Below are 57671 nucleotides of genomic sequence, written 5' to 3' on the forward strand. Positions count from 1 at the left end.
AACAGCAAGGCGTAAAGGTCGGTGGTGTGGGGGGGGGGGGGGGGGGCCGGGGGCCCCCCCCCCCCCCCCCCCCCCCCCCCCCCCCCCCCCCACCGGTGAAATTCCAAGAAATACGCGAGTGAACAGCCGAGTTGGGAAGGCCGGGTGGGCTGTGGCGGGTGTCTTTGAATCAGTGGTTGTGAAGGACAAGGAGCAGACAGGTGGTGGTCCGACCGCACCAAAATCGTCCGGAGAATTACTCACGGCCCACGGCCCGTCGCAGCGGCCCGGTCCGCTGAGTGCAGGACTGGGTGCGGCAGTGGTGCTGTGCCTGGCGATTTCTCTGATCCATGTGCTGATGATGTTTCTGCATGTGGCCCCTTCCAACGCCGTTTCCCAGCAGTTCAGTCGGCAGGTCAACACGTGGGTCTATCCGTTGTTCGAGCAGAACTGGCGCCTGTTCGCGCCGGAACCCGAGTCGGTCAACCGGCAGATCTCCGCGAGAACCGCGCACCTCACCGCGGACGGCACCGTGCGGGTGAGCAATTGGCTCGACCTGAGCGCGGTTGACAATTCAGCGACCAAGCACAATGTTCTCCCGAGCCATACGACACAGAACATGCTGCGCCGGGCCTGGACCTCTTATACCGAAATGCACGGCAGCGATGACGAGCCCCGTACCGAGCGCGCCGTGATGATCCAGAAGTATCTGCGCAATATCGCGGCGGCCCGTGTCACCGCCCATCACCGTGGTGCCTTCGAGTCCATTCAACTTCGCGTCACCAGTCTGCCCATCGCCCCGCCCGCCACGGCGAACGGCGACCGCCCGGCGGTCAGGACAGCGCCCGCGCCGAGCGACATCCGTGTCCTCCCCTGGTGGAAGGTGACCCCCGATGGGAACTGAACGAGAGCCGGTCACGGCATCCGCACCCCGTCCCCACTCCCGCCCCCGATGGCGCGCAGCCAACTCGCGGCTCCTCCACCGGGCCGGTGCGCTCTTGGCCGTACTGACCGAGCGGCCCGTGTCCCTGTACGCCACGGCGGTGCTGCGCATCGGGTACGGCCTGCTCTACCTCCTCTTCCTGCTGCGCGAGTTCCCGCACCGCGACGAGATCTGGGGGCCAGGTTCGGCGTGGACGCCGACGCTGGCGAAGCAGTTGTTCGACCAGACGGAATGGGCGAGCTTCCTGACGCTGTCCGACAGCAGGGCGTACTTCGAGGTCTGCTACGCGGTGGCCGTCGTGACGTCCGCACTCTTCATGCTGGGCTGGCGGACCAGAGCCGTGTCCGTGCTGTTCGCGGTGGTGGTGGCCTCGTTCCACGCCCGGTCGATCTTCATGACAGACGGAGGAGACAACCTCATCCTCCTCATGGCCGTCTACCTCGTCTTCACCGCATGCGGCCGACGCTGGTCCCTCGACGCACGCAGGGCCCGGCTCCGGACCTCCCAGGACAGAGCGCCCAAGCGGCCGGCCGATTCACACAGAACCGGACTTACGGGTCAACTCGGTGACGCACGGCAAACGTTGGTCACCGTCCTGCACAACTGCGGCATGTTCGTCATCGCCGCCCAGATCTGCATCCTCTACGGCTCCGCCGGCCTGTACAAGGTGCAGGGCACCACCTGGGGGAACGGCACAGCCCTCCACTACGTGCTGAACCTCGATCTGTTCCGGCCCTGGCCCGCGCTGTCCCACATGACAGACGGCCACATGACGCTGATCGCCATCGTCAGCTACCTGACCGTTCTGTTGCAGGTCGCCTTCCCGTTCGTCCTGTTCGGCCGGCTCAAGTACCCCGTCCTGGCAATGCTGCTGGGCATGCACATCGGCATCGGGGTACTGATGGGGCTACCGCTCTTCTCCGGCGCGATGATCATCGCTGATGCCGCGTTCCTCCCGGACCGCTTCTACCAGTCCCTGGCACGGCTGTGGCGGCGTACCGCACGGCCGACAGAGACCACCGGGGTCGGCTCACCAGCCGAAGGCACCGCGAACGTCCCGTCACAGCCCGGCCCCGCCGTCGTACAGAGGACGGGCTGACTGTCGGATACCGACGGCGCCTGTCCGTCCCGGGCTCCCGGGCGATTGCCGTCGAACACTTCCGTCAAGGCAAAAACCAGAGGCCCTGTGGATTCCTCCACAGGGCCTCTGGTCTGCTGTGCACTCGGCAGGATTCGAACCTGCAACCTTCTGATCCGTAGTCAGATGCTCTATCCGTTAAGCTACGAGTGCTTGGCGTTCCGGGCTTTTTCTTCCCGGTCGGCGTTGCGAGAACAACATTACATGACCTGCGCCGTCAGATGAAATCCGTTAGCCAGACTATGGCTGACCTGCGAAAACACCTCAGAATCAGCCCGGCGCACCCGGAGTGTCCGCAGCCTCCCCCGAGCCGTTCAACGACCGAAGCCCCGGCCGTGGGGCCGGGGCTTCGGTGATCGACACGCGGAGGCGGAGGGATTTGAACCCTCGATGGGCTTTAAGACCCAAACCGCATTAGCAGTGCGGCGCCATAGACCGGACTAGGCGACGCCTCCAGCTACATCCGCGCTCGCGCGAATGGTGCGTGCAGATGATGACACAGCCGGGTGGGCTGCCACCAATCGGTTCTCACGGTACTAGGCAGGCGGGCCGTAGAGCAAAGCACCTCCCGGGTGCGCAACGCATGGGGCCCACGCGCGTTAGAGATGCCGGGACGCCGTCCCCGGATCCGTAGAGATCGGTAACCTTTCAGGAGCTTCCATGCTGCGTCGCCTCGTCTGCACCGCCGCCGCCTCCGTCGCCGTGTCCGCCGTCGCGCTGGGCGCCGTCGCACCCGCCGCCTCCGCCGACGCCTTCGCCAGTACCTCCACCGTTCCGCTCACGCAGTTCACACGGCTGGCGCAGATCGCGCCCCTCGCGCCGATCGCGGAGCGCGCGCCGCTTCCGCTTCCCCTGCCCGAGGGGCGCGAGGGGCGTGGGGGGCGCGAAGGGGGACTGAAGGCTCAGGACGCGTTCAGCGTCACCGTCGCGGGCCTCAAGACCAAGGCCGCCCCGGCGACCTACCAGCTGAGGTGCGGGCCGGCCGGTGGGTCGCATCCGCAGGCCCGGTCCGCGTGCAACCGGCTCGTGCAGCTGGCCGCCGACGGGAAGGACCCGTTCGCGCCGGTGGCCAAGGACGCGCTGTGCACGATGCAGTACGGCGGCGACGCCACCGCGCGCGTCGCAGGTACCTGGAAGGGCCGGAGCGTCAAGGCCGTCTTCAACCAGAAGAACGGATGCGAGATCGCCCGCTGGCGGACGCTGGAGCCGTTCCTGCCCAGCGCCGCCTCGTAGGAGTCGGCGATCAGTCCGCGTCGGCGGTCATCGGCGGTCCGTCCCCCGGGCGGGTCGCCGTCCGCCGGGCAGGTCGCCGTCCACCGCCGAAAAGTCGGCCCCCGGAATACGTGCAGGTAGCGGCGTCCGAGACGGATTGCGGACCGGTGACCTGGGTATGAGGTGCCGGTGGCACAAGCCATCCGCACACAACCCCTGCGAGAGCTCCCGCTCATCCGCCGCCGGGGTCACCGTTCCAGCCCTTAGACTCCCTTCAGTGACAGGCCAGGACCCGAGGGGCAAGATGGGTGCGGCCGTCCGCAAGGTGCAGTAGGTCAGGGAGGAAGCGTCTCGTGAGCAGCAGGCCATCCCGGGGCGCTGCTCGCCTCGCGGCGATACTCGACGCACTGCCCGACGGCTTGGTGCTCGTCAACGCCAACGGCACGATCGTCAACGCCAACACCATCGCGCTGGAGATGTTCGAGACTCCCGGCACCGCGCTGGTCGGTCGCGGGCTGCTCGATCTGCTCCCCGAGTTCGACTCCAAGCTGATCCCCGGTTCCATGCGCCGCCCCGCTTCGGCGGACGCCCGTGGCCGTACGAAGCCGACGCGCATGATGGCACGGCGTACGGACGGCGGGGAGTTCCCGGCCGAAGTCACCAGCGCGAGCCTGGAGGACGGCCGGGACGCCTACAACGACTCGCACAGCTACACCGGCGACGAGCTGCTGATGCTGGTCGTACGGGATCTGTCCGGGACCATGGACACCGAGGCGGAGCTGGCGCGTTCGCAGCGGCAGACCGAGATGATCCTGCGGGCCGCGTCGGAGGGTGTCGTCGGTACGGACACCGACGGCCGGGTCGTCCTCGTCAACCCCGCCGCCGCCCAGATCCTCGGCTTCCGCGCCAGCGACCTGGGTGGCCATGAGCTGCACCCGCTGATCCTGCACTCGCGCGCGGACGGCGAACCCTTCCCGTACGCGGACTCGCCGCTCGCGGACACGCTCAGGTCGGGGCGCAAGCACCGGGTGCGCGGGCAGGTGCTGTGGGCGAAGAGCGGCAAGCAGGTGCCGGTCGACCTGACGACCGCGCCGGTACGGGACGGCGACCAGCTCGTCGGCGCCGTGATGACCTTCACCGACCGGCGTCCGTACGACGAACTCAGCGAGCAGCACACCACCGAGCTGGCCGAGGCGGCGGAACAGCACGCGGCGGAGCTGACGGAGACGACGGTCCGCCTCACCACCGAGCTGGCCGAGACGACCGACCGGCTCACCAGCGAACTCGCCGAGACGACCGACCGCCTCACCGCCGAACTCGCCGCCGCCGACGAACGGCACGCGGCGGAACTCGCCGACCGCAGCGACCGGTACGCGGCCGAGATCGAGGAACTGACGGAGCGGTACCAGGAGACGGCCGACCGGCACTCCCAGCTGACCGCCGTCCTCGGCGAATCGCTGCGCGGGCCGCTGGAGGAGCTGCGCGGCGAACTGACCACCCTCTCCGCCGATCCGGCCGGGCAGCTGTGGCCCGAGGCCAACCAGATCCTGCATCATCTGGCCGCCGGTTACTCCCGGATGACGACGCTCGTGGACAACGTCCTCGGGTACCAGAAGCTCGACGCCGGAACGGAACAGCTGGCCAAGACGAACACCCTGCTCGACGGGGTCGTGGCGGCCGGTGTGGAGGGCGCGGTCGAGCTGATCGGGCCCGGCCGGGCGCAGTTCGCGGTGCATGCCCCGCCGATCGAGGCCGAGGTGGACGGCGGACGGCTGGCCACGGCGCTCGCGCATCTGGTCGCCGATGTGGCCGGGGTCGACTCGACGGGCCGGGCCCGGGTCGTGCCGGGTGGCGGTTACCTCGACTCGACGATCGTGGTCGCCGCCGCGCAGCGCGGCAATGTCGTACGGATCGAGGTGCGCGGTCCGTTCGCCGGTGGTGATCCGGTGCATGAACCGATCGTGCGCGGGATCGTACGGGCGCACGGCGGCGTGCTCCAGACGCACGAGGTGCCGGGCATGAGCGGCAGCGCGTACGTACTGGAGGTGCCGCTCGGCGAAGGCGCGGGTACGGTCCAGCCGCCCGCCCAGGCGCCGTCGGCGCAGCCCGCGCTGCCCGCCCAGGCGTCGCAGTCCCCGCAGTCCCCGGAGTCTTCGTCGCCCTCACCGTCCTCACCGTCCTCGCAGCAGCGTGGTCCTGGCACCTCGGCGGGTGGCAGGCGGCGAGCGCGGAGGGCGTCCACGGACGCGTTCCTCGACGGCCCGGTGGAGGCCCCCGGCGACCGCGAGCCGACAGGACGGCGCCGGGCGCGCGCGGCCGGCGCGGCCGAGGACGCCACAGCCTCTGAACAGGACAGCCAGGGCGGTCAGGGCGGTGGGACCGGTCAGAGTGACCAAGGTGGTCAGGGCGGTCAGCTGATTCCGGCGCAGGCCTCCGGTCCCGGTGGCGGCACCGGCCGTCGGCGTGGGCGGCCGAGCCCTGCGGAGGAGTCCGAAGCACCCGCGCCGAATGCCGGGGCCCGTTTCGCCCTGCCCCCGGGCGCGCCGTCCGAGGGGTCGGTCGTCACGGCCGCCGAAGGGGCGCATCCGACCGGGCGCGCGGCGCTCGGCCAGGCCGTACCGCCCGGAGGGGTGCCTCCGGAGACCGCGACGGGGACAGGGCGGCGGGCGCGGCGCGCGCTGCCGGCCCTGCCCTCGGGTCCCGTGTCGCCCAGTCCGATCGCGGCTCCCGGTCCCGTGGGGCCCGCCAGTGCCATCCCACCCGCCGCTCCGGCCGAGGCTGCCTCGCCGTCCGCCCCCGCAGCGCCGTCGGCCGAGCCCGCGGCCCCGGCTCAGGGGCAGCTCCAGCCTCCGGGCGCGACGCCCGGTACGTATCCGGTTCCCTCGGCCGGTGCCTCCCCGGGGCAGCCCGCCGGGCGCCGGGCACGGCGCGCGCTGGCACCCGCGCAGGAACGGCCCGCCCCCGCACCTGCCGAGGAAGGACCCCGGAGCGCGTTCGCTCTGCCGCCCGCCGCTGCCGACCGGACGCCTTCCCCGGCCCCGCCGACCGGGCCCGCCGGGCCCATCAGGCCGACGGCCGACGGTTCGGTGCCGGGCCACCACGACGCCGTACGGGACGCCGCGGAGCCGGAAGCCGATCACACCCCGCCGAAGGCGCACCCCTTGCCGCCGGGGCGGCGCCGGGCGCGCAGTGCCCCCGCGGCAGCGCCCGAGTGGCCCGAGAGCGGTACTCCCGGTCAGGGACTCGCCTGGCCCGCGGCGGAGAACCAGATCGAAGGGGCCGAAGGGGTCGAAGAGCCCGTCGAACTCGACACCGGTGCCATGGCCGTCGACCCGCACGGCTGGGCGGGGCCCGGCCAGGACGCCCCCGGCCGGGGCGCGGGCCTGGGGACCAACGGGCAGGGACTGCCGGCCTCTTCGGGCTTCGGCATGATGCCCGGCCCGCCCGGCTGGCCCGACGCCCCCGAGCCGAGCAGCGGCACCGACGGTGCCGGCCAGGGCGCGTACGGCGTCGCGAACGGGCGGCCCGCGCGCACTCGCGCCCACGAAACGGACAGCCGTACGGACATTCGTACGAACGGTGGCACCGGCAGCGTTCCGACCGGCCAGGCACCCCGGACCGCTGGGGCGCCTGGGACTCCTGGGGTTCCCGTAGTTCCCGGGGCCGGACAGGTGACGCCGACCGGACAGGTCGCACAGGCCTCTGAAGCCACATCCGCCTCGTCCGCCGCTTCGGCCGCCTCTTCGGAGTCGTCTCTTCCGGATCCCCGGCTCGGCGCTCACCAGCCGCTGCCGCCCGCGCAGCCCCTCCCCGAGGAGACACCGCCGCCGGCACCGATCCCGCCCGACTCGACCATGGGGCGCGCCTTCAACGTGCGTACTCTCGGCCAGGGCATGCCCTTCGTCCAGCCCCAGACGCAGAATCAGTCCCAGGCCCCGACGCGGGGCAAGGCACCCGGGCAGGGGCAGGCGCAGGGCAAGGCTCCGGGCCAGCCGCAGTCCCTCGGGTCCGGCAGGCGCCGCAAGCTGGGCACCCCGCCCGACGGCACCGAGCGCGCCGAGCCGAATGCCCAGTCCCACCCGCAACTTCACGCGCAGCCCCACCAGGGTCAGCAGCCCCACCAGGGCCCGTCGCAATCCGGCACGGGCACACGCACGGGCACGGGCACGCGCACCGGCGCTTCCCAAACCGCCCAGGCCGCCCAGGCCGCGCAGGCCTCCCTTGGCGGTTCGCGGCTGCCCGCCGCGTACTCGGAGGGACGGTCGTACGCGATAGGAGCGCCCGACGAGGGCGCCGAGGGCCCCGAGCCGCTGGACGGTCCCGGCGGCGCGGTCGAGGTCGCCAACCGCCCGCAGCCACAGCCCGTCGACGACGAACTCCCCCCGGAGCCGCTCGACAACCCCCGTCGGCTGCTGGTCTGGCCCGCGCCGGACGTCGCCACCGAACAGGCGCTGAGTTCCCGTGGCTACCGTCCCGTGATCGTGCACTCCCGCGAGGAGGTCGACGCCCAGATCGCCGCGTTCCCCGCGGCGCTGTTCGTCGACCCGCTGACCGGGCCGATCACCCGGACCGCCCTCCAGTCGCTGCGCCAGGCCGCGGTCGCGGCCGAGGTCCCCGTCCTGGTGACGTCGGGTCTGGGCCAGGCGACCCGCGAAGCGGCGTACGGCGCGGACCCGGCCGTACTCCTCAAGGCCCTGGCACCGCGCGACAGCGAACAGCACCCGTCCCGCGTCCTGTTGATCGAGGAGCACGACGAGATCGCGGTCGCGCTGACGGAGACGCTGGAGCGGCGCCTCATGCAGGTCGCGCGGGCGTCCACCGACGAGGAAGCGGTCCACCTGGCCACCCAGATGCGGCCGAACCTGGTGGTCATGGACCTGATGCAGGTACGGCGCCGACGCGCGGGCATCATCGACTGGCTGCGGGCGAACGGCCAGTTGAACCGGACCCCGCTGGTCATCTACACCTCGACCGGCATCAACGAGGCGGATCTGCCGCGGCTCGCGTCCGGCGAGACCGTACTGTTCCTCGCGGAACGCTCCACCAGCACCGAGGTGCAGTCCCGGATCGTCGACCTGCTCGCGAAGATCGGGACCAACTAGGTCCTGTCCGGTCGGTCTTGTCGGATCGGCCCGGTGGCATTCCGGCAACGCGGCGAGGGTGCGGTGCCGGGTGTTCCGGGCCCGGCGGCCCCCGGCAGGGTCTGTGTCCGCTGCGCGATCCGGGCGCGACCGAGCTGGTACGAGGACGACGGCGCCCTGGGGCCGGCTCGGTGATTGCTCAGGCCCCGGTGAGCTTTCCGGCGGGCGTGGTGTCCTGGACGTGTGCCGCCGGGCTGGGGCGGCCGGGCAGCAGGAGGCAGAGTGGAACGGCCGCGGCGGTGAACGCGGCGGCCCACCAGAAGGCGTCGCCGAATCCCGAGGCCAAGGCGTCGGGGGTGTGCGCGCCGACGGAGGTCCGCTGAAGGATCACGGCCAGGAGCGCGGTGCCCGCGGAGCCGCCGATCTGCTGGGCCATGCGGCCGATGCCGGCGCCTTGGGGGATCTCTTCGGGCTTGAGCCCGACGAAGGGGGCGCCCATGATCGTGATCATCGCGGCTCCCAGTCCGATGCCGCGCAGGAACAGTACGGCCATCAGCGCGATGTCGCTGGTGGAGGCGGTGACGAAGCCGAACGGCACGGTGGCCGCGCAGGTGAGGACGAAGGCGGCGACGGCGACCGGACGCGGTCCGAAGCGGTCCATGTAGCGGCCGGCCAGCGCACGGGAGAGCAGCGTGCCCATGCCTTGCGGGATGAGCAGCAGCGCGGCGCCGAGGGCGGATTCGCCGCGGACCTGCTGCCAGTACAGCGGCAGGAGCAGCATGGTGCCGTACAGGGCGGCGCCGGACAGGAAAACGAGCACCGAGGACGCGGTCAGGGCGCGGTGACGGAAGAGCCGGATGTCGACCAGGGCGTCCGGGCCCCGCCGCAGTGCCCAGCCGAGGTAGCCGAGCAGCAGGGCGAGTCCGGCGAACAGGGGCAGTGCGACCTCGGGGCTGGTCGGTCCGTCGGATCCGGCGAGCCGGGTCAGGCCGTAGATGGCGGCGGCGATGCCCGGTGAGAGCAGGAGCATGCCGACGACATCGAGGCGGGGGCGGGGCGCGGATTCGTCCTTGGGCAGGTTGCGGGCGGCGAGCCAGGCGCCGACGACGCAGAAGGGCACGTTGAACAGGAAGATCCAGCGCCAGTCGCCCAGGTGCAGGATGATGCCGCCCAGGACGGGGCCGACGATCGGGCCCAGCGCGGTGGGCACGGTGATCAGCGACATGACCTTGCCGATGTGGCGGCCCTTGGCCGCCTGCATGATCAGCGTGGTCATCAGCACCATCATGATGCCGCCGCCGAAGCCCTGGACCACCCGGAAAACGATCAGGCTCCGCACGTTCCACGCCGAGGCGGACAGCAGTGACCCGATGAGGAACAGGCCCAGCGCCGCGATCCACAGGCGCTTGCCGCCGAGGGCCGCCTGGAGCCATCCGACCGCCGGCATCACGGTGGCCAGGGCCAGCAGGTAGGCGGTGCTCACCCACTGGATGTCGGCGAGCGAGGCGTGCAGCTGCTCGGCGAGGCTGTCGATGGCGACCGTCATGATCGTGGTGTCGAAGATGACGGCGAGCGCGCCGATGATCAAGGTGAAGGCCAGGCGCCGCAGGGCCGGTTCGATGCGGTCAGGGCCTGCGTCCGCGGATGTGGGCTTGGCGTCATCAGCGTTCATGAGGGCTCCGTAAGATACAGATATCTATCTAACGGGAGCCAGACTAGGCCGCTAGGATTAGATAGGCAAATCTATCTAGAACGCGAGGGGATACGCATGGCCGAGCGACGCCGCGGAGCGGCACTGGAGAAGGCGCTGCTCGACGCGGCCTGGGCGGAACTCACCGACAACGGGTACGCCAGGTTCACCATGGACGCCGTCGTCAAGCGCGCGGGCACCAGCCCCCCGGTCCTCTACCGCCGCTGGTCCGACCGCGACGAACTCGCCCGCGCGGCCATCGTGCACACCCTTCGGGCACATGTCCTCGACGCTCCCGACACCGGAAGCCTGCGCCAGGACGTGCTCACCCTGATGCGGAAGATCAACGACGCCACCCACGTCCAGCTCGTCACCGTCATGAGCACGCACCTGGCCAGTCACCACCAGGAGACCGGAACCAGCCCCGGCAATCTGATCGACCCCTCCGTGACGGGGCGCAAGGAAGCCGTCGACGTGCTCTTCGAGCGCGCCGTCGACCGCGGCGAGATCAAACCCGCGCTCCTCACCGAACGCATCAAGTCCCTCCCCTTCGACCTACTGCGCCACGAGTTCCTCACGACGTTCGCCCCCGCGCCCGACCGCGTCCTCGAAGAGATCGTCGACACGATCTTTCTGCCCCTGGTGCGCTGACCGCGGCACCGCACGCGTGAACCGGGGAGGTGGGCCCTTTTGCCCGAGGAAGATCAAATCGAGCCGCACGCCGACCGCGAAATACCGGAGTGCCAGGGCTCGCGAGCCCTGGCACCATCCGAATGAGAGGCCGTGGACGGTCGATCCTGTCGGGCGTTGCGGGCCCGGCGAAGACCGACCGGACAGGGCCTAGCCGCGGCTCTTGAACTCCGCCGTGCCCAGGGTGGTGAACCAGTCGCGGACCTTGTCGACGTCGTCGGTGGTCGCGAGGGAGAGCAGGAGCAGGATGCGGGCCTTCTGGGCGCTGAGGTCCGCCGCGCCGATCACCGCGCCGTCCGCCTTGTCGTCGTAGACGGCGCCATTGCCCGTACGGGTGGTGGAGGCGAAGACCACGTCCTTCTTCTCGACGGCCTCGTCACGCGCCTTGGTCATCGCCGGTGAGATGCCGCCCGCGCCCGTGCCCGCGGTGACGACACCGGCCGCGCCGGAGTCCGCGAACCCCTTGATGGCCTCGCCGCCCGCGTCCTGATAGCTGTAGGCGATCTCGACCTTCGGCAGGCTCTTTCCCCGGCCCGCGATCTTGTCGAGATCGAACGGCGTCTTCCAGCCCGGCTTGCCGCACTTGTCCACCCGCGCGGGCGCCCTGTTGATCCGGACGCGGTCCTGGTCCACCACGCCCAGGGCGCCGCCGGCACCGCTGTTGAACGTGTCCATGCGCAACGCGTCCGACTTGCGGGCCTCGCGGGCGGCCTGTATCTCGTCGTTGAGCATGATGACGCTGCCGAAGCAGGTCGTCTTGCCGCTGGCGGCAAGCTGGATGGCGTTGTACAGATTCGCCGGCGCGTCGGTTCCGATGACGGTCCAGGGGCGCATCGATCCGGTCAGGATGACCGGCTTGTCGCTGCGGACGGTCAGGTCGAGCCAGTAGGCGAACTCCTCCATGGTGTCCGTCCCGGTGGTGACGACCGCCGCGTCTTTCGTACGCAGTTGTTCGTCGACCGTCCGGGTCAGCCTGCGGAAGTCGGCCATGGTGTAGGCACTCGACCCCTTGTTGCCGAACTGCACGGTGGAGACGTCGGCCACGCGGCCCACCTCCGGCTTGAGATCACCCACCAGCTTGGAGACGGGGAGTTTGCCCGACTCGTAATCCTGGAAGTCCACCCGGCTCTTGCTCACCCCGGCGATCGTTCCGCCGGTGCCGATGACCGCGACCTTGGGCAGCTTGGCCGGGGCCTTGCGCTGCTCGGCGGCGGTGGCCGTACCCGCGGTCAGGGCTATGACAGCCGTCAGCAGGACGGATCGACGCAGCATTCCTCGCATAACAGAACTCTCTTTTCCGGGATCGACAGGAAGCTGGGGTTCCGGGATCGCCGGTACTGCCGTGATGCGCCCGGATCGGGTGGAGCCGAGCACAGTCTGGGGAAAGAGTGGCCGAGCCACGTTTCACGCTGCGCCGTCCCCGTTAATTCTGCGTTTCTCCTGCCTGCCGTGTTGCAACGGCAACGAGAAACGCTCTCAGACCCGCACGACCTGCAACGCCCCTTCGGCGAAGCGCCCCCGCAACACCTTCTTGTTGAACTTCCCCACGCTCGTCTTGGGCACCTCGGCCACCACGGCCCACCGCTCCGGCAACTGCCACCGTGCGATTCCATTGGAGGCGAGGTGCTCACGAAGGGCGAGGAAATCGGCCGAGGCACCGTCCCGGAACACCACGGTGGCCAGCGGCCGTTCTCCCCATTTCTCATCCGGGACGGCCACGACGGCGGCCTCGGCGATGTCGGGGTGGGACATGAGCACGTTCTCCAGCTCGACCGACGAAATCCACTCGCCGCCCGACTTGATGACGTCCTTCGCCCGGTCGGTGAGGGTCAGGTATCCATCGGGGGAGATCGTCCCCACGTCCCCCGTCTTCAGCCAGCCGTCCTCGCTGAACTTGTCAGCCGGACGCGTGGACTCACCCTCCACCCCGCCGACGTACGCGCCGGTGACCCAGGGCCCGCGCACCTCCAGCTCACCGGCCGACGCACCGTCCCACGGAAGTACCTCACCGCCCGGACCGACGAGGCGTCCCTCGACGCCCGCCGGAAAGCGGCCCTGCGTAAGCCGGTAGGCGAACTCCTCCTCGGAACCGGGCGCCACCGTGGCCGGCGGCCTCGCCACCGTGCCCAGCGGCGACGTCTCCGTCATGCCCCAGGCGTGGAAGACCCGCATTCCGAGCTCGTCGAATGCCTTCATCAGGGACGGCGGGCACGCCGAGCCGCCGATCGTCACCTGGGTCAGGGTGCTGACGTCACGCGGTTTCGCGGTCAACTCGGCGAGCAGGCCCTGCCAGATGGTGGGAACGGCGGCGGCGTGCGTGGGCCTTTCGCGCTCGATCATTTCGGCGAGCGGGGCGGGCTGGAGGAATCGGTCGGGCATCAGCATATTGATGCCGGTCATGAACGCCGCGTGCGGCAAACCCCAAGAATTACAATGAAATTGGGGCACGATCACCAGCGAGAGGTCCGCATCCGTCAGACCCATCGACTCGGCCATGTTGACCTGCATGGAGTGCAGATAGATGGACCGATGCGAATACGCGACCCCCTTGGGCTCCCCGGTGGTCCCGGACGTGTAGCAGAGCGAGGCCGCGCGCCGTTCGTCCAGCTCCGGCCAGTCATAGGCCGTGGGGTGCCCGGCGAGCAATTCCTCGTACTCGTGAACCCGCACTCCGGAAGCCGCGGACAATGCCGCACGGGCTTCGTCGGCCACCGCGCCGGAAACGACCACGTGCTCAAGCTGCGGCAAATCCGGGAGGAGCGGGAGCAGCAACCCGGCCAATGAGCCATTGACCAAGATCACCTTGTCGCCGGCGTGGCGCGCGATGTAACTCAGCTGGTCCGCCGGAAGCCGCAGATTCAGCGTGTGGAGAACCGCGCCCATGGACGGTACGGCGAAGTACGCCTCCACATGCTCGGAGTTGTTCCACATCAGGGTCCCCGTGACATCACCCTCGCCGACACCCAGCCCACGGAGCGCGTGTGCCAGTTGCGCGGCACGTGCCCCCACCTCGGCGAAGCTGCGGCGCTGTGGCTCGCTCCCGCCGGTCCAGGTGGTGACCTGTGACGTTCCGTGTACGGTCATCCCGTGACGCAGGATGCGGGTCACAGTCAGCGGTACGTCCTGCATGGTGCTGAGCACGGCGTCCTCCCGGTGGGCGCTTGCGCTGCGTGGCAGAAAAAGCAGAAGAGTTGCGCGAATTGTGCGCACGTACCGTGCGGTATGTCACTACCCGGGAGCGGAAACCGCCGTACGAACCCTCCGAAGCCCATCAGGATCAAACGTCAAACGTCAGGCGCCAGGCATCAGTCGTCGTATCAGCGGGCCGGTGCGAGCTCCGGGTCCTCGCGGAGCTTGCCGAGGGCGCGCGACACCGCGCTCTTGACCGTGCCGACCGAGACGCCGAGCACCTCCGCGGTCTGGGTCTCGCTGAGATCCTCGTAGTACCGCAGGACGACCATCGCCCGCTGCCGGTCGGGGAGTCTCATCACCGCGCGCCACATCGCGTCGTGGAGCACCTGCCGCTCGGCGGGGTCGGGTTCCGGCAGTCCCGCCGGCTCGGGCAGTTCCTCGCAGGCGAATTCGTCGACCTTGCGCTTGCGCCACTGCGAGGTACGGGTGTTCAGCAGGGCGCGGCGGACGTAACCGTCCAGGGCTCGGTGGTCCTGGATCCGGTCCCAGGCGACATACGTCTTGGTGAGAGCCGTCTGAAGCAGGTCCTCGGCGTCGCACGGGTTGGAGGTGAGCGAGCGAGCGGTCCGCAGCAGTACGGGGCCCCGCGCCCGTACATACGAGGAGAACGACGCGTAGGGCGGGTACGGGACGTGGGCGACCTGCGGCGCGAATGCCTGCTGCGGGTGGGCCTGCTGCGGCGGCTGCGTCTGGTGTACCGGCTGGCCGTGAGCCGGGTGCGCGGAGGGCGCGTTCAGCGATGCGTACGGCGGGAACGCGGCCGGCTTGGCGGCTTTGAAGGCGTCCGTGCAGACAGGCGTGGTCATGGCTCCACGCTAGGAGCGGACCCTTCGCAGGGGATCGGCCCCAAGTCCCGAAGGCTTGTCCGCCTCAGGGAGTACTCGTGGTGTCGGCTGCACCTCCTGAAGGTGGAGAGCGGGAGTGGACCCGTCAGGGTCCGGCCCCCGGGGCGAGGGCCACAGGACACTCGCGGGCCCGGCAGCCGGGCGGTCGGCGGCGTCACTCGCAGGTGGGACGGCGTACGGTACGAGGCTGGCGCGACGGACTCTTCGGCCCTGCGGCCGGGGCACGCGAAAAGGCCCGTACGGCTTGCGTACAGGCCACCCAGGCCCATGCGTACGGGCCCCACCCGCGCCCATGCGTACGGGGGCCCACCCGCGCCATGTGTCCAGGCCACCCACGTACGGAACGTACGGAACGTGCGATACGGCGCGGCACGAGCGGCACGCGTGCCACATCACGCGTGCCACATGCGGAGAACGGACTGCGCGACGGCGCCGAAGCACCGTCGCGCAGAACGTCGTTCACCCCTCGGTCATCCCCCCGTCGGGCCGCGCATTACTACAGGAAGCGGTTGAAATTGACCGCGATGGTCTCGTTGGACTGGTCGATGGCGGTGAAGGCCGAGCCGATCACGTTCGCGGTCTTGTTCTGATTCGAGGCTCCTGCGCCGGTCGCCACCTGTTGCGTGGTCGTCGAATTGCCGAGGTTCGCGCCGCCTACCCCGGTACCGCCGATCGTGGCCACGGTCGCGTTCGATCCATCGTTGGAGACGGCGCCGTTGTCAGCCTGGGCCACACCGGTGTAGAGCGCGGCGACGAGGGGCAGCGCGGCGACAGCGGCGAAGGCACGAGCGGTACGGAAGCTTGCCATGTCATTTCCTCCAGTGAACCAGAAGTACGGCTGTTTCCAAGGCAGTTGGCCGACCGCCTCGGTCGTGGTGACGACGTCGCGAATCCAGAATTGCCCACCGAATCCGCCGCGAACCACCCTGGAGGACCTGATTCGCTCGCAAGCGTGATGACATGTCGATAAACCCCTGATGCGCCCCCAAAGCCCCAGCTCAACCCCCATCGTCGACAAACCCGGTCACCACCCGGCCGCCACCTGGTCACCACAAGGGTTCCCGGCGGGGGACCAAAAGGTGCGCGATCGCCTGAATGTGGCGTTCTCTCGCCACCACCCCTTCCCTTCTTCGAACATCTGTACGAACGTAGATTCATGGCCACCACCGCCCGGCACTCCGCCACCACCCCGGCCCTCGCCCACGCGCTGTCCGCCGCCGAACGTGGGCTCCCCGTCTTCCCCCTGTCCCCCACCAAGCTCCCCGCGCTGCGCTCGCCCCATCGGGACGAGCCCGAGCCGGTCCGCTGCCGTGGCGAATGCGGGCTCCCGGGCCACGGCGTGCACGACGCGACCACCGACCCCACCGGCGTACGCGCCCTGTTCGCCGCCGCGCCCTGGGCCACCGGCTACGGCATCGCCTGCGGCAGGCCCCCGCATCGGCTCATCGGTATCGATCTCGACGTCACGCCCGCCGACGGCGTCGGTGCCACCGCCGGTGCGGGTGCCGGTGCGGGTGCCGGTGCCGGTGCGGGCTCCCATGGCGGTCCCGCTCCGGACTACGGTCCCGCTCCGGACTCCGTGGCCGCCCTCCAGCAGCTGGCGCTCCAGCACCTGTTCACGCTGCCGGAGACCGTGATCGTCCTGACCCCCAGCGGCGGCCGTCACATCTGGCTGACGGGCCCGCCGGACGTCGTCGTGCACAACTCGGCGGGCCGCCTCGCCCCCGGTATCGATGTCCGTGGCACCGGCGGCTATCTCGTCGGCCCCGGCTCCGTCACGGCCCGTGGCGCGTACCGGGTGGCTCCGGGCTCGGCCGGACTCCGGCCCGCCCCGTGCCCTCGCGCGCTCCTGCGGCTGCTCGCGCCGCCCGTACACCCGCGACACCAGCCCCAGGGACGGCCCGCGCAGGGTCACGGCCTGGTGCGGTTCGTCCTCGCGGCGCACGAGGGACAGCGCAACACCCGGCTGTTCTGGGCCGCTTGCCGTGCGTACGAGCACGGATACGGCGAGGCCCTCGTGGAACCGCTGGTCGCCGCCGCCGTACGTACGGGCCTGAACGAACGCGAGGCGCGCGCGGCCATCGCCTCGGCCGCCCGCCTGACGGCCGGCCCCTGACCGCCCGTCAGGGACCGGCCGCGGCTCCTGGCGCGCGGCAGGTGGTGTGCGGCCCGCGGGAGCACCGTTCACCGGCTTTCCGGTGTAACAAGTGGTAGGTACAGTGACCGCATGAGCAAGAAGGAGGCACTCACCCTGGCCACGGCCGACCTCCTGTGGGAGCGGGGGTACACGGGCATGAGCCCGGCCATGATCCTGGAGCGCGCGGAAGCGGGCCAGGGGAGCATGTACCACCACTTCTCCGGCAAGGCGGGGCTGGCCGTCGCCGCCATGACGCACATGAGCGACCAGCTCCGGTCCAGCGTGGAGGAAGCCCTGGACGGGGAGGAGTCCGCCGTCGCGCGCGTCTGCGCCTTCCTCGACCGGGAGCGCGACCCGCTGGCCGGCTGCCGCATGGGGCGCCTGGCACAGGACCACGACGTCGTCGCCGACGCCGGTCTGCGCGCTCCCACGGCGGACTTCTTCACCTGGCTCGCCGACCGCCTGTCCGCGGTGCTCGCGGACGGGGTGCGCACGGGTGAACTCCGTTCCGACACCGACCCGGACATGATGGCTTCGCTGATCATCGCGACGGTGCAGGGCGGTTACGTCCTCGCCCGCGCGCACCAGGATCCCGCGGCGTTCCACCGGGCGGTCGACGGCGCCAAGCAGGTTGTGACGTGTCTCGCCGCCGCTCAGGGCCAGGACTGACGCGAACAGGACGGACGCGACACGGTACGAGTCGCCGACGCGAATCCGTACGAGCTGCCGCTTCGTCGCCGCACGAGCTGACACGAGCTGACACGAATCCGTACCAGTTGACGCTCCGTCATGTCCCTTTCCTGGCAAGGCCATTGGGGCCTGCCGCCGCTCGTACCGTCTCCACGACGCGGACGCCAAGTCGGCACGACGCAATTGATGCCGCCCGCAGACCATTCATTCAGAAGACTCATGAAACCAATTCATGTACGAGGCGAATGGATGGGCGGCCGCGGCTATTTCCCCTCCGCCCGGTCCCTCGTCTAACTTTCTGAAGTGCAAGCGGTAATACCTTGCAGGGTCGGGCTCCACCCGGACGCGACCGGATCACCGTATCCCTCCGCAGTATCACGCGCTCACCGATGTTCACCTTCTGCCATCCGGACGGAGAATCCGCATGGGTAACGAAAATGCCGTCAAGTACAAGCCCTACAATCGTTCGTCGATCAAGCGGGCACCCCAGTGGGAACGCATTCCTGAGGAACTCCGCGAAGCGGTCGACGTGGTCACCCACGTACTGCCGTTCAGAACCAACCAGTACGTGCTGGAACAGCTCATCGACTGGGACCGCATACCGGACGATCCGATCTTCCGGCTGAACTTTCCGCACCGGACGATGCTGGATCCGGACGACTACACGACGCTCCGGGACCTGATGCGCTCGGGCGACAAGAAGCTGCTGGCCAAGGAGATCCACCAGGTCCGCTCGCGCATGAATCCGCATCCGGCCGGCCAGTTGACGCACAACGTGCCGCGGTTGGACGGCGAGGTCGTCCCGGGGATCCAGCACAAGTACGCGCAGACCGTCCTCTTCTTCCCGAGCGCCGGCCAGACGTGCCACGCGTACTGCACGTTCTGCTTCCGGTGGCCGCAGTTCGTCGGGGAGGACGACCTGCACTTCGCGGCCCGGGACGCCGCGGGCCTGGCGGCCTATCTCAAGCGGCACCCCGAGGTCACGGACGTGCTGATCACCGGCGGCGACCCGATGATCATGCGGACGGCCACGCTGGAGCGCTACCTCGAACCGCTCCTGTCGCCGGAGCTGGCGCACATCCAGAACATCAGGATCGGCACGAAGGCCCTCGGGTACTGGCCGCAGCGCTTCGTCAGCGACGTGGACGCCGACGGGCTCCTGCGTCTGTTCGAGCGCCTGGTGGCCGCCGGAAAGCACCTCGCGCTGATGGGCCACTACAACCACCCGGCCGAACTGCGGCCCGAGATCGCGCAGAACGCCCTGCGCCGCGTCCTCGCGACCGGCGCCGTCGTCCGTATGCAGTCGCCCGTACTGCGGCACATCAACGACGACCCGGCGGCCTGGAACGAACTCTGGACCCGGGGCGTGCGACTGGGCGCCGTCCCGTACTACATGTTCGTCGAGCGGGACACCGGCGCGCGGTCCTATTTCGAGCTGCCGCTGGCAGAGGCGTACGACATCTTCCGTACCGCCTACGAATCGGTCTCCGGCCTTTCCCGTACCGTGCGCGGGCCGTCGATGAGCGCCTTTCCCGGAAAGGTACTCATCGACGGAGTCCCGACGATCCGCGGCGAGAAGGTATTCGCCCTGCAATTCCTCCAGGCACGCCGGGGAGATGTCGTACGCCGTCCCTTCTACGCGAAATTCGATCCCGCCGCGACCTGGTTCGACCAGCTCGTCCCGGCCTTCGGCGAGCCCACATTCTTCTTCGAAGAGGAACCGGTCGCGGACGGCCCTTCCGTGCTCGGCCGGCCGCTCGACCTCGTGGGGGCGTGAGGCACATGACCGAGGAAACGCATCCGACCTATGAAGTCCTGGCACTCCGTTTCGGCACGCACGCCGACCGGCCGGCGCGGGACAACTTCCTTTTCGACGAAGGGCAGTTCACGCCGGGCCCGATGCCGATGGACTTCTACCTCTGGGTGATCCGCGACGACCGGCATCTCCTGCTGGTGGACACCGGCTTCTCCGAGGAGATGGCGCTGCGCCGCGGACGGACCCTGTTCCGCTGCCCCGTCGACGCCCTGGCCGACATCGATGTCACGGCCGATGACGTACCGGACGTCGTGATCACCCACATGCACTACGACCACGCCGGGAACCTCGACCGCTTCCCGGCGGCCCGCGTCCATCTGCAAGAGGAGGAACTGCGCTTCTGCACCGGGCCGTCGATGCGCCACCACGCCGTACGCAGACCCTTCGAGCCGGTCAACGTCCACACGGCCGTGCAAGGGCTGTTCGAGGAACGGCTGGTGCTGCACCGGGGGGAGGCCGAGATCCTCCCCGGGGTGACGGTGCACCGGGTACCGGGCCACACCCCGGGCACCCAGGTGGTCCGGGTGCCCACCGCGCGCGGCTGGGTCGTGCTGGCGAGCGACGCCACCCACCTGTGGGACAACATCCGGCTGCGCAGCCCGTTCCCCATCGTCGACCAGCTCACGCCGATGATGGAGGGCTACGCCACGATCGAGGCCCTGGCGGACAGCGACGACCACATCATTCCCGGGCACGATCCGCGGGTGGCCGAGCGGTTCCCCCGGCTGCCGGGGGCGCCGGACTGGGTCCGCCTCCACGAAGAGCCCCTCGCCGAGCCCGTTCCCGTAGAGCCTGTTCTCGACGGCACACGAACCGGCACGCAAACGGGAACGCCGACCCGTACGCCGACCGGCACGCCGCCCCGTACGCAGACCGGCACGCCGACCGGCACGGTGGCGAACGGGGCCCTGCGGTGAGGGCCCTGCGGGTGTCCGTCGTAGGAGTGGGGCCACGCGGCCTGAGCGTCCTGCAACGGATCTCCGACCTCGCCGACCGGCTGCCGGAGGGGTACGCCCTGGAGGTGCACCTCATCGACCCGGGCGACGGCGGCCAGGGCTCGCACTCCGGGCGCCAGCCCGCCCATCTGCTGACCAACACCGTTGCCAGCCAGGTGACGATGTTCGCCGACGGGCGGGGCCCCTCGTTCACCGAGTGGGCGGCGGGCAGCGGCTACCGGGAATTCGGCGCCGCGTTCTATCCGACGGGCGGCGACGCGGGCGACGCGGTCGGGGAACACGCCTATCTGCCACGGCAGATGCTCGGTGCCTATCTCAGCTGGGTCTTCGACCACACGGTGCGCGGCCTGCCGCCCCGGGTCGGCGTCGTGCACCACCGCGACCGGGCCGTGGACATCGGGGTACGGGACGACGGACGCTTCGACGTCCGCCTGGAGAAGGGATTCGTCCTCGTCGGCGACTACGTGTTCCTCACCACCGGACACGGCCGGCGCATCCCCACCGAGGAGGACCGCGCGCACGAGGCGTTCGCCCGGGAGTACGGCAGCCGCAACCCCCGGCTCCTGTACTGCCCCACTCCCTATCCGGTCGAGGTGCTCCAGGAGATCGCCCCGGGCTCGACCGTCGCCGTGCAGGGATTCGGGCTGACCGCGCACGACGTGATATCCGAACTGACCGTCGGCCGCGGCGGACAGTTCCACGGGACGGAACCGGACATGGAGTACCGGCCCTCCGGACGCGAGCCCGGCATCCGGCTCTTCTCCCGCCAATGCCTGCCGTTCAGCGCGCGGGGGGTGAACCAGAAGGGCGTCACCGGACAGCACCGGCCCCGGTTCTTCACCAAGGAGGCCGTCCACCGGCTCCAGGAGGAGGCGCGGGAGCGCAGGGGCGATCCCCGGCTCGATTTCGAGAGCGAGGTCCTTCCGCTCCTGCTGCGGGAAATGGGATACGCGTACCGCACGGCGCGGGAACAACGCCCCGTCGCGCCCGAGGACTACCACCTCACGACGGCCGAACGGCAAGCGGTCGAGGCCGTCATCGACCCGTTGCGTGGCAGACGATTCGCGAACCAGCGAGCGTTCACGGACTTCTTCGTCGACTACCTGGTCGGCGACCTGGAGCACGCGGAACTCGGCAACAGGACAAGTCCGCTGAAGGCCGCCACCGATGTCGTCCGGGACACCCGGGCGGCGCTGCGGGAGGCCGTCGAGTTCGGCGGGCTCACCCCCGCGTCGCACCGTACGTTCAACGGGACGTACGTCGCGGTCATGAACCGGATCGCGTTCGGCCCGCCCCGGCACCGCAACCACCAGCTCCTCGCGCTGCTGCGGGCGGGGATCGTGGACCTGGCCGGCGGACCGGGCTGCCGGGTGAGCGCCGACCCGGACGCGGCACGGTTCGCGATCGGCACGGACTACCCGGACGGCCCGGAGGTCCGTCACGCGGACGCCCTGGTCATCGCCCGCCTCGACGCGTTCGTCCCCGGGCACGACAGGTCGCCGCTGATCGGGAACCTGCTGGAGCGCGGTCTGGTCCGCCCCTTCGCGAACGGCTCGTTCGAGCCGGGCGGCCTCGACATCGACGAGCGGGGACGGCCGGTCACGGCGTCCGGTGAGCCGCTCGACGCCGTCTGGGCGGTCGGCTGCCCGGTCGAGGGGCCGCGGTTCTACACCCACGCGCTGCCCCGGCAGGGACTGGCCTCGCAGTTCACCCTCGATGCCGACACCGCCGTACGGGACATGGTCGACCACATCCGCCGGCGAGACGACACCACCCGGGAGGAAGAGCATGCCGGTGCAGTCCGGAAGTCAGTTTCCGTACCCTGAGTTCCGCGCGCGCCACGTGCGGCGGAGTCCGTCACCCGTCGTGTGGCAGTGGGAGAACCTCGCCGGGGAACTCCAGGCCGCCGAGCACACGGAGTACGGAACGCTCACCCTGGCCGCGCCCGACGGAGGCCACGAGATCGTCCCGGGCACGTCGATGACCTTTCAGGCCGTCCGGCCCGGCGACCGCACCACCCCGCACTCGCACTCCTGGTGGCACCTGTATTTCGTCCGGTCCGGATCCGGCGCCGTCGTCTTCGACGAGACCGGGGACACGGCCGCGTTGAGCGAGGGCGACATCCTGCTCATCCCGGCCTGGTCCGTGCACCACTTCGAGAACGGCGGGGTCGGGAACGACGGGTCCCAGAACGGTGCGTTCAAGAACGGTGCGTTCGAGAACGGTGCGTTCAAGAACGGCGGAACGGCCGACGACCTGCTTCTCCTCAACATGTCCAACCTGCCCCAACTGGCGCTCCTGGACAACAAGTTCTCCAAAGAGCACGAGCGAACAGAAGACCACGAGTGAACAGAAGAGCACGAGTGATCGACCGACACGAGCCGGAGGCGCACATGTTCAAGCGGATTGACCACATCGGTGTGGTGGTCGACGACCTCGCCGAGGCGAGGGCGTTCCTGGAAAGCCTGGGGATGCGGCTGGAACGGGCCCAGGAGGTGCCCGAGCGGAACGTGAAGATCGCGTTCTACCACTGCGGAGACGGCCGGATCGAGCTGATCGAGCCCACGACCGAGGAGGCCCGGGGGCGCCGGCTCGGCGAGGGGAACCAGGCCCGTATCGAGCACATCGGCGTCGAGGTCGACGACGTACCGCGGATCATGCGGGCGGTCCAGGGGCTGGGGGTCGAGCTGACCACGAGCGAGCCCGTTCCGGTCGGGCCGAACCTCAACGCCTGGACGCGGCCGGAGACATCCGACGGGATCCAGTTCCAACTGGTCCAGCGGGACGCCGTCTGAAACTCGCTCAGGTCCTGTTTCCCGGGTCACTGGGGACAGCCGGTCCGCGCCGAACGCCCCGCGCGGACCTGCTGTCCGCACCCCAACCGCCATGGGGGCCTTGCGGGCCGCTCATATTTCAAGGCGTATTGCGAACCGTACATACTAGTAGTTACATTCCGGGATGTGGATTCCTTGAAGACGTCTGTCGCAAGAGAGCCGGCGCGGACCGGGACCCGGCAGGTCCTTTCGGGACAGCGCGGGAGACGGCCGGGCTGGCTGCTGGCCTCCTTGCTCGGCGGGATGTTCCTCGGAAACGTCGACATCGCGGTGGTCAACGTCGCGATCCCGTCGATCCGCGATCATCTGCACGCGTCCGCCGGCGAACTGGAACTCATCGTCTCGGGCTACACGCTCGCGTACGCGATGCTGCTGATCACCGGCGCCCGGCTGGGCGAGATCCACGGCCGGCGGTTGATGTACCTGCTCGGGCTCACCGTCTTCACGCTGTCCTCGCTCGCCTGCGGCCTCGCGCCCAACGCCCCCGTCCTGGTCGGCGCCCGCGTCGTGCAGGGAGTCGGCGCGGCCCTGATGGTCTCTCAGGTCCTGACGGGCATCCAGGTGCACTTCGAGGGCGCCGCGCGCCGCCGGGCCCTCGGCGCGTACACCGGCGTACTCGGTGTCAGCTCCGTCATCGGCCAGGCGCTGGGCGGCGTCCTGGTGGCGGCCGACATCCTCGGGGCGGGATGGCGGCCCATCTTCCTCATCAACGTGCCGATCGGCGTCGTCCTGCTGATCACCTCGTTCGTCTTCCTCCCCGACGACGAGACCTCGCGGGAGAAGACCCTCGACATGCGCGGCGTCGGCCTGCTGTCGCTCGGGCTGTTCCTGCTGGTGACCCCGCTGGTCCTCGGCCGGGACGCGGGGTGGGCCCCGTGGACATGGCTGTGCCTCGCGGCCTCCCTGCCGGTGTTCGCCCTGTTCTTCCGGACCGAGCGGCGCATCGCGGGGCGCGGGGGCGATCCGCTGATGAACGTCGCGCTGCTCGCCCGGAAGGAGATATCCCTCGCCCTCGTCTCCCAAGCAGCCACCCGGGCGGGCTACTTCGCGCTGCTGTTCGTCCTCGCGCTGTACCTCCAGCAAGGGCTCGGCAGGAGCGCGGTCTACTCGGGGCTCGTCCCCATCGCGTGGGTGGCGACGTTCGCGCTGGTCGGTCCGGTCCTCGGGCGGGTCGGCGGGCGCGTCAGGAAGCTCGCGGCCCCGGTGGGGGGCCTGCTGATGGCGGTCTCCTTCGCCGCGGTTGCCGCCGGCGCGCAGAGCACCGGCTGGCTGATCGTCCTCCTCGGCATCGGTGGCATCGGCTACGGCGCGGCCTTCAGCGGGACCCTGGCCCACCTGACCGAGTCCGTCGAGTCCCGCTACGCGCCCGACGTGAGCGGCCTGTTCAACACGACGCTCCAGGTCGGCGGAACCCTGGGCGTGGCCGTCTTCGGCACCGTGTACCTGGACCTCGCCGCCCGGAGCGGAGACCCGCAGGACGCGTTCAGCACGACCAGCGCCGTACTGGCCGTCGTGTCGGTCGCCGCCTCCGTGCTGGTCCTGCTGGCCGGGAGGGCCGGTTCCGACACCGCGGCGGGCCGGTCCTGACACCACCGCCTCCCGACACCACCGCGGACCGGTCCTGACACCGCCGCCCTCTCCGGTGCCTCCGGCACCACCCCCGACACCGCCGCCCTCTCACCTCTTACGTCAGCACCCCCGAAGAAGGAGTTCGCTTCATGGACGTCAACCGTCACCCCGGAGACTCGGTCAAGGGCCCTGAGGACCGGTTCTCCGGCGACGTATGGCTGTGGCCGCGCATCGGCGCCACCGCCAACGCCGAAGTGCGCAACGTGCTCTTCACGCCCGGCGCGCGCAGCGCCTGGCACCGGCATCCCGCGGGCCAGGTCCTGCACATCACCGAAGGTGTGGGAGTCGTCCAGTCCCGCGGCGGCGAGCGGCAGGAGGTCAGGGCGGGCGACACGGTGGTCTGCCACCCCGGCGAAGAGCACTGGCACGGCGCGGGGCCGGGCACGTTCATGACGCACATCGCGGTCACGGATGGCCCCACCGAATGGAAGGAACGCGTCACCGACGAGGAGTACCGGAACTGACCTTCCGTATACGAGAAGGCGGTCCGTCCGGCCGGGAACCGAGCTTCCCCCCAGGGCCGGATCCGGGGCGAGTGCCCCTCGACCTCGCCGGATGCCCGTACGGGACATCCGCGACTGCCTCTCAACCTCGCGGGTTGCCCGTACGGGTACACCCGCGAGGGCCCCTCGCGCCCCGCGGATGCCCCTTACGGGTACACCGGCGGAGCCGAGGTTTTAATCCGGATGTCCTGAATAAGTCTGCGTGAGCTTCGTCGATTATTCGGCGTGGTCACGAATCCTGGCGGCATAGGAATACAAGGCCCACGGGATGCATTCCCACAGGTCCCATGGGAGAGACGCCCCGAAACATTGGACAGCACAGGAAAATTGATCGTCCGGAAGTATCCAAGGCGCTCTTGAGCCACTACTTATGCTGCTGTCCATGAGTATTGAGCTACATCACCTGCGCGGGTTCCTCGCCTTGGCGGACGAGAGACACTTCACGCGAGCGGCGAAGCGCATGAACGTGTCCCAGCCGACACTCAGCCGCAACATCCGGCGCCTGGAAGAACTGCTCGGCCGGCGTCTGCTGGAGCGCACGACACGTCAAGTCGCCCTCACATCCGCGGGCGAGGGCCTCTACGACCAACTCAGCCTTCTCTTACCCAAGCTGGAGTCCGCCTTACGTCTCGAACTCCACGACGAACCGTTCCGCATCGGCTTCACCTGGGGTTTTCCCACGGGGTGGCCGCAGGAGGCCATCGCCCGCTTCGAGGAGGAGACCGGCCTGTCGGTGAGCGCGCACCGGCACAACTCCTCCCTCGCGGGGGTGGATCGTGGGGACGCCGACCTGGCGATCCTGAGGGGCCGAATAACCGCCCCTCGAACGGAGGTCGTCACCCTGCTGTACGAGCGGGCGATCGCGGCGGTCTCCATACGGTCCGAACTCGCCCGGCGAGAGGAGATCCGCTGGCAGGAAATCGCCGATCAGAACCTCGTCATCGACGAGGTGAGCGGGACGACGGACTTGGCCGACTGGCCGCGCGACCATCGCCCCGGCGTCTCCGTCGTATGCCGTAATTTCGACGAATGGCTGGAAGCCGTCGCCGCCAACAAAGGAATGGGCGTGGTCCCGGAGTTCGTAGGACGGCAGCACATCCATTCGTTCGTATCGTTCCTCACCATTCCGGACGCGCCACTCATTCCCCTCAATCTCGTCTACCCCCGGCACGGCGGACACCCACTGATACCGCGCTTCGTCGCCTTGGCACAGGCAGCCGCGGCCACACCACCGGGTACGGGCCCGCGTTAACCCCTCCCTCACGCCCCTCCCGAACCCCTTCCCTGCTCCGAACCCCTTCCCGGCTCCGAAGCCCGCCCCGCCCCGGGGCGACCAGCGGACCACCGCCCACTCCCCACCGCCCATTCCCCACCCCCGTCCCCCTCCGCGGCATGCACCCGTGCACCCGCACACCCGTACACCTGTACGCCGGCGCACCCCGCACACCCGTGCCCCCGCACACCCCCACGCCGAGAGATTCAGCCCCGAACTCCGGCCTGCCTACATCCTTTCGGTACGTTTGCGTGTCTCACCCTGGGACCCTCTTTCCGCCGGGTCCCTTCCGGTGCATTTTCCAAGCATTCGCGAACTCGGAGAGTTTCCTTGACACGCACCCTCCCCACCATGCGGAGAGCCGCCGCAGTCACCCTCGTCACCGGCGCGCTGCTGAGCGTCTCCGCCCTGGCCGCACCGGCCCAGGCGGCCACGGCCCCGACCGTCAGCGCCAAGGGCGCCTTCCTGCTGAACAACGCGTCCAGTGCCACGGTGTACAGCAAGGCCGCCGACACCCGCCGCCAGATGGCCAGCACGACGAAGGTCATGACGGCCGCCGTGGTCCTCAGCACCAAGGGCGTCGACCTGAACCGCAAGGTCACCGTCAAGCAGGCCTATCGCGACTACGTCACCAAAGAGGGCGCCAGCACCGCCGATCTGCGTACCGGCGACAAGATGACCGTGCGCCAGCTGCTGTACGCGACACTGCTGCCCTCGGGCTGTGACGCGGCGTACGCCCTCGCCGACACCTTCGGCACCGGCTCCACCACCGCCGCGCGCACCAAGTCGTTCGTCTCGAAGATGAACGCGAAGGCCACCGAACTCAAGCTCAAGAACACCAAGTTCGACTCCTTCGACGGCATATCCGGTGGCGGCAACAACTACTCCACCCCGCGCGACCTGGCGAAGATCGCCCAGTACGCCATGAAGAACACGAATTTCCGTACGGTCGTCAAGGCCACCTCGTACAAGGCCTCGGCGCCGGCGAGCAATGGCGGCACGCGCACGTACACCTGGTACAACACCAATAAGCTGCTCGGCTCCTACAAGGGCGCCATCGGCATCAAGACCGGTACCGGCACGGCCGCGGGCCCCTGTCTGATCTTCGCCGCCACGCGTGGCAGCAAGACCGTTGTCGGCGTCATCCTGAACGGTTCCGACCGTTACAACGACGCCGCGAAGATCCTCGACTACGGCTTCGGTTCGAGCACCGCGAAGACGATGAAGCTGCGTACGCTCCCGACGAACGCACAGCGCGACTGATCCAAGCGCCGGTCGGCGCGCCCGATCCGGCTCAGGTGGCTGAGCCGGATCGGGGTCGCGGGGCGAGGCGCAGGTCGAGGCGCAGGTCGAGGCGGCGGGAAATCAAGGCGCGCCTCCGTGCAACCCGTCCCGCATCTCATGACGTTGATGCGTGGGGCACCTTTCCCCACAGTGCCCCCACCCGAACCACGGATCACCGTTCCACGAATCCGCGGTTCCACGGTGCCGGAACAAGCAACGCAGATGCGGAGCAATCTCCTTGACCTCCAGAGTGATCTCCAGAGTTCTGACCCCGCGCAAGGCCGCCGTCGCCACCGTCGCGGCCGGCGCGCTGCTCGCCCTCACCCCCCTGACCGCCCAGGCCGCCGCCGGGCCCGCGGCCCCGGCCGCCGCCGCCAAGGGCGCCACCCTGGTGGACGGCACGAGCGGCGAGACGCTCTTCGGCAAGGACGCCGACACCGTCCGTCCCATGGCGAGCACGGCGAAGATCATGACCGCCGCCGTGGTGCTCGACACCAAAGGCGTGAACCTCGACCAGCAAGTGGTCGTCGAGCAGAAGTACCGCGACTACGTCACCGCGCACAGCGCCAGCACGGCGGACCTCCAGACCGGCGACAAGCTCACCGTCCGCCAACTGCTCTACGCGTCGCTGCTCCCCTCCGGCGCCGACGCGGCCTACGCTCTCGCCGACACGTTCGGCACCGGCGCCGACAGCACCGCGCGGACCGCCTCGTTCATCCAGAAGATGAACGCCAAGGCCGACGAACTCCAGCTCGACAAGACGGAGTTCGAGAGCTTCGACGGAGTGAAGGCGGACCGCAGCACCCCGATGGAGCTGGCCAGGCTGGCCCAGCACGCCATGCAGAACGACACGTTCCGTACGGTCGTCAAGTCCACGCAGTACAAGGGCGACGCCCCGGCCGCCAACGGCCGTATCCGCACGTACACGTGGCACAACACGAACCAGCTGCTCGGCTCGTACGACGGCGTCATCGGCATCAAGACCGGTACGACCACCCCGGCGGGCGACTGCCTGGTGTTCGCGGCCACCCGTGACGGCAAGACCCTCGTCGGTACGGTCCTGAACAGCACCGACCGGTACGGCGACGCGGCGAAGCTGCTCGACTACGGCTTCGGGACGGACGCGGCCGAGAACATGAAGCTGCGCAAGCTCCCGGCGGGCGCGCAGCAGGACTGATCCGCCGGGTTCATACGAAGCAGACGAGGCAGACGTGCCGGAGGGCGCGGTCACAGCGGTGACCGCGCCCTCCGCGCGCGCGTGCCGGGCGTGCGTGCCGCCCGTACTCAGCCGTGCACCCGCCACTCGACGGAATCCGTCAGGGCCTTGCGTACGGCGGGGTCGCGTACCGCGTCCGTACGGTCCACCGCGCGCGCCGTCAGCGTGTGCTCGGCGCCGTCGTCCGGCACGAGCCCCTCGGTGATCCGTACGTCGGTCTTCCCGCGCAGACCCGCTACCTCCTCGCCGTCCAGGTACCAGCGGAGGTCCGTCCCCCGGTCACCGACCGGCGTGGCCACCTCGACCGAGGCCCGCGCCCCGGGCCGGAGCTCGGACTTGGTGTCGAAGCCCGCGCCCGCAGTGACCGTCTTGGCGTGCCGGTGGAAACCGTTGACCATCGCCTCGGCCCCCGGCAGATTGAACTTCCGGCCCAGCGTCCGCATGATCGAGTTCTCGGTCGGCCGGTAGATGCCCTGCGGGTAGTAACTCGATCCCTCGTACGCCCCGACCGTGCCGCCGTCCGGCGACTGCTGGCCGAGCCACCGGTACCACTTGGTCTGCCGGGCGGCCAGCTGATCGGCGGTGTAGATCGAGGAGTTGAGGGAACCCAGCTCGGCGCCGGTGTACCGGCCGTACTCCGCATACGTGTACTCGTCGTCGAGCTTGCCGAGCGAGTGCCCGGTCTCGTGGATCGCGATCTGGCCCGAATCGCTGTTACCGGCGGAGGCCGTGGCGATTCCCTCGTAGCCCAGCTGCGCGTTGCCGCCGGTGTAGCCCGCGCCGCCGTACTTGGTGCTGTTCGCGAGGACGATCACCAGATCGGCTTCCGGAGCCTTCGCCACGTAGCGGTCCAGCCTGTTCGTGTCGACACAGAGCAGCCGCTCGATGTCCCCGCACCAGAAGTTCGAGCCGAGGGCGGTGTTCTTGACGGTGCCCTTCGCCGGGTCACCGGATACCCCGGAGTCGACGGAGACCGCGTCGACCGCCCAGACGTTGAAGAGCTTCTGATACGTGGTGTACGGCTCGACGCCCAGGACGTCGTTCCACTTGGTCTTCACATCGGTCTGGAACTGGGCGAGTTCGCCCTCCCGGTAACCGTCACCGACGAAGACCACGTCCAGCTTGTCGGCGGTGGCGCCGTTGTCGATGACCTTGGTGACGGTGCCGTCCGCAGCGGCGGCGGAGCCGCTCGGCGCCGCCGTGTCGGTCGCGCCGGTTCCGCCGCTCGCGGGGACGCGTACGTATCCGGAGCCGGCCGGTGAGTCCTTGTGCTTCCGCCCATCGGCCGACGCGGCGGGCTCGGGCCCGGGGACCTCCACCCGTACCGTACGGCCGTCCCCCTGCCCCGCATCACCGGCGCCGGGAGCGGCCCCCGCACTGCCCGGCGCCGCGAACGCCGCCCCCACAGCCACCATCGCCACCAGCGCGGCACCCGCTGCGCGGGCTCTTCGTATTCGCACGCCAAGTCCTCCTGTACGCAGCCGACGTGCATTGGCCCAGGCCAATGCGACGGGCTGTGACTGTAGAGGCCGCTGTGACGTTCGGCAATGAGTTGGCCAACAATGGCCGGGGAGGCGACCGACCGCGCCAACCGGCGGCTCAGAGAGGCTGGTTGGCGGAGGAAGCCGTCTGCGGGTCGCGCGCGATGCCCGCCTGGAAGTCGGACCAGGCGGCGGGAGCGAGGAGCAGCACCGGGCCGGCGGGGGCCTTGGAGTCCCGTACGGCGACGGTGCCGGGTATGTTGCGGGCGACTTCGACGCACTCGCCGGTCTGGTTGCTGTAACTGGACTTCCTGAAGCGGAACATGTCACGCACTCATTTCTTTCCCGACACTCTCGATGAGCTGTACAGAGTCGTAAGGCGAGAGGCTGACGGAGCACAGGCGTCCGAAGAGATCGGCATAGACCGCGCTCTCTTCCGCTCCTTCGACCCAGTCCGTAGACCCAAGACCGTCCATGTGCACCACGTCCACTGCGCCCTCTTCGACAAACGAGAGAATGTTGAAGGGACCGCCGATGCCAGGGTAGCCACCCGTTCGAAACGGCAGCACCTGAATATGGACGTTGGGCAGTTCGGTCAGCTCACGTAGGTGAGCAAGCTGCCGCCCCATCACTTGTGGACCGCCGATGAGTTGACGGAGTGCCGCTTCCCAGATCACTGCATGTACCTGGAGCGGGTGGTCACCACACAAACGAGCCTGCCGCCTCCGCCGGACATCGACAAGCTGCTCGATGCGATCGATTTCGTCCGGCGAGATCGCGGAGACCATCATGGCGCGAATGTAGTCGGGCGTCTGAAACAGCCCCGGGATGAGCGAAAGCTGCCACAAGCGCACCTTCAGCGCCACGTCTTCCATCGCGATGTACTCACGCAAGTTCCCCTGGTCGAGGGCGTTCCACCAGCCCTTCGCCTTACGACGCTCACGGTCCAGCTTGGCCAGCCGAAGCAGGCTCTCCACGACCTCGTCGTCATCGACCCCGTACAGCTTGCACAGCGCGATGATGTCGGGATCGCGGAACGGCACCCAGCCCCGCTCCATCTTGGCGACCTTGGCCGTCTGCGCGCTGAGAACCTCAGCCGCACGTGACTGATTGAGGCCGACGGCCTCTCTGAAGGCCAGCAACTGACCGCCCAACTGACGTGCCAGGACTGTCGTTACACGGTTTGCCGTGCTCACGCGCCGCTGTGTCACTCCACGTCACCTCCTGATTTCAGGCACAGTCTGCAACCGTCGCCTCGCTAGGCACAATCACCCTAGCGGGGATAATTTTCTTGACGATATTGTCCGGAGCCCATTCCTGCCGCTACGTTCAGTGCGCAACCGCTCGCACAGCGGCGCCACCTGGTGGAAGTGCATCGCCCTGCCCTGCCGTCAGCACCACCGCAGGCGTCGGCCGCGACATCGCCACCACCACGCGCACCCCGTACGGGCAACCCCCACCCTCATACGGAGGTGCCGCGTCCATGGCCTCAGCCCAAGAGACGCCCCAGCCCCAACCCCAGCCCGTCATCCAGGAAGACCAGCTCGACTACACCCCCGTCGCCGGGAGCGTCACTCTCGCCCGGCGGCGGGCGGCGCGGCTCGTCACCGAGTGGGGGCATCCCGAACTCGCCTGGTCGACGGCCTTGTTGGTCAGCGAACTCGCCGGCAACGCCCTGCTGCACGGCTGCCTGGGCAACCGCCCCTTCAAAGTACGGACCAGCCTCCGCGCCGACGCCCTCCGTATCGAGGTGAGCGATCCACGCGGGGAACGGCTGCCCAGCCCGCGCCTGGCCGAGGACGAGGAGTGCTTCGGGCGGGGCCTGTTGATCGTCGCGCAGATCGCCGACCGGTGGGGCACCGCGCCCTGCCCCACCGGCAAGACCGTCTACGCCGAGCTCGACATCACCGACAAGCACGACGAGCCCGGCGCGCACGACGCACGTACGGACATCGCACCGTGACCGATCCCGCGAACGATCAAGCCCTGTGGGGCGTCGTGGTGCTCGCCGTCAGCTTTGTCGTGCTCGTCCTCGGCGTGCTGTACGCGGTGACGTGGCGCCCCGAGGTTGACGTGCCGCTGGTGCCGTTCGACGCGGAGGAGGCGTACACGTACACCTGTTACTGCTACCGCGAGCCCATCAACGTCCGCCTCCGGGCGTCCGAACTGCCCCGCAGGCACGCGTACGGGCGGCTCGCCATGCGTCACGCGCGCCCGGCGGCACGGAGCGCGTTCACCGCTCGCGGTCCGGGCGCTCGCGCAGGCCGTCCATGACGAGAGTGAGCAGGTGCCGTGAGCGCGCTTCCCAGTCGGGGTTCTCCATACGCCACAGGAAGCTCACGAGCAGCAGCACCTCGTCCGCGTCGACGTCCGGTCGCACCGTACCGGCCGCCTTGCACGCGTCCAGCAGCAGCGTGATCGCGGCGATCACCGGGGCGTAGTACTCGTTGGACAGATCGGCGCGGGTGGCGGCCTCCACCGCCGCCGCGACGCCGTGCTTGATGCGCGCATAGGAGGCGAGGCGGTCGAACCAGAGGCGCAGCGCCTCGAACGGCGTTTCCTGCGCGAGGAGTTCTGGGGCCGCGTCGATCAGCGCCTGGACGTCGTGGCGGTAGACCGCGAGCAGGAGTGCTTCGCGGTTCGGGAAGTGCCGGTACATGGTGCCTTGGCCGACACCGGCGCGCTTGGCGATCGAGTTCATGGTCGCGTCGCTCGACGCGGTCAGGGCGGTGCGCGCGATCTCCAGGATCCGGGCGCGATTCTGCTCGGCGTCGGAACGCTTGGTCGCTCCTGGCTTCTCGGTCGCCCGCTCCCTTTCGATCATGAGGGCCATCCTACCCCCGCCGAGTGGCTAAGCGGACATATGTCCGGTACTGTCGAAAGCGAGACGGACACGTGTCCGTTTAGGACTTTGTACCGGAGAGGCCGAGAGGAAGCCATGTCAGGGATCAAGGGAAAAGTCATCGCGATCACGGGCGCGAGCAGCGGAATCGGGGAGGCCACCGCGCTTCGGCTCGCCGAGGGCGGGGCCAAGCTCGTCCTCGCCGCGCGCCGGTCGGACCGCCTCGACGCGCTGGCGTCCCGTATCAACGAGGCGGGCGGCGAGGCGAGTTGCATCCGCACGGACGTACGGCGGCACGAGGACCTGTCCAGCCTGGTGGCGCTGGCGCGTGAGCGTTACGGGAGGCTCGACGTGCTCGTCGGCAACGCCGGTGTCGGGCTCGTCTCCCGGTTCGACGACCTGCGCGTCGAGGACTGGGACACCATGATCGACGTCAACATCAAGGGCGTTCTGTACGGCATCGCCGCCGCGCTGCCGGTCTTCCGCGAGCAGGGGGCGGGGCAGTTCGTGCACACCCTCTCCGTCGCGGGCCTGAGCATCACGCCCAGCCTGGCGGTCTACGCCGGGACGAAAAACGCCGTACGGGCCATCTCCGAGGGCCTGCGCCAAGAGGCCGGCGACAGTGTGCGCGTGACGACCGTCTCGCCGGGCTTCATCTCGACGGACTTCGCCGAAGCGGCGACGGACCCCGAACTGAGGGCCCAACTCCTCGCACGCCGGGAGGAAATCGCCATCGCGCCGGATGCCATCGCACGCGCCATCGCGTTCGCGATCGAACAGCCGGCCGATGTCGACGTGAACGACATCGTCGTCCGCCCGACGGCCCAGGCCTGAAATTCAGCCCTCGCACCCGACGGCCTCGGATGGTCGCGCCGATACGAGGGCCGGAGGCATGACCGGCGCAGCGCGAACAGCTCTCAACTCACCGCGTTGCCAGGGTCGTCCAGCCAGATGGCCTGTTCGCCGTCGGCCCCGACGGTCACGCCGAACCGTGTCAGGTCCGGTCGCCCCGCACCCTCCCACCAGAGCCGGGCGGCGGTGATCTCGTCCCAGAGCCTTCGGGGACCGGCCTGGCGCACGGCGGATTCGGACTCCCACCCCTCGTACCTCACCGAGGCCCAGGATCCCGCGCCGTCCGTGAGCCGCATCCGGAAGGTGCCCTGCGGGTCGGCGTCGCCCCAGGTGTGGGCGTACCGCACGCCGGGGACGCGCAGCCCGATGGCGAAAGCGGCGTGCACGTTCTCCAGCGCGAGGTCGGGGTCGATTTCCGAGCGACCCCCGGGCTCAGGAGCCATGACCGACCCGCGCTCGACCGCTCCGGTCACCGGCGGGGGCCGCTCGGAGCGCATCCACATGAAGCTGACGTCGGCCACGAAACGGCCGTACGACTCACCGCCCCGCTCGCCGGTCACCAGCCGCAGCAGTCCCGCGTTGGCGTAGGGCGTGCCCCACGGGGTCACGACGACTCCGCCCGGCCGGGTCTGCTCGATCCAGGCCCGGGGCACGCTCCGTACGGCCGCAGTTGAGTGGATACGGTCGTACGGCGCCTTGGACGGCCATCCGGCGAGACCGTCCCCGACCACGCACCTCGGGGTGAACCCGGCCGCCGCCAACCGTTTCGCCGCCCCGGAGGCGATCCGGGGATCGACCTCCACGGTGGTGACGTTCTCGTCGCCGACCCGGGCCGAGAGAAGGGCACTTGTCCATCCCGTGCCGGTGCCGATGTCGAGCACGGTGTGGCCGTCGGTCACGTCGAGATGCCGGAGCATGGTGGCGACCAGCGAGGGCATGGACGCCGAGGAAGTCGCGACCGGGACGTCCGCCCCGCCCCCGCCGCGCCCACCGTCAGCATCGTCAGCGTCTTCGCCGACGCCGTCGTCCAGTTGTGTCACCACCACGTCGTCCGCGTTCACCAACTCCCACCAGCCGGCGGGGTCGTCGGCCCGGGTGAGCCGGGCGGTAGCCGGTGGGGGAGGCACCGTCCGCAGCCCAGACGGTCTCCGGGACGAACGCGGACCGCCGGGCCCGCTCGAACGCGCCACGCCACGCTTGGTCCAGCGCGCCGGCCTCCGTCAGGTCGGCCAGCAGCCGCGCGTACGCGTCCAACCCAGCCCTCTCTCCGAACCATGACCGTTCGACTACGGAACGAACGTTAATGGCTCCGCTCTGCAATCAAAGGCACATCCGCCTGCCTGGTCACCAGTCGGTGAGGTCCACCAGAGACCGGCAGTGCGGGTCGTCCACCGCGTCCGAGGTCCGCCACTCCTCGCCCAGCAGTGAGGGCAGCGCTGCCAGGAGGGCGGTCAGCGCACCGCCCGGTCGTACGTCGGCGGCGATCACGCCGGGGACCTCGTCGCTGTCCATGTACAGGCGCAACAGGCCCCCTTCCCTGAACAGGAACCCGCGCAGACGCGCCCCGGGCCGTTCCTCGGACGGATGGGCCAGGCACCGCAGGAGAGTGGACGCCCAGTCGTCCGTGGTGAACGGGGCCTCTTTCACGTGCGCCGGATCGACCAGATACAGGTCCATCCCCATGACGGAAGTGACCCGGCTCGACAGGTAGATGTGTGTCCCGGTGTGCACCGCGCGAAGCAGGGCGACGACGTCGTGCGAGGTACGCAGTTCCTCGCCCGCGCCCAGGGGAATCTCGTACGCCGTCAGCCGGGACGGCGCGCACTCGCCCCTGTCACCGAGGGCGACCCGGACAGCCGGGGCCTCCGACGGTGCGGGCAGGACTCCCCGTACGTGCTGGTCTTCCAGGAGCGGCGCGTGGACGTGGTCCAACAGGAGGCCGGCCACTTCCACCTGAAGGTCTTCGGTCTCGTGCTCGTCTTCACTCACCACGTCACTCATTGCTCCTCCGACCGGGAGGTCACCTCGCCCAGGTGGTCGGGCCAGGTGATCCCCCGGTCACGCGGTCCCGTCAGCCCATCCGAGTCAGACTCAGATGGTCGGGACCAGGTCGTCACGCCCAGGTGATCAGGCGCTTCGGCTGTTCCAGGACCGCGGCCACGTCCGCCAGGACCTTCGAGCCCAACTCGCCGTCCACCAGGCGGTGGTCGAAGGAGAGCGCGAGCGTGGTGACCTGGCGGGGCTTGACCTTGCCCTTGTGGACCCAGGGCTGGAGCTTGATCGCGCCGACCGCCAGGATCGCGGACTCGCCCGGGTTGAGGATCGGCGTACCGGTGTCGACGCCGAAGACGCCGACGTTGGTGATGGTCACCGTGCCGGACTGCATGGCCGCCGGGGTCGTCCTGCCCTCGCGGGCCGTGGACACCAGCTCCCCCAGCGCTTCGGCCAGTTGGGGCAGGGTCTTGTCGTGGGCATCCTTGATGTTCGGGACGATCAGGCCGCGCGGGGTCGCGGCCGCGATGCCCAGGTGGACGTAGTGCTTGACCACGATCTCCTGGGCGGCCTCGTCCCAGGTGGCGTTGATCTCGGGGTGGCGCTTGATGGCCACCAGCAGCGCCTTGGCGACGAGGAGCAGCGGGTTGACCCGCAGGCCCGCCATGTCCTTGTCGGACTTGAGCTCCTCGACCAGCTTCATCGTGCGCGTCACGTCCACGGTGACGAACTCCGTGACGTGCGGCGCGGTGAAGGCGCTGCCGACCATGGCGGCCGCCGTGGCCTTCCGTACCCCCTTGACGGGGATACGGGTCTCCCGGCCGCCGGTGTCCGTCACCACGGTCGTCGGCTCCGGGGCGGTGGCGGCGGCCGTAGCGGTCACCGGTGCGGGGGCCTGGAGGCCCGGCTCGGGGGCCTGGAGGCCCGTTGCCGGGGCCGTCGCCGCGTGGACGTCCTCGCGTGTGATGATCCCGTCCGGGCCGGTCGGCGTGATCGTCGCCAGGTCCACCCCGAGGTCCTTGGCGAGCTTGCGCACGGGAGGCTTGGCCAGCGGACGGGCGGACGGGGACGGGGCGGGAGCCGCGTGCCCGTTCATCTCGGACTGGATCGCCGCCGAAGCAGCCGAAGCGCCCGAACCGTCCGAAGTGTCCGAAGGCGCCGATGCCCCCGTCACCTGTCCCGGCACCGAAGTGCCCCTGCGCGCACGGCGCTTCGTGGACGCCTCGGCCACCCCGTACCCGACGAGGACCGGCGTACGGCCCGCCGGTTCGGCCTTCTCGTCTTCGGCCTTCTCGTCTTCGGCCTTCTCGCCGACCGGCTCGGCGGGTTCAAGGGCCTGGGCCGAAGCGGAAGCCTGGGCCGGAGCCGGCTCGCCGCTTCCCGGCGCCACGTCCACCGTGATGATGGTCGCGCCGACATCGACCGTCGTCCCCTCCTCGAAGCGCAGGTCGTGCACCACGCCGTCGTAGGGAATGGGCAGTTCGACAGCCGCCTTCGCGGTCTCGACCTCGCACACCACCTGGCCGTCCTCGACGGAATCGCCGGGCTGTACGTACCACTTGAGGATCTCCGCCTCGGTGAGTCCCTCGCCCACGTCGGGCATCCTGAACTCGCGGTAGCGGGCGGAGATGTCGGGTGAGGTGTCGGCTGAAATCTCAGCAGTCATGGTCACGGCACTCCTCAGTACGCGAGCGAGCGGTCGACGGCGTCGAGCACCCGGTCCAGGCCGGGGAGATACTCGTCCTCCAGCCGGGCCGGCGGATAGGGCGAGTGGTAGCCGCCGACCCGCAGTACCGGGGCCTCCAGGTGGTAGAAGGACCGTTCCGTGACGCGGGCGGCGATCTCCGCGCCCGAGCCGAAGTAGACCGGTGCCTCGTGCACCACCACCAGCCGGCGCGTCTTCTCCACGGACGACTGGATCGTGTCGAAGTCGATCGGGGACATCGACCGGAGATCGACGACCTCCAGCGACTTGCCCTCCTCGGCCGCCGCCGAGGCCGCCTCCAGGCAGACCTTCACCATCGGGCCGTACGCGGCGAGCGTGAGGTCCGAGCCCTCCCGGACGACCCGCGCCGCGTGCAGCGGTCCCGGGATGGCCTCGGTGTTGACCTCGCCCTTGTCCCAGTAGCGCCGCTTGGGCTCGAAGAAGATCACCGGGTCGTCGCTCTGGATGGCCTGCTGCATCATCCAGTACGCGTCCGAAGGCGTGGACGGCGAGACGATCTTCAGGCCCGCCACATGCGCGAAGAGCGCCTCGGGGGACTCGCTGTGGTGCTCGACCGCGCCGATGCCGCCGCCGTACGGAATACGGATCACGACCGGCAGCTTGATCTTGCCCAGCGAGCGGGCGTGCATCTTCGCGAGCTGCGTGACGATCTGGTCGTACGCGGGGAAGACGAAACCGTCGAACTGGATCTCCGCCACCGGACGGTAGCCGCGCAGCGCGAGACCGATGGCCGTGCCGATGATGCCCGACTCGGCGAGCGGGGTGTCGATGACCCGGCCCTCGCCGAAGTCCTTCTGGAGTCCGTCGGTGACCCGGAAGACGCCGCCGAGCTTTCCGACGTCCTCGCCCATGACCAGGACCTTGGGGTCGGTCTCCAGCGCCTTGCGGAGCGACTCGTTGATCGCCTTCGCGAGCGGGAATTTCTTTACGGCCATGGCTACTTGCCCTCCCCGGCGGAGCCGCTGTCAGGATCCGTGTCCGCGAACGACGCCTGGTACGCGGTGAACTGGGCGCGCTCCTCGTCGACGAGCGCGTTCCCGTCCGCGTAGACATGGTCGAAGATCGCCAGTGGGTCCGGGTCGGGCATGGCCCGTACCGTCTCGCGTACCCGCTTGCCCAGCGCCTCGCTCTCCTCCTCCAGCGCCGTGAAGAACGCCTCGTCGGCCAGGCCCTGCTTCTCCAGGTAGCGGCGCAGCCGCAGGATCGGGTCCTTGGCCTCCCATGCCTCCCGCTCCTCGTCCGCGCGGTACTTGGTCGGGTCGTCGGAGGTGGTGTGCGCGCCCATGCGGTACGTGAACGCCTCGACCAGCATGGGTCCTTCGCCCCGGCGCGCGCGCTCCAGCGCGGAGCGGGTCACGGCCAGACAGGCGAGTACGTCGTTGCCGTCGACCCGGACGCCCGGGAAGCCGTAGCCCTGCGCGCGCTGGTAGAGCGGCACGCGGGTCTGCCGCTCGGTCGGCTCGGAGATCGCCCACTGGTTGTTCTGGCAGAAGAAGACCACCGGCGCGTTGTAGACGGCGGAGAAGGTGAAGGACTCGGCGACATCGCCCTGGCTGGAGGCGCCGTCCCCGAAGTACGCGATCACGGCGGTGTCCGCGCCGTCCTTGGCGACGCCCATGGCGTAGCCGGTGGCGTGCAGGGTCTGCGAGCCGATGACGATCGTGTACAGGTGGAAATTGTTGGAGCTGGGGTCCCAGCCGCCGTTGTTCACCCCGCGGAACATGCCCAGCAGGTTGGTCGGGTCGACCCCGCGGCACCAGGCCACGCCGTGCTCGCGATAGGTCGGGAAGACGTAGTCGTCGTCGTGCAGCGCGCGGCCCGAGCCGATCTGCGCGGCCTCCTGGCCCAGCAGCGACGCCCACAGACCCAGCTCGCCCTGGCGCTGGAGCGCCGTGGCCTCGCCGTCGAAGCGGCGGGTCAGGACCATGTCCCGGTACAGCCCGCGCAGCTCGTCCGGCGTCGGATCGATCTGGTAGTCAGGGTGCTCGACGCGCTCGCCCTCGGGGCTGAGCAGCTGTACGAGCTGAGGCTCGGAACTCTTGGATTGCGGCGTCTTCTTCGCGCTGGCGCGCTTGGTACCGCTGCTGCGTCGCGGTTTGCGAGCGGCGGTGCTCTCCACGGTCACGTGCGTGCTCCTCCGTCTGTCCGGCCCCCGGGATCCGCCGGGAACCAGTCGGCTCGTCTGGATCGACCGCGCGCACGGGGTGTGTGCGCCCCGGTCGGGACAGACGTGACAGGTGCCCCGGCGAGCGCCCTGTCACAGGCACGTTACCCAGTGGGCCGCACTACCGCGAAACCCCTCTGACCTGCCATTTTGCTTGGATTTCCAAGTAAATCGGCAAAGTCCGGAACAACCACTGGTCACAGCCTTGCAGGCCGCCGGAACAACGGCACGTTATCCCGCTGATCTGCGGCAGGGAAGGGGTGAGTGTGTGAGACTGAATTCTGTGTATGAAGATGGAAAAATCAGTGTTTTTCTGGTTGATGACCATGAAGTCGTCCGCCGGGGCGTCCATGAACTTCTCGCCTCCGAGGACGACATCGACGTCGTCGGAGAGGCGGGGACGGCCGCGGACGCCATGGCCCGGATACCGGCGACGCGCCCCGACGTGGCGGTGCTGGACGTACGACTGCCGGACGGCAGCGGGGTGGAGGTCTGCCGGGAGGTCCGTTCGCGGGACGAGAGCATCAAGTGCCTGATGCTGACCTCGTTCGCCGACGATGAGGCGCTCTTCGACGCGATCATGGCCGGGGCCTCGGGATATGTGCTCAAGGCGATCCGCGGCAATGAACTGCTGACGGCGGTACGGGATGTGGCGGCGGGGCGGTCGCTGCTCGACCCGGTGGCGACGGCCCGGGTGCTGGAACGGCTGCGCAGCGGCAACGAGCCCAAGGTCGACGACAAGTTGGCCGGCCTGACCGACCAGGAGCGCAGGATCCTGGACCTGATCGGCGAGGGCATGACCAACCGCGCGATCGGCGAGCAGCTGCATCTCGCGGAGAAGACGATCAAGAACTATGTCTCCAGCCTGCTCTCCAAGCTGGGGATGGAACGGCGCTCGCAGGCGGCGGCGTTCGTGGCGCGGCTCCAGGCGGAGAAGCGCTGAGGCGGGGGTGCCAGGAGTGACGGGGATGACGGGGATGACGGGCTGGGGTTTACGGGACCGAGATTTACGGGGCCGGGGTTACGGGCCCGGACGGGCGGCGCGCGTCCTCCTACCGCGACCGGCGTGCGGCCTCGTACCGCGGGCGGCGCGCGTCCTCGTACCGCGACCGGCCCCTTCCTAATCGGGACCAACGTCCTCGGCTTCCGGGGCCGCCTCCTCTGTCGCCGCGCGGCCCGACGACGCAGAGTTGACCACATGCTCACCGAGGACCTCCGCGCCCTACAGCTGCTCTCCCGCGTCCCGTACGGCCGGGTGGCGACGAGCATGCGCGCGATGCCCTTTGTGGCGCCCGCACGCCATGTCGTGACCGACGGCTCCGTCCTGCTGCGCATGCACGCGGGCCACGGCTATCACCGGGCGTGCGGCGGCGGGGTGGTCGCGTACGGGGCGGACAACTACGGCAGCGAGGACGCCGAGCAGTGGTCGGTGCAGTTCACCGGCACCGCCGAACTCGTCGAACCGACGGCGGAGGAGCTCGAACAGTTCGGTTCCGGGCCCTACCAAGTGGATGGACACCCGTTCGAGCCGGTCTATATGCGGCTTGTGCCGCAGTTCGTCGCCGTACATACGCTCGACTACTGCCGGGAGCGACGGAGTCAATACGTTGCGTGATCTAACATCTGAAAAGTGCCGCGCTCATATGAATTCGCTGCGCCTGCCGCGACTGCCTTAATCCCCGCACCCGCCTTCGCCGCTCGCGCCCCGCATGCCCCTCACAGCCCTCACACACCTCCCGCCCCGCATCCCGGCCCCACCGGGCACGGGCAAGGGCGGGCGCATGGGCAGGAGCAGGGCCAAGCGCAGGAGCAGGGTCATGGACAGGAGCAGGGCCACGGGCCGGAGCAGGGTCACGGGCCGGCGCATGTCTCCGCCCCGCCCGTCCGTATGCTGCTCCGCCGCTACCGGAACGCGGGCGAGCCCCTGTCCTGCGAACCCGTCGCCCAGGGACTGCTCAACCGCGGCTACCGGCTCTCCACGACCCGGGGCCGCTACTTCCTGAAACACCATCTGGACGGCGACCACGAGGCCATCGCCCGCCAGCACCGCGCCACCCAGCGGCTCCAGACGCTCGGCGTGCCCGTCGCCCCGCCCGTCGAGAAGACCGACGGCGACACCGTCGCGGTGATCGGCGGCCACTGCTACGCCCTGCACCCCTGGGTCGACGGGCGCCACCGCGACGGCGCCCAGCTGACATCCGCCGCGTCGAAGCGGCTCGGCGGGCTCCTCGGGCTCGTACACACCTGCCTGGAGCAGGTGATGGGGCCGGACCCGGCGGCACTCACACACGAGAGTCCGGACCCGGCGGACACCTTCGCGCTGATCGACGAACTGCTGGGCCTGGCCCGGGACCGTACCCCCCGCAACGTCTTCGACTCACTGGCCGAACACCGCCTGCTGGAGCGCCGCGCCCTGCTGGAGCGCCATGCCCACCGCCGCCCGCCACCCGGCGCCGAGCCGGCCACGGGCTGGGTGCACGGCGACTTCCACCCGCTGAACCTGCTCTACCGGGGCGCGGAACCGGCCGCGATTGTCGACTGGGACCGGCTGGGCGTACAGCCGCGCGCCGAGGAGGCGGTACGGGCGGCCGCGATCTTCTTCGTCCGGCCGACCGGCGAACTGGAACTGCCGAAGGTACGGGCGTACGCGCGCGCCTACCGCCGGGCGGCCGGGGCGGGCGCCGACGAACTGGCCGCGGCCGTGCACCGGGTGTGGTGGGAGCGGCTCAACGACTTCTGGATACTGCGCTGGCGGTACCAGCTGGACGACCGGAGGGCCGACCCGCTGTTCGCCGCGGTGTCGGCCCTGGCGGTCTGGTGGACGCGGGAGTACGAGGCGGTCCGCGAGGCCTTCGCGGGGTGACGCGGGGCGACCGCAAAGAAGGAGGGCGGGGAGGGCACGCGCCCTCCCCGCCCTCCTTCCTTACCCGCGCGTGTCAGCCGACGGCGCCGGCCGTGTCGGCGCCCGCGGAGCTGCCCGCGTTGGTGTCGCCGGTCGGCGGGGTGCCCCCGGTGGGATCGTTCTCGACCGGCGGCGGATCCTCGTCGTCCGTCTCGCCGCCGCCCCCGTTGTTGTCACCGGTGTCGTCCGTCTCACCCGGATCGGCCGTGGGTTGCGTGTCGTTGGTCGGCACGCCGGACGGACTGGGCGTGAACGACGGCGAGTACGAGGGCGTCCACCCCGGATTCTGGTTCCCGCCCGAGGAGTTGTCCGTCTCCTCGCTCTCCTCGGTGCTCTGCTCCTCCGAAGGCGTCGGATCGTCGGTCGGCGCCGACTCACTCGTGCTGACCGACGGCGAGTTGTCCGTCTTGTCGCCTGTGCCCGTTTTTCCCACGGAGTTGATCGCGTACGCCACCCCCGCCACGATCGCGATCAGCGCGAGCGCGACGAAGAGATACATCTTGCCGCGACCGCCGTTGCCCCGGCGGCGGTGACCGTCGTACCCGCCGTCGTCGGGGTTCATCGGCGGCAGGATCGGGCCCTGCGAGGTGTCGTGGTGCGGCGGGTGGGCCATCGCCGTCGTCGCGGACATGCCCATCGCCGGGGTGCTGCCGCCCATGTGCGGGTCGACCGCGCCGGTGTTCCACATACCGGTGTGGCTGCCCTGCTGCTGGAGCATCTGCAGGCCGTACTGGACCAGCCCGCGCATCTCCTCGGCGCTCTGGAACCGGTCGTCGGGCTCCTTCGCGAGCGAGCGCATGACCAGTCCGTCCAGCTCCGGCGGGGCCACGTCCGCGACCTCGGAGGGCGGCACCGGGATGTCCTGGACATGCTGGTAGACCACGGAGAGCGGGGTCTCACCGGTGAACGGGGGTCTCAGCGCGAGGAGTTCGTAGAGCAGGCAGCCCGTCGCGTACAGGTCGCTGCGGTGGTCGACGGCCTTGCCCAGCGCCTGCTCGGGGGAGAGGTACTGCGGCGTGCCCATGACCATGCCGGTCTGGGTCATCGTCGACTGCGCACCGTGCAGGGCGCGCGCGATGCCGAAGTCCATCACCTTGACCGCGCCCGCGTCCGTGATGATCACGTTGGCGGGCTTGATGTCACGGTGCACGATGCCGTGCTGGTGCGAGTAGGCCAGCGCCTCCAGCACACCGGAGACGATGATCAGCGCCTGCTCGGGCGGCGGGGCGTCGGCGCTGATCAGCAGGTCACGGATGGTGCGGCCCTCGACCAGCTCCATCACGATGTACGGGACGGTCTGCCCGTTGACCGTGTCCTCGCCGGAGTCGTACACCGCGACCACCGCGTGGTGGTTGAGGCCCGCGACCGACTGGGCCTCGCGCGTGAAACGGGCCTTGGAGATCGGGTCCTCGGCGAGATCCGCGCGGAGCAGCTTGACGGCGACGGTGCGTCCGAGCCGTACGTCCTCGGCCGCGAACACCTCGGCCATACCGCCGCGGCCGAGGCGGTGGGTCATTCGGTAGCGGCCGTCTCCGACCAGCCCACCGACGAGCCCGCCGTCGCCCCAGGAGTCCGCAGCATCCGACACTCCGCCGCCTGCTTCGGGTTCGGGTGCCATCAGTCCTCGCCGTCGTTTCTGTCCGCTCGGTGACCGCGCGTGCGGCCGGCGGTGGGTCTGTGTGTCTCAGGGGGTGATTCAAGGGTGGCTATGGCACATCACGCTACAGCCTTCGGGTGACACGCCGGTCCAGGATGGACCGGCCATGAAACCCGCTACGGCGTCACCCATGCAAATTCCATGGGTTTCCTGTAACGCTTCCGAGACTCTTGCTGTGCTTACGGTCACGGAACGGGCACCTGGCTTGACGTGTCGGTGCCCTGCGGCAGACTTGGCCCGTAATAGCGGATCAGTGGATCAGTGGATCACTGTGTCGATGGATCACTGTGCCGATGTCACCGCGGTTCGCGACGGGTTCGGCACCTCGGCAACAGAGCGTGAGCGGTGTCGCGTTCGGCACACGGGTTCGGTAACGGACAACGGATTCGGCGACGGGTCCGGCAACGGGTTCAGCACGACGCGTCAGCGCGCCGAGGGGGAAGCACAGTCATGAGCCAGGACGGCGCACAGGGCCGCTATGCGGGCGGTTCGGTCGCGGGCGGCCGGTACCAGCTTCGCGACCTGCTCGGCGAGGGCGGGATGGCGTCCGTATACCTGGCCTACGACGCCGCGCTGGACCGCCAGGTCGCCATCAAGACACTCCACACGGAGCTGGGCCGGGAGCAGTCCTTCCGCGAGCGCTTCCGCCGCGAGGCCCAGGCCGTCGCCAAGCTGTCGCACACCAACATCGTCTCGGTCTTCGACACCGGCGAGGACACGCTCGACGAGAACGGCTCCGCCGAGGGGTCCGGCGCGATGATGCCGTACATCGTCATGGAGTACGTCGAGGGGCAGCCGCTCGGCTCCGTACTCCAGGCGGACATCGCGCGGTACGGCGCGATGCCGGCCGACAAGGCGCTCAAGGTGACGGCGGATGTGCTGGCCGCGCTGGAGACCAGCCACGAGATGGGCCTGGTCCACCGGGACATCAAGCCCGGCAACGTGATGATCACCAAGCGCGGCATCGTCAAGGTGATGGACTTCGGCATCGCGCGCGCCATGCAGTCGGGTGTCACGTCGATGACCCAGACCGGCATGGTCGTCGGCACGCCCCAGTACCTGTCGCCCGAGCAGGCGCTGGGGCGCGGTGTCGACGCCCGCTCCGACCTGTACTCGGTCGGCATCATGCTCTTCCAGCTGCTGACGGGCCGACTGCCGTTCGACGCGGACTCGCCGCTGGCGATCGCGTACGCGCATGTGCAGGAGGAGCCCGTCGCTCCGTCCAGCTTCAACCGCGCGATCACCCCGGCGGTGGACGCGCTGGTGGCGCGGGCGCTGAAGAAGAATCCGAACGAACGCTTCCCGAGCGCGGAGGCGATGCGCGACGAGTGCGCGCGCGTGCTGCCCGCCGCGCAGACGGGCGCCCCGGTGATCGTGCAGGGCGCCCCGCAGAACAGCAGCGGCTCGGGCGTGGGCTCGGCGGTCTTCCCGCCGGTGGACCAGTCGATGCCGGCGCCGACTCCGCCCCCGCAGAGCGTGCAGTCGCCGTACCAGCCGGGTCCGTACGGTCCTCCGACGCCTTCGCACATGCAGACGCCGCCCCCGATGCAGGCGCCCGGCCCCGGCTACGGCTATCCCCAGGCGGCCCCGGCCTACCAGGCGCCCACGCCGTCGCCGTACACCACCCCGCAGCAGCAGATGGCGGGTTCCGGCCACAACGGCCAGGGCCCTCATGGCGGTACGAACGGCTCGGGAAGCGGCATCGGCAACGGTGCGGGAAACGGCGGCGGCAAGCGGAACATGCCGGTCGTCGTGGGCTCGATCGCGGTCGCGGTCGTGGCGATCGCCGGTTTGGCCACGGCGCTGTCGATGAAGGGCGACGACGAGGGCGGCGAGGCGGGCCCCGTCGAGAGCGCGAGCGTGGCGGCGGATCACCGCCCCCCGGAGCGGAACCGGACGATCAAAGCCTCGGAGTGCTCGGAAGCTTCGGAGGACGCCACGGACCCGTCCCGGGTGACGGCTCCCGACCTGCGCTACAAGGACATCCTCTCGGTGAAGGACTGCCTGCGCGCGGCCGGCTGGACATGGTCGGAGCCGAAGAAGCAGGACGACGGCTCCCAGGCCGAGGACATCGTGGTCGACCAGTACCCGCGGCCGGGCGCCGCCGTGCTGCCCAAGGAGCAGGAGTTCGAGCTGACGATCTCCACCGGCAACGCCGGATAGGCGGCCGGGGGGCGTTCGTCCGCGGGGGGGGCGCGCCCTCGTTCGCGGGGGCGCGCCCTCGTCCGTTCGGGCCGCGTACGTGTGGGCCGCGTACGTAGAGGCCGCGTACGTAGAGGCCGCGTACGTAGAGGCCGCGTACGTAGAGGCCGCGTACGTAGAGGCCGCGTACGTAGAGGCCGCGTACGTATGTGCCTTATTTCCGTGTGTGTCTCATCCGTACGTGTCGCATCCGGAACATTCGAGATGCCGGAGTTATCCCCTCATGTGACTCTGAGTAGGTGACTCCAACGCTCCGCACTCCTTGCGCGATCGCGGTCTCGTCCTTGCTGATGGCCGCGCTCGCCGCACCGGTCGCGTACGCGAAGGAGTCCTCGCCGCCCGCCGCCCCTCCCGCCGCGTCCGGGGGGTCGGCGGACTCCCTGGCCGGGCATCCGGCGGGCGAGGGACGCCCACGGCCGGGGCGGCCGGCGGGGGCCGACGCCGATTCGACGGCGGACGCGAACCCGAGCGGGAGCAGCGACGAGGACGAGGAACGGGACGGGACGGCCCGCCCCGAGCGGTCAGCCGCGGCTTCCTCCTCTACGTTCTCCTCTTCGGCGGCTTCCTCTTCAGCGGCCTCCCCTTCGACGTCGGCTTCTTCCTCCTCCGATACGGCGGCGCCCCCTTCCGCGTCCGCCTCGTCGTCCGGCCGGAGCCCGAGTGGAGCGGCCGAGGCAGAGGGAACGGACGAGGACGGAGAAGAGGAGGGAGGGGACGAGGAGGGGACGGGGGACGCGGAAGAGCCGGCGGAGGAGCAGACCCGCCCCTCCCGGACACCCGCCGCGCCCCGGGACCATCCGCCGTCCGCTGCCCGTAAGTCCGAAACCCAGGACGTCACGGAGACCGCCACGCGGCCCGTCGTCGTACTGACCATGGGCGCCGGAATCACGCTGCTCGGGCTCGGGCTCGGCTTCCTCGGACTGCGACTCCGGCGCCGCTGAGCAGCGCCTGTGAGCCGTCGGAGGCCCTCGCCGCTCACCCTCGGTTCCGCCCTCGCCACCGAACGCTTGTCATCCTTACGACGTACTTACAGGCTCCGCCTCAAGTCGCTTGTGAGAGACCCCGTTCCAGGGCAACATACTCAGTATGTCGATCCGCCATGGACTACTCGCGCTGCTGGAACACGGTCCTCGCTATGGCTCTCAGCTCCGTACGGAGTTCGAGACCCGCACCGGTTCCACATGGCCGCTCAATATCGGTCAGGTCTATACGACCCTGGCCCGTCTGGAGCGGGACGGCATGGTCACGCAGGACGGCGAGGACGACGCGGGCCACACGCTCTACGCGATCACCGACGACGGCCGCGTGGAGCTGAAGTCCTGGTTCCGTACGCCCGTCGACCGCGCCAGCCCGCCCCGGGACGAGCTGGCGATCAAGCTCGCGATGGCCGTGGGCGCGCCGGGGGTCGACATCCGCGAGGTCATCCAGTCGCAGCGCCGGCACACCATCAAGGCGATGCAGGACTACACGCGGCTCAAGGCCCAGGCCCTGGACACCGCTCCGGCCGACCGGGACGAGGTGGCCTGGCTGCTCGTCCTCGAACAGCTGATCTTCCAGACGGAGGCCGAGGCCCGCTGGCTCGACCACTCCGAGCAGCGGTTGATCCGCCTCTCGATGATGCCGGAACCGGTCAAGCCCTCACCCGGGTTGCCCCGACCGAAGATGCCGGTGAGGGCCGCGCGGGAGGAGGCCGACGGCCGGTGAGCCCAACGGGACCCGTCGGGTCCTGTGGATCCACAGGACCCGACAGCCCGTGAGCCGACAGGACCGTGAACCCGCAGAACCGTGCATCCCAGCAAGACCATGAACCCGCAGGACCGTGAACCCCAGCAAGACCGTGAACCCGCAGGACCGTTGAACGCGGGACCTCGGAACGCAGGACCGTAGGGCCCCGGGACCGTAGGGCTCCGGGACCGTAGGGCTCCGGGACCGTAGGGCTCCGGGGGCCACGGAGCCGGACCCGCCGCCTGTGGCTCCGGCTCCCTTCACCGCTCCGGCGCCCGCCGGTTTCGCCGCCTTTGCCGCCTTTGCCGCAGCAGTGCCCGTACATGTCCGGCGCCCGTACGTACCCGCCGGACGCCTCGGGGCCGACCGTCACCACGCGTCTCGCCCCGCCTCTGACTCCTCACGCCCATCCGCTCATGCGTATGTCTTCGCAGGCATCCGCCGAAGGGGGATCCCTCATGTCTCGTAAGTCACATAAGCCTCGCCAAGCCCACCAGGAACATCAGTCACCTCAGTCACCTCAGTCCCAACAGGCGCGTACGCCCGTGCTGCGACTCCAGGAACTGACCCGTGTCCATGGCAGCGGCGCCACCGAGGTGCACGCCCTGCGCGGTATCAACCTCGATGTGTTCCCCGGCGAACTGGTCGCCGTCATGGGCCCCTCCGGCTCCGGCAAGTCCACGCTGCTCACCATCGCCGGCGGCCTCGACACACCCACCTCGGGCCGCGTGATCGTCGAGGGCACCGAGATCAACACCGCCAACCGCAAGAAGCTCGCGGCCCTGCGCCGCCGCAGCATCGGCTATGTCTTCCAGGACTACAACCTCATACCCGCCCTCACCGCGGCCGAGAACATCGCTCTGCCCCGCGAACTCGACGGCGTCTCCGCGCGCAAGGCACGCGTCGAGGCCCTGGCCGCACTGAACGAGATGGGGCTCGAACAGCTCGCCGACCGCTTCCCCGACGAGATGTCCGGTGGCCAGCAGCAGCGCGTGGCGATCGCCCGCGCGCTCGTCGGCGACCGCCGCCTGGTACTCGCCGACGAGCCGACCGGCGCACTGGACTCCGAGACCGGTGAGTCCGTACTCGCCCTGCTGCGCACCCGGTGCGACGCGGGCGCGGCCGGCATCCTGGTCACCCACGAGCCGCGCTTCGCCGCCTGGGCCGACCGTGTGGTCTTCCTCCGCGACGGCGCGGTCGTGGACCAGACCCTCCGCAGTGAGCCGGACTCGCTTCTCGCGGACCAGGCGGCCGAGCTGTGACGACCTGGTTCCATTCCTGGCGCGCCGCGGTGCGCATCGCCCGCCGTGACGCCTGGCGTTTCAAGGGACGCAGCTTCCTCGTCCTGGCCATGATCGCCCTTCCCGTCCTCGGCGTGAGCGCCCTGGATCTGACCATCCGCAGCTCGGAGCCCTCCGTCACGGAGAGCATGAACCGTGACCTCGGCCGGGCCGACGCCCGGATCACCGATCCCCATTTGGGCGGCGTGCCCCTCCTCCAGGAGCCGAAGTCGCCCAACGGCTACATGCCGAAGGACGACTTCGACGAGGGCGGGTCGTGGCCCGACGGTGATGCGGACATCACGAAGGCCTTCCCGCCGGGCGCCACCACGCTTGAGGACACGACGGGATCCGGGAAGCTCCGCACCACGCACGGTCTGCTGCACACCGAGATCCGTGAGCTGAAGGCCTCGGATCCGATGGCGCGGGGCATCTTGACCCTCGACACCGGCCGCTTCCCCGAGACGGCCGGCGAGGTGGCCGTGACCACCCACTTCATGGAGAGCAGCGGTCTGAGCGTGGGCTCGACGCTCACCGCGCGCGGGCTCGACGCCGACTACCGGATCGTGGGTACCTACGAGCTGCCCGACGCCCTCGACACGGACCAGGTGAACGCGCTTCCCGGGGCCTTCCTGGCGCCGCTCGACAAGGCGCTGAAGGCCGACGGACTGGCCGGAACGGACTCGAACACCAGCCATCTGGTGAGCGTCTCCGGTGGTTTCACGTGGAACATGGTGCAGAAGGCCAACACCCGCGGCGTCGTGGTGAGTTCACGCGCAGTGACCCTCAACCCTCCCGCCGACGCGGACGTTCCCCTGTATCAGCATGACGACTGGAACAGGTACTCGGAGAACGGGGGAGAGGCGGAGGAGATGGCCGTGGTCGGCACCGTCGTCGGCCTCGCGATGCTGGAGATCTGCCTGCTGGCCGGCCCCGCCTTCGCCGTCGGCGCGCGGCGCTCGCGCCGTCAGCTCGGCCTGGTGGGCGCGAACGGCGGAGACCGGCGCCATATCCGGGCCATCGTCCTCGCCGGTGGTCTGGTGATCGGTATCGCCGCGGCCGTCGTCGGTACGCTCCTCGGCACCGCCCTCACCCTCGCCCTGCGTCCCGCACTCGAGGACTACATGGGCAAGCGCTTCGGCAGCTTCGACGTCCGGCCGCTGGAACTGCTCGGTATCGCGCTGCTCGCCGTGCTCACGGGTCTGCTGGCCGCGATCGTCCCGGCCGTCACCGCCTCCCGGCAGACTGTCCTGGCCTCGCTCACCGGCCGCCGCGGGGTACGCAAGAGCAGCAGGGTGCTGCCGGTCCTGGGGCTGATCGCGTTCGTACTGGGTGCCGCGATCGCGCTGTACGGATCGCTGGTGAGCAGCCAGTTCACGATCGTCGCGGGCGGCAGCGCCATCGCGGAGCTGGGCCTGGTCGCGCTGACCCCGGCCCTGGTGGGCCTGTTCGGCCGGATCAGCCGCTGGATGCCGCTCTCACCACGGCTGGCACTGCGTGACGCCGTACGCAACCGGGGGCGCACGGCCCCCGCCGTGGCAGCGGTGCTGGCCGCGATCGCGGGCACGGTGGCGGTGTCCACGTATTCCGCGAGCAACGAAGCGGAGAACAGGGCCGCGTACGAACCACTGCTGCCCAGCGGCGCGGTCTCCGTCACGGTCGATCAGCGGGACAGCCGGGATGTTCCGGCCCTCACCGCGGCCGTTCAGAAGAATCTGCCCACCGACGTACGAGCCGATGTGGCTCATATGAAGGTCGGAAAGCCTGACTGCGTCATGTACGCGGAGCAGAACGCCTGCGGGCGCTACGAAGTGGTGATCCCCGAGGCCAACCGCTGTCCCCTGTACGACGACGGGGGCATGGACGTCTCGGAGAAGTTCAGCGAGGCGGAGCGTCGCAAGTTCGCCGGGGACCCGCGCTGCGAGGAGCCGGACATCTACAGCAGCGCCTTCAGCGAGGGTGTGGCGGTCGGCGACGCCGAGATGCTGAAGATCCTCGGCATCAAGGATCCGGCGGCGGCGAAGGCCCTGGCGGACGGCAAGATCGTCTCGCTCGACAAGCGGAACGTGAACACGGGCGACACGATCGGCATCCGGCTGGTCACGGACGTCGAGAAGGCGGACGCGGTCAACGAGAAGGGCAACGCGTCGCCCGGCGCCGTCAAGTCGTTCCCGGCCCACCAGGTCCCGGGAGAGCACGAGACATACGGCATCTCGATGATCGTCTCCCCGGCCACGGTCAAGGCCGCGGGCATCGACACCTTCCCGATCGGCGCGTACTTCTCGACCAGTGCCACGCCGACCAGCGTGCAGAAACAGCAGCTGGACAGTGATCTCGCCAAGACCGGCGCCGGCGCCAACCTCTATATCGAGAACGGCTACACCGACGAGAGCGGCATCGTGCTGCTGGCACTGACCATGTTCGCGGGACTGGTCACGATCGGCGCCGCGGGTATCGCCACCGGACTCGCCCAGGCCGACGCCGAGGCCGACCTCAAAACCCTTGCGGCGGTGGGAGCCCCGGCCCGGGTCCGCCGGACGCTCAGCGGATTCCAGTGCGCGGTGGTCGCAGCGATGGGGGTGGTGCTGGGTTCGGCGGCCGGTGTGCTGCCCTCGATCGGGCTCCGGCTGACCGAACGCCGCGAGGGAATCGAGCGGCACGAGGAGGCGCTCAGCTCCGGCATGGTCAGCGATGCGCTGCCGCACGTACCGATCGTCATCCCCTGGGGCACGCTGGCTCTCCTCCTGGTCGCTGTTCCGTTGGGCGCCGCGGTCCTGGCGGCCCTGGTCACGCGCTCGCACCGGACGGTGGCGCGCCGTGCGGTGACGTAGACCGTCCGGCCCGACCGGATCCGTGCCCCCGTACGCAGGCGCGTCACCGTGGTCGATCACTGCGGTGGATCGCCTTCGTACGGGGGCACACCATGTGGTGCCGGGCAGGTGCGAGACAATGGGCAACATGGAGATGCCGAGGAACGAACGGTCGCAGGACAGCCCCCATGTCCTCGTGGTGGGACAGGACGGGATGGCGCTCGGCGGTGGTGGATCCGGTGACGAGGCACGCGCGATCCCGGTGACGGAAATGGTCGAGCAGCCCGCCAAGGTCATGCGGATCGGCAGCATGATCAAGCAGCTTCTGGAGGAGGTGCGGGCGGCTCCCCTGGACGAGGCGAGCCGGGTGCGCCTCAAGGAGATCCACGCCGGCTCGGTGAAGGAGCTGGAGGACGGGCTCGCCCCCGAGCTGGTCGAGGAACTGGAGCGGCTCTCGCTTCCCTTCACCGACGAGGCGATCCCCTCCGAGGCGGAACTGCGTATCGCGCAGGCCCAGCTGGTGGGCTGGCTGGAGGGCCTCTTCCACGGGATCCAGACGGCGTTGTTCGCCCAGCAGATGGCGGCCAGGGCCCAGCTGGAACAGATGCGCCGCGCACTTCCGCCGGGCTCGGTGCCGGAGGACGACGAGGAGCAGGGGCACGGGCCGATCCGTTCGGGCCCGTATCTGTAAGCCTGCGGGCCTCGTCCCGTTCGGTCCGCGCGGCCCGGCACACCACGAGGTGTGCCGGGCCGTCGGCCGTTGCACGGACCGGAGTGCGAGGCTCCGGGCAGATCACCGGGCCCCGGGCGGATCGTGGAGCCCCGGGCGGATCGCGCCGGACCGCGTCAGGCGGTGGCCGGATCCACGTGGTCAGGCGTTCGCGGGGGTGAGCAGCAGCAGCTTGCCGACATGGCCGCCCGCTTCGAGGGCGCGGTGTGCGTCGGCCGCCTCCGGCATCGGCAGGGACCGGTCCACGACCGGACGGATGCCGCCGCCCGCGATGAGCGGCCAGACATGTTCCCGTACGGCCGCGACGATCGCCGCCTTCTCGGCCTGCGGACGGGCCCGCAGCGAGGTCGCGGTGACGGCGCCACGCTTGCTCAGCAGGGCGCCCAGATTGAGCTCGCCCTTCACTCCGCCCTGGAGACCGATCACCGCGAGCCTGCCGTTCACGGCCAGGGCCTTCACGTTCCGTTCCAGGTACTTCGCGCCGACGATGTCGAGGATGACATCCGCGCCGGCGCCGTCCGTGGCCTTGCGGATCTCCTCGACGAAGTCCTGCTCACGGTAGTCGATCAGGATGTCCGCGCCCAGCTCGGCACAGCGCGCCAGCCGCTCGGAACCGCCCGCCGTCACCGCGACCCGCGCGCCCACGGCCTTCGCGAGCTGGATCGCCATCGTGCCGATCCCGCTCGCCCCGCCGTGCACGAGCAGCGTCTCGCCCGGCCGCAGGTGGGAGATCATGAAGACGTTCGACCAGACCGTGCAGGTGACCTCGGGGAGCGCCGCGGCCGTGGCCAGGTCCAGCCCCTCCGGTACGGGCAGCAACTGCCCGGCCGGTACGGCGGCCTTCTCGGCGTATCCACCACCGGCGAGCAGCGCGCAGACCTCGTCGCCGACGGCCCAGCCGGAGACTCCCGGTCCGAGTGCGGTGATCCTGCCCGCGCACTCCAGGCCGGGGTACGGGGACGAGCCGGGCGGCGGATCGTAGAAGCCCTGGCGCTGCAACAGATCGGCGCGGTTGACGGCGCTCGCCACGACCTCGACGAGGACCTCTCCCTCGCCGGGTACAGGATCGGGCACCTCGGCCCATACAAGAGCCTCGGGGCCGCCGGGTTCCGGAATCGTGATCGCATGCATGGCCGCGAGGCTACTCCTCGACGGCGCTGCGGAGCGGTCTCCCGGCCGCCTTCTCCGGGATGGATCGCGACCGCCGCACAGACCGCGCCGTAGGGCATGACACTGGGGCGCCGTTGCCGAGAGCCGTCACCAATGGCCTGGCGCCAGGGCGCCGTTGCCGAGGATCCGTTGCCAACGGACCGATCCCAGGGCGCCGTTGCCGAGGGCCCGGTGCGCGGGTCCGCTACCGGCCGCCGCCAGCTCGCGCGTCAGCCGGAGTAGTCCGGGGCCGAGGCGCTCTCCGCCCGGACGATGGTGATCAGACGGTCGGTCAGCTGGAGCGGGCTCGCGGCCGGGTCGTCGTAGCCGAGCAGCCGGTGGCCGCGCAGGACGCTCACCACCAGGTCGTCCGTCTCCCGTACGCTCCGGCCCACCTCGGACTTTATGACCGGGCGTTCGATGAGATCGAGGCCGCTGCCCTGCTGGATCAGATCCTCCATCACCGTGCCGGCGCTGGGGCTGAGCACCGAGAGGCCGAGCAGCCGGCCGGCCGCGCTGGCGCTGGTGATCACCGCGTCGGCCCCCGACTGGCGCAGCAGCGGCGCGTTCTCCTCCTCGCGCACGGCCGCGACGATCTTGGCGCCCCGGTTGAGCTGACGCGCGGTCAGTGCGACCAGTACCGCCGTGTCGTCGCGCTGGGTGGCGATGACTATCTGGCGAGCGCGCTGGAGTTCGGCCCGCATCAGTACGTCGCTCCGGGTCGCGTCGCCGATGATCCCCACGAACCCCTCCGCGCTGGCCGCCTCGATCACCTTGCCCGACGGGTCGACGATGACGATCTGTTCCTTCTTGATGCCCGTCGCGCGGAGGGTCTGCATCGCGGACCGGCCCTTGGTGCCGTAGCCGACGATGACGGTGTGGTCACGCAAGTTGGACCTCCAGCGGTTCAGCCGCCACTCCTCCCGGGTGCGCTCCGTGAGGACCTCGAGAGTGGTGCCGACCAGGATGATGAGAAAGACCACCCGAAGCGGTGTCACGAGCAGCACGTTCACAAGCCGCGCGCTGTCGCTGTACGGGACGATGTCGCCGTAACCCGTCGTGGAGAGCGTGACGGTGGCGTAGTAGACGGAGTCGAGGAAGTCGACCGAGTCATCCGCGTTGTCGTGGTAGCCCTGGTTGTCGATGTAGACGATGAAGACCGTCAGGGCCAGCACGAACAGGGCCATCAGCAGTCGCCTGCTGACCTGGCGCAGCGGCCGTACGGCCTTGCGGCGCGGCAGCTTCACCCGCGCGGTGACCAGATATTCGTCGGCCTGCCTGGCCATCGCGTCGTGGCCGGGAAGTTTCACGTGAAACACCCGCCATCGGCCGAGGCCGCCCATGGCAGATCCAGCACTTCCAACTCCTCACCCGGCCGCGCGCCGCCCGGCGGCACGACCGCGATCCCATCGGCTGCGGCGATGCCACGCAACATGGCGGGGCCATTGAAACGCAACGGCACGAGTCCCTCGTCGCGATGGACGAAGGGCACCAGACGGGTGTCGTACGGATGACCATGTACCGCGTCGCGCAGCGGCGCGTGATACGGAGTCCGGGGCGCCCGGCCCGCCAGCGTGCGCAGCAGCGGCTCGGCGAGCGTCACCAGGCCCGAGACGGCGGCGAGCGGGTTGCCGGGCAGGCCCACCAGATGCCGCCCCGAGGTGAGCCGGGCCAGCAGCATGGGATGGCCCGGACGTACGGCGACGCCGTCCACCAGCAGTTCGGCGCCCACCTTCCGCAGGACGGGGTGGACATGGTCGACCGGCCCCCCGGCCGTACCTCCCGTGGTGATCACGAGATCCGCCGTGGATTTGGTGACCGCGCGGCGCAGCGCCTCGGCGGAGTCGCCGATCCGGCGGGTGGCGATCACGTCGGCGCCGAGCGTGTGCAGCCAGGGGGCGAGCATCGGGCCCAGGGCGTCGCGGATCAGCCCGTCGTGGGGAAGCCCCTTGGCGAGGAGTTCGTCGCCGAGGACCAGCACTTCGACGCTCGGGCGCGGGACGGTGAGCAGTTCGTCGTACCCGGCCGCCGCCGCGAGACCCAGCGCGGCCGGGGTCACCAGGGAACCGGCGGGCAGGAGCCGGTCGCCGGAACGGCACTCCTGGCCGCGCGGCCTGATGTCCTGCCCCTGGATCACCTCGCGCTCGGCGTGAAGACGGCCGCTGCCGTCCGTACGGGCGTGCTCGCTGCGGATCACCGCGGTCGCGTCGGCCGGGATTCGGGCGCCGGTGGCGATCCGTACCGCCTCGCCGTCGGGCAGCGGCCCGGCGTCCGCGTGTCCGGCGAGGATGCCGCTGTCGTCGGCTGCCGCGGGAGCGTCCGTCGTGCTCGGACCCGTATCGCTCGCGTGCCGACCGGTGTCCTTGGTGCCCTGTTTCGCACCCTTCACGCTCTTTGTGTCCTTCGCGTCCTTCACGGTCCGTACGGACCATGGGCCCGGCCCGGAGACCGCCCAGCCGTCCATGGCCGAGGTGTCGAAGGACGGCAGATCGGTGAGCGCGGTCAGGGGCTCGGCGAGGGCCTGACCGAGAGCCTGGCCGAGCGGGACCCGGCGGGCGCGTGCGGCCGGAGCCGACCGCGCCGAACGGGCCGCGAGCGCGCGGGCCGCGTCCCATGACTCGGCCCGATGCCGGGCGGACCGGGAGTCCGTGCCCGCGGCCTCGGGCGCCTGGTCGTCCCGGACCGGGTTCGTGGAACCCTGACTCCGGCCGTGGCCCCGATCCGCAGCGTGACCCTGATCCGCAGCGTGGTCGTACGGCTCCGCAGCGTGGTCGTACGGCTCCGCGCCACCGCCCCGGCTCGCGCCGTGGCTCGGCCCCTGGCCGGCTCGGCGCGCCGGGCCGGTGTCCGGGCCCGGGTCGTGCGTCGCGGCCGGCTGTCTGCCGACCAGGGCCAGGGCATCCTCGATGCCCTCGACCTCGCGGTCCTGGGCCGTCATCCGGTGTCGTCCCTCTTGTCCCCGTTGGTGTCCGTCCCTTCGTCCGTCCCTTCGTCCGCCGCCTCGTCCGCCCAGCGAACGGCGAGCGCCGCGGCCTTGCGGGCCGCTTCGGC

48 protein-coding genes and 2 tRNA genes (1 of these 50 cut by a window edge) are annotated in these 57671 nt (G+C 69.9%); 29 read left to right on the forward strand and 21 right to left on the reverse strand.

The annotated features are described in order from the left end of the window. Window positions 1-178 precede the first annotated feature (178 nt). Window positions 179-883 carry a DUF5819 family protein gene (locus ACIOJD_RS21470; RefSeq protein WP_401915962.1) on the forward strand — a complete coding sequence of 235 codons (705 nt, stop codon included), beginning with the start codon at window positions 179-181 and terminating at the stop codon, window positions 881-883. Further along, window positions 873-2021, forward strand: coding sequence for an HTTM domain-containing protein (locus tag ACIOJD_RS21475; RefSeq protein WP_401915963.1), 1149 nt, complete (start codon window positions 873-875; stop codon window positions 2019-2021). Before ACIOJD_RS21470 ends, ACIOJD_RS21475 begins: the two co-directional genes overlap by 11 nt. Window positions 2022-2140: 119 nt before the next feature. Here the strand turns inward: ACIOJD_RS21475 and ACIOJD_RS21480 are convergent. Then, a tRNA-Arg gene (locus ACIOJD_RS21480) sits at window positions 2141-2213 on the reverse strand. 211 nt (window positions 2214-2424) lie between these two features. Next, window positions 2425-2515 (reverse strand) — tRNA-Ser (locus ACIOJD_RS21485). Between the two features lie 205 nt (window positions 2516-2720). Between ACIOJD_RS21485 and ACIOJD_RS21490 the strand changes: the two genes are divergently transcribed. Then, window positions 2721-3293: an SSI family serine proteinase inhibitor gene (locus ACIOJD_RS21490; protein WP_401915964.1), complete on the forward strand. Its 573-nt coding sequence runs from the start codon at window positions 2721-2723 to the stop codon at window positions 3291-3293. 332 nt (window positions 3294-3625) lie between these two features. After that, a complete protein-coding gene (locus ACIOJD_RS21495) occupies window positions 3626-8374 on the forward strand; it encodes a PAS domain-containing protein (protein ID WP_401915967.1) in 4749 nt (1582 codons plus the stop codon). A gap of 178 nt (window positions 8375-8552) precedes the next feature. Here ACIOJD_RS21495 and ACIOJD_RS21500 read toward each other — a convergent pair whose 3' ends face one another. Further along, on the reverse strand, window positions 8553-10025 hold the full coding sequence (locus ACIOJD_RS21500; RefSeq protein ID WP_401915969.1) for an MDR family MFS transporter: 1473 nt from the start codon (window positions 10023-10025) through the stop codon (window positions 8553-8555). Between the two features lie 96 nt (window positions 10026-10121). Between ACIOJD_RS21500 and ACIOJD_RS21505 the strand changes: the two genes are divergently transcribed. Next, window positions 10122-10694, forward strand: a complete 573-nt coding sequence (locus tag ACIOJD_RS21505; RefSeq protein WP_401915972.1) for a TetR/AcrR family transcriptional regulator — start codon at window positions 10122-10124, stop codon at window positions 10692-10694. 189 nt (window positions 10695-10883) lie between these two features. Here ACIOJD_RS21505 and ACIOJD_RS21510 read toward each other — a convergent pair whose 3' ends face one another. From ACIOJD_RS21510 to ACIOJD_RS21525, 4 genes are all read right to left on the reverse strand, one after another. Then, a complete protein-coding gene (locus tag ACIOJD_RS21510) occupies window positions 10884-12005 on the reverse strand; it encodes an asparaginase (protein WP_401915974.1) in 1122 nt (373 codons plus the stop codon). A 204-nt stretch (window positions 12006-12209) separates the two neighbouring features. After that, window positions 12210-13874 carry a long-chain fatty acid--CoA ligase gene (locus tag ACIOJD_RS21515; RefSeq protein ID WP_401915976.1) on the reverse strand — a complete coding sequence of 555 codons (1665 nt, stop codon included), beginning with the start codon at window positions 13872-13874 and terminating at the stop codon, window positions 12210-12212. 176 nt (window positions 13875-14050) lie between these two features. After that, complete coding sequence (locus ACIOJD_RS21520; protein WP_401915978.1) at window positions 14051-14731, reverse strand: SigE family RNA polymerase sigma factor; 681 nt, start codon at window positions 14729-14731, stop codon at window positions 14051-14053. A 535-nt stretch (window positions 14732-15266) separates the two neighbouring features. Continuing rightward, complete coding sequence (locus ACIOJD_RS21525; RefSeq protein ID WP_401882057.1) at window positions 15267-15578, reverse strand: hypothetical protein; 312 nt, start codon at window positions 15576-15578, stop codon at window positions 15267-15269. 348 nt (window positions 15579-15926) lie between these two features. Between ACIOJD_RS21525 and ACIOJD_RS21530 the strand changes: the two genes are divergently transcribed. The 12 genes from ACIOJD_RS21530 (at window position 15927) to ACIOJD_RS21585 (ending at window position 29069) form a co-directional block, all read left to right on the forward strand. Further along, window positions 15927-16886 carry a bifunctional DNA primase/polymerase gene (locus tag ACIOJD_RS21530; RefSeq protein ID WP_401915982.1) on the forward strand — a complete coding sequence of 320 codons (960 nt, stop codon included), beginning with the start codon at window positions 15927-15929 and terminating at the stop codon, window positions 16884-16886. A gap of 111 nt (window positions 16887-16997) precedes the next feature. After that, entirely contained in the window at window positions 16998-17576 is a 579-nt protein-coding gene (locus ACIOJD_RS21535) for a TetR/AcrR family transcriptional regulator (protein ID WP_401915985.1), read from the forward strand. 445 nt (window positions 17577-18021) lie between these two features. Further along, window positions 18022-19374, forward strand: coding sequence for a KamA family radical SAM protein (locus ACIOJD_RS21540; RefSeq protein ID WP_401915988.1), 1353 nt, complete (start codon window positions 18022-18024; stop codon window positions 19372-19374). 5 nt (window positions 19375-19379) lie between these two features. Further along, on the forward strand, window positions 19380-20330 hold the full coding sequence (locus ACIOJD_RS21545) for an N-acyl homoserine lactonase family protein (RefSeq protein ID WP_401915989.1): 951 nt from the start codon (window positions 19380-19382) through the stop codon (window positions 20328-20330). Window positions 20331-20341: 11 nt separating this feature from the next. Continuing rightward, a complete protein-coding gene (locus ACIOJD_RS21550) occupies window positions 20342-22195 on the forward strand; it encodes an FAD/NAD(P)-binding protein (RefSeq protein ID WP_401915992.1) in 1854 nt (617 codons plus the stop codon). A gap of 40 nt (window positions 22196-22235) precedes the next feature. After that, window positions 22236-22718, forward strand: a complete 483-nt coding sequence (locus ACIOJD_RS21555) for a cupin domain-containing protein (RefSeq protein ID WP_401915995.1) — start codon at window positions 22236-22238, stop codon at window positions 22716-22718. A 44-nt stretch (window positions 22719-22762) separates the two neighbouring features. Continuing rightward, a complete protein-coding gene (locus ACIOJD_RS21560; protein WP_401882075.1) occupies window positions 22763-23164 on the forward strand; it encodes a VOC family protein in 402 nt (133 codons plus the stop codon). 165 nt (window positions 23165-23329) lie between these two features. Continuing rightward, window positions 23330-24790 (forward strand): MFS transporter, encoded by a 1461-nt coding sequence (locus ACIOJD_RS21565; RefSeq protein ID WP_401915998.1) that lies wholly within the window; start codon window positions 23330-23332, stop codon window positions 24788-24790. Between the two features lie 131 nt (window positions 24791-24921). Continuing rightward, on the forward strand, window positions 24922-25296 hold the full coding sequence (locus tag ACIOJD_RS21570; RefSeq protein ID WP_401916001.1) for a cupin domain-containing protein: 375 nt from the start codon (window positions 24922-24924) through the stop codon (window positions 25294-25296). 421 nt (window positions 25297-25717) lie between these two features. Next, entirely contained in the window at window positions 25718-26587 is an 870-nt protein-coding gene (locus ACIOJD_RS21575) for a LysR family transcriptional regulator (protein ID WP_401916004.1), read from the forward strand. Window positions 26588-26959: 372 nt separating this feature from the next. After that, entirely contained in the window at window positions 26960-27871 is a 912-nt protein-coding gene (locus tag ACIOJD_RS21580; RefSeq protein ID WP_401916008.1) for a D-alanyl-D-alanine carboxypeptidase family protein, read from the forward strand. A gap of 271 nt (window positions 27872-28142) precedes the next feature. Next, window positions 28143-29069 carry a D-alanyl-D-alanine carboxypeptidase family protein gene (locus tag ACIOJD_RS21585; protein ID WP_401917086.1) on the forward strand — a complete coding sequence of 309 codons (927 nt, stop codon included), beginning with the start codon at window positions 28143-28145 and terminating at the stop codon, window positions 29067-29069. Window positions 29070-29176: 107 nt separating this feature from the next. Here ACIOJD_RS21585 and ACIOJD_RS21590 read toward each other — a convergent pair whose 3' ends face one another. The 3 genes from ACIOJD_RS21590 to ACIOJD_RS21600 all read right to left on the reverse strand — a co-directional run bounded on the left by ACIOJD_RS21590 (window position 29177) and on the right by ACIOJD_RS21600 (window position 31785). Next, window positions 29177-30568 (reverse strand): M64 family metallopeptidase, encoded by a 1392-nt coding sequence (locus ACIOJD_RS21590; protein WP_401916011.1) that lies wholly within the window; start codon window positions 30566-30568, stop codon window positions 29177-29179. Window positions 30569-30707: 139 nt separating this feature from the next. Beyond that, window positions 30708-30914, reverse strand: a complete 207-nt coding sequence (locus ACIOJD_RS21595) for a DUF397 domain-containing protein (RefSeq protein WP_401916013.1) — start codon at window positions 30912-30914, stop codon at window positions 30708-30710. 1 nt (window position 30915) lies between these two features. Continuing rightward, a complete protein-coding gene (locus tag ACIOJD_RS21600; RefSeq protein WP_401916015.1) occupies window positions 30916-31785 on the reverse strand; it encodes a helix-turn-helix domain-containing protein in 870 nt (289 codons plus the stop codon). A 287-nt stretch (window positions 31786-32072) separates the two neighbouring features. On the opposite strand from ACIOJD_RS21600, the gene ACIOJD_RS21605 reads away from it, so the two are divergent. Continuing rightward, complete coding sequence (locus tag ACIOJD_RS21605) at window positions 32073-32552, forward strand: ATP-binding protein (protein ID WP_401916018.1); 480 nt, start codon at window positions 32073-32075, stop codon at window positions 32550-32552. After that, window positions 32549-32863 (forward strand): hypothetical protein, encoded by a 315-nt coding sequence (locus ACIOJD_RS21610; RefSeq protein ID WP_401916020.1) that lies wholly within the window; start codon window positions 32549-32551, stop codon window positions 32861-32863. The genes ACIOJD_RS21605 and ACIOJD_RS21610 overlap by 4 nt, the downstream gene beginning before the upstream one ends. Here the strand turns inward: ACIOJD_RS21610 and ACIOJD_RS21615 are convergent. Next, window positions 32823-33413, reverse strand: coding sequence for a TetR/AcrR family transcriptional regulator (locus ACIOJD_RS21615; RefSeq protein WP_401916021.1), 591 nt, complete (start codon window positions 33411-33413; stop codon window positions 32823-32825). The genes ACIOJD_RS21610 and ACIOJD_RS21615 overlap by 41 nt on opposite strands. A 114-nt stretch (window positions 33414-33527) precedes the next feature. On the opposite strand from ACIOJD_RS21615, the gene ACIOJD_RS21620 reads away from it, so the two are divergent. Further along, window positions 33528-34265: an SDR family oxidoreductase gene (locus tag ACIOJD_RS21620; protein WP_401916024.1), complete on the forward strand. Its 738-nt coding sequence runs from the start codon at window positions 33528-33530 to the stop codon at window positions 34263-34265. A gap of 83 nt (window positions 34266-34348) precedes the next feature. Here the strand turns inward: ACIOJD_RS21620 and ACIOJD_RS21625 are convergent, their stop codons facing one another. From ACIOJD_RS21625 to pdhA, 5 genes are all read right to left on the reverse strand, one after another. Then, window positions 34349-35410, reverse strand: coding sequence for a methyltransferase domain-containing protein (locus tag ACIOJD_RS21625; protein ID WP_401916026.1), 1062 nt, complete (start codon window positions 35408-35410; stop codon window positions 34349-34351). Window positions 35411-35627: 217 nt separating this feature from the next. Next, window positions 35628-36272 (reverse strand): hypothetical protein, encoded by a 645-nt coding sequence (locus ACIOJD_RS21630; protein ID WP_401916028.1) that lies wholly within the window; start codon window positions 36270-36272, stop codon window positions 35628-35630. A gap of 124 nt (window positions 36273-36396) precedes the next feature. Continuing rightward, the gene (locus ACIOJD_RS21635) at window positions 36397-37941 is read right to left on the reverse strand and encodes a dihydrolipoamide acetyltransferase family protein (RefSeq protein WP_401916030.1); all 1545 of its coding nucleotides are present in this window, start codon (window positions 37939-37941) and stop codon (window positions 36397-36399) included. 14 nt (window positions 37942-37955) lie between these two features. After that, entirely contained in the window at window positions 37956-38936 is a 981-nt protein-coding gene (locus tag ACIOJD_RS21640; protein WP_401916032.1) for an alpha-ketoacid dehydrogenase subunit beta, read from the reverse strand. Window positions 38937-38938: 2 nt separating this feature from the next. Then, window positions 38939-40126 carry a pyruvate dehydrogenase (acetyl-transferring) E1 component subunit alpha gene (gene pdhA, locus ACIOJD_RS21645; RefSeq protein WP_401916033.1) on the reverse strand — a complete coding sequence of 396 codons (1188 nt, stop codon included), beginning with the start codon at window positions 40124-40126 and terminating at the stop codon, window positions 38939-38941. Window positions 40127-40448: 322 nt separating this feature from the next. Here pdhA and ACIOJD_RS21650 point away from each other — a divergent pair, with 322 nt between their 5' ends. From ACIOJD_RS21650 to ACIOJD_RS21660, 3 genes are all read left to right on the forward strand, one after another. Continuing rightward, window positions 40449-41108: a response regulator gene (locus tag ACIOJD_RS21650; protein WP_401916036.1), complete on the forward strand. Its 660-nt coding sequence runs from the start codon at window positions 40449-40451 to the stop codon at window positions 41106-41108. 255 nt (window positions 41109-41363) lie between these two features. Beyond that, a complete protein-coding gene (locus ACIOJD_RS21655; protein WP_401916038.1) occupies window positions 41364-41780 on the forward strand; it encodes a pyridoxamine 5'-phosphate oxidase family protein in 417 nt (138 codons plus the stop codon). 273 nt (window positions 41781-42053) lie between these two features. Then, window positions 42054-43028 (forward strand): phosphotransferase, encoded by a 975-nt coding sequence (locus ACIOJD_RS21660; RefSeq protein WP_401916041.1) that lies wholly within the window; start codon window positions 42054-42056, stop codon window positions 43026-43028. A 73-nt stretch (window positions 43029-43101) separates the two neighbouring features. On the opposite strand, the gene ACIOJD_RS21665 is transcribed toward ACIOJD_RS21660, so the two are convergent. Next, window positions 43102-44685: a protein kinase gene (locus ACIOJD_RS21665; protein ID WP_401916043.1), complete on the reverse strand. Its 1584-nt coding sequence runs from the start codon at window positions 44683-44685 to the stop codon at window positions 43102-43104. A 489-nt stretch (window positions 44686-45174) separates the two neighbouring features. On the opposite strand from ACIOJD_RS21665, the gene ACIOJD_RS21670 reads away from it, so the two are divergent. The 6 genes from ACIOJD_RS21670 to ACIOJD_RS21695 all read left to right on the forward strand — a co-directional run bounded on the left by ACIOJD_RS21670 (window position 45175) and on the right by ACIOJD_RS21695 (window position 53432). Further along, window positions 45175-46887, forward strand: a complete 1713-nt coding sequence (locus ACIOJD_RS21670; protein WP_401916046.1) for a protein kinase — start codon at window positions 45175-45177, stop codon at window positions 46885-46887. A 278-nt stretch (window positions 46888-47165) separates the two neighbouring features. Continuing rightward, window positions 47166-47867, forward strand: coding sequence for a hypothetical protein (locus ACIOJD_RS21675; RefSeq protein WP_401916049.1), 702 nt, complete (start codon window positions 47166-47168; stop codon window positions 47865-47867). A 145-nt stretch (window positions 47868-48012) separates the two neighbouring features. Next, entirely contained in the window at window positions 48013-48630 is a 618-nt protein-coding gene (locus ACIOJD_RS21680; RefSeq protein ID WP_401916050.1) for a PadR family transcriptional regulator, read from the forward strand. Between the two features lie 566 nt (window positions 48631-49196). After that, on the forward strand, window positions 49197-49913 hold the full coding sequence (locus tag ACIOJD_RS21685) for an ABC transporter ATP-binding protein (protein WP_401916052.1): 717 nt from the start codon (window positions 49197-49199) through the stop codon (window positions 49911-49913). Next, complete coding sequence (locus tag ACIOJD_RS21690; protein ID WP_401916055.1) at window positions 49910-52762, forward strand: FtsX-like permease family protein; 2853 nt, start codon at window positions 49910-49912, stop codon at window positions 52760-52762. Before ACIOJD_RS21685 ends, ACIOJD_RS21690 begins: the two co-directional genes overlap by 4 nt. 127 nt (window positions 52763-52889) lie before the next feature. After that, window positions 52890-53432 (forward strand): bacterial proteasome activator family protein, encoded by a 543-nt coding sequence (locus tag ACIOJD_RS21695; protein WP_401916056.1) that lies wholly within the window; start codon window positions 52890-52892, stop codon window positions 53430-53432. A 180-nt stretch (window positions 53433-53612) separates the two neighbouring features. On the opposite strand, the gene ACIOJD_RS21700 is transcribed toward ACIOJD_RS21695, so the two are convergent. From ACIOJD_RS21700 to ACIOJD_RS21715, 4 genes are all read right to left on the reverse strand, one after another. Then, the gene (locus ACIOJD_RS21700; protein WP_401916059.1) at window positions 53613-54602 is read right to left on the reverse strand and encodes an NAD(P)H-quinone oxidoreductase; all 990 of its coding nucleotides are present in this window, start codon (window positions 54600-54602) and stop codon (window positions 53613-53615) included. A gap of 248 nt (window positions 54603-54850) precedes the next feature. Continuing rightward, window positions 54851-55963 (reverse strand): potassium channel family protein, encoded by a 1113-nt coding sequence (locus tag ACIOJD_RS21705; protein ID WP_401916062.1) that lies wholly within the window; start codon window positions 55961-55963, stop codon window positions 54851-54853. Beyond that, a complete protein-coding gene (locus tag ACIOJD_RS21710; protein ID WP_401916063.1) occupies window positions 55927-57558 on the reverse strand; it encodes a molybdopterin molybdotransferase MoeA in 1632 nt (543 codons plus the stop codon). The genes ACIOJD_RS21705 and ACIOJD_RS21710 overlap by 37 nt, the downstream gene beginning before the upstream one ends. Continuing rightward, a protein-coding gene (locus tag ACIOJD_RS21715; protein WP_401916066.1) for an NTP transferase domain-containing protein crosses the window boundary here: on the reverse strand, window positions 57555-57671 show its end. The gene runs 777 nt beyond the window's last position; the window shows 117 of its 894 coding nt (coding positions 778-894); its start codon lies off the right edge, out of view — the gene reads right to left on this strand; its stop codon occupies window positions 57555-57557. Before ACIOJD_RS21715 ends, ACIOJD_RS21710 begins: the two co-directional genes overlap by 4 nt.

The sequence above is a fragment of the Streptomyces sp. NPDC088116 genome (assembly GCF_044741745.1).
Classification (GTDB): Bacteria; Actinomycetota; Actinomycetes; order Streptomycetales; family Streptomycetaceae; genus Streptomyces.

Excerpts from the sequence above, each read along its gene's own strand:
- ACIOJD_RS21605 (WP_401916018.1), top strand. The coding sequence starts at position 32,073 with ATGGCCTCAGCCCAAGAGACGCCCCAGCCCCAACCCCAGCCCGTCATC.
- ACIOJD_RS21560 (WP_401882075.1), top strand. The coding sequence starts at position 22,763 with ATGTTCAAGCGGATTGACCACATCGGTGTGGTGGTCGACGACCTCGCC.
- ACIOJD_RS21705 (WP_401916062.1), bottom strand. The coding sequence starts at position 55,963 with ATGGGCGGCCTCGGCCGATGGCGGGTGTTTCACGTGAAACTTCCCGGC.
- ACIOJD_RS21530 (WP_401915982.1), top strand. The coding sequence starts at position 15,927 with ATGGCCACCACCGCCCGGCACTCCGCCACCACCCCGGCCCTCGCCCAC.
- ACIOJD_RS21660 (WP_401916041.1), top strand. The coding sequence starts at position 42,054 with ATGCTGCTCCGCCGCTACCGGAACGCGGGCGAGCCCCTGTCCTGCGAA.
- ACIOJD_RS21640 (WP_401916032.1), bottom strand. The coding sequence starts at position 38,936 with ATGGCCGTAAAGAAATTCCCGCTCGCGAAGGCGATCAACGAGTCGCTC.
- ACIOJD_RS21695 (WP_401916056.1), top strand. The coding sequence starts at position 52,890 with ATGGAGATGCCGAGGAACGAACGGTCGCAGGACAGCCCCCATGTCCTC.
- ACIOJD_RS21700 (WP_401916059.1), bottom strand. The coding sequence starts at position 54,602 with ATGCATGCGATCACGATTCCGGAACCCGGCGGCCCCGAGGCTCTTGTA.
- ACIOJD_RS21500 (WP_401915969.1), bottom strand. The coding sequence starts at position 10,025 with ATGAACGCTGATGACGCCAAGCCCACATCCGCGGACGCAGGCCCTGAC.
- ACIOJD_RS21635 (WP_401916030.1), bottom strand. The coding sequence starts at position 37,941 with ATGACTGCTGAGATTTCAGCCGACACCTCACCCGACATCTCCGCCCGC.
- ACIOJD_RS21580 (WP_401916008.1), top strand. The coding sequence starts at position 26,960 with ATGCGGAGAGCCGCCGCAGTCACCCTCGTCACCGGCGCGCTGCTGAGC.
- ACIOJD_RS21510 (WP_401915974.1), bottom strand. The coding sequence starts at position 12,005 with ATGCTGCGTCGATCCGTCCTGCTGACGGCTGTCATAGCCCTGACCGCG.
- ACIOJD_RS21520 (WP_401915978.1), bottom strand. The coding sequence starts at position 14,731 with ATGACCACGCCTGTCTGCACGGACGCCTTCAAAGCCGCCAAGCCGGCC.
- ACIOJD_RS21595 (WP_401916013.1), bottom strand. The coding sequence starts at position 30,914 with ATGTTCCGCTTCAGGAAGTCCAGTTACAGCAACCAGACCGGCGAGTGC.
- ACIOJD_RS21575 (WP_401916004.1), top strand. The coding sequence starts at position 25,718 with ATGAGTATTGAGCTACATCACCTGCGCGGGTTCCTCGCCTTGGCGGAC.
- ACIOJD_RS21665 (WP_401916043.1), bottom strand. The coding sequence starts at position 44,685 with ATGGCACCCGAACCCGAAGCAGGCGGCGGAGTGTCGGATGCTGCGGAC.
- ACIOJD_RS21535 (WP_401915985.1), top strand. The coding sequence starts at position 16,998 with ATGAGCAAGAAGGAGGCACTCACCCTGGCCACGGCCGACCTCCTGTGG.
- ACIOJD_RS21540 (WP_401915988.1), top strand. The coding sequence starts at position 18,022 with ATGGGTAACGAAAATGCCGTCAAGTACAAGCCCTACAATCGTTCGTCG.
- ACIOJD_RS21475 (WP_401915963.1), top strand. The coding sequence starts at position 873 with ATGGGAACTGAACGAGAGCCGGTCACGGCATCCGCACCCCGTCCCCAC.
- ACIOJD_RS21545 (WP_401915989.1), top strand. The coding sequence starts at position 19,380 with ATGACCGAGGAAACGCATCCGACCTATGAAGTCCTGGCACTCCGTTTC.
- ACIOJD_RS21505 (WP_401915972.1), top strand. The coding sequence starts at position 10,122 with ATGGCCGAGCGACGCCGCGGAGCGGCACTGGAGAAGGCGCTGCTCGAC.
- ACIOJD_RS21490 (WP_401915964.1), top strand. The coding sequence starts at position 2,721 with ATGCTGCGTCGCCTCGTCTGCACCGCCGCCGCCTCCGTCGCCGTGTCC.
- ACIOJD_RS21615 (WP_401916021.1), bottom strand. The coding sequence starts at position 33,413 with ATGATCGAAAGGGAGCGGGCGACCGAGAAGCCAGGAGCGACCAAGCGT.
- ACIOJD_RS21680 (WP_401916050.1), top strand. The coding sequence starts at position 48,013 with ATGTCGATCCGCCATGGACTACTCGCGCTGCTGGAACACGGTCCTCGC.
- ACIOJD_RS21570 (WP_401916001.1), top strand. The coding sequence starts at position 24,922 with ATGGACGTCAACCGTCACCCCGGAGACTCGGTCAAGGGCCCTGAGGAC.
- ACIOJD_RS21670 (WP_401916046.1), top strand. The coding sequence starts at position 45,175 with ATGAGCCAGGACGGCGCACAGGGCCGCTATGCGGGCGGTTCGGTCGCG.
- ACIOJD_RS21710 (WP_401916063.1), bottom strand. The coding sequence starts at position 57,558 with ATGACGGCCCAGGACCGCGAGGTCGAGGGCATCGAGGATGCCCTGGCC.
- ACIOJD_RS21620 (WP_401916024.1), top strand. The coding sequence starts at position 33,528 with ATGTCAGGGATCAAGGGAAAAGTCATCGCGATCACGGGCGCGAGCAGC.
- ACIOJD_RS21655 (WP_401916038.1), top strand. The coding sequence starts at position 41,364 with ATGCTCACCGAGGACCTCCGCGCCCTACAGCTGCTCTCCCGCGTCCCG.
- ACIOJD_RS21525 (WP_401882057.1), bottom strand. The coding sequence starts at position 15,578 with ATGGCAAGCTTCCGTACCGCTCGTGCCTTCGCCGCTGTCGCCGCGCTG.